This window comes from Acidobacteriota bacterium (assembly GCA_034211275.1).
Classification (GTDB): Bacteria; Acidobacteriota; Thermoanaerobaculia; order Multivoradales; family JAHZIX01; genus JAGQSE01.
Map to the genome: position 1 here is coordinate 1 of JAXHTF010000040.1, position 41,742 is coordinate 41,742.

34 protein-coding genes and 1 tRNA gene are annotated in these 41,742 nt (G+C 65.8%); 21 read left to right on the plus strand and 14 right to left on the minus strand.

Annotated elements, in window-relative coordinates; genetic code table 11:
* Window positions 1–553, plus strand: a 553-nt coding sequence (locus SX243_08950) for a cyclic nucleotide-binding domain-containing protein (GenBank protein MDY7093084.1), incomplete at its 5' end; no start/stop codon positions are given.
* Window positions 554–602: 49 nt separating this feature from the next.
* On the opposite strand, the gene SX243_08955 is transcribed toward SX243_08950, so the two are convergent.
* From SX243_08955 to SX243_09000, 10 genes are all read right to left on the minus strand, one after another.
* A complete protein-coding gene (locus SX243_08955) occupies window positions 603–1,034 on the minus strand; it encodes a CBS domain-containing protein (GenBank protein ID MDY7093085.1) in 432 nt (143 codons plus the stop codon).
* A 26-nt stretch (window positions 1,035–1,060) separates the two neighbouring features.
* Window positions 1,061–2,080 (minus strand): hypothetical protein, encoded by a 1,020-nt coding sequence (locus SX243_08960; protein ID MDY7093086.1) that lies wholly within the window; start codon window positions 2,078–2,080, stop codon window positions 1,061–1,063.
* Window positions 2,077–3,321, minus strand: a complete 1,245-nt coding sequence (locus SX243_08965) for a M20 family metallopeptidase (protein ID MDY7093087.1) — start codon at window positions 3,319–3,321, stop codon at window positions 2,077–2,079. Before SX243_08965 ends, SX243_08960 begins: the two co-directional genes overlap by 4 nt.
* A gap of 3 nt (window positions 3,322–3,324) precedes the next feature.
* Window positions 3,325–3,933, minus strand: a complete 609-nt coding sequence (locus SX243_08970) for a flavin reductase (protein ID MDY7093088.1) — start codon at window positions 3,931–3,933, stop codon at window positions 3,325–3,327.
* A 128-nt stretch (window positions 3,934–4,061) separates the two neighbouring features.
* Window positions 4,062–4,718, minus strand: a complete 657-nt coding sequence (locus SX243_08975; protein MDY7093089.1) for a hypothetical protein — start codon at window positions 4,716–4,718, stop codon at window positions 4,062–4,064.
* 136 nt (window positions 4,719–4,854) lie between these two features.
* Complete coding sequence (locus tag SX243_08980; GenBank protein MDY7093090.1) at window positions 4,855–7,068, minus strand: DEAD/DEAH box helicase; 2,214 nt, start codon at window positions 7,066–7,068, stop codon at window positions 4,855–4,857.
* Window positions 7,069–7,095: 27 nt separating this feature from the next.
* Entirely contained in the window at window positions 7,096–8,475 is a 1,380-nt protein-coding gene (locus SX243_08985) for an ATP-binding protein (GenBank protein MDY7093091.1), read from the minus strand.
* Window positions 8,472–10,820, minus strand: a complete 2,349-nt coding sequence (locus SX243_08990) for a TerB N-terminal domain-containing protein (GenBank protein MDY7093092.1) — start codon at window positions 10,818–10,820, stop codon at window positions 8,472–8,474. Before SX243_08990 ends, SX243_08985 begins: the two co-directional genes overlap by 4 nt.
* Window positions 10,821–10,910: 90 nt before the next feature.
* Complete coding sequence (locus SX243_08995) at window positions 10,911–11,120, minus strand: DUF1992 domain-containing protein (GenBank protein ID MDY7093093.1); 210 nt, start codon at window positions 11,118–11,120, stop codon at window positions 10,911–10,913.
* A 13-nt stretch (window positions 11,121–11,133) separates the two neighbouring features.
* Complete coding sequence (locus SX243_09000) at window positions 11,134–11,982, minus strand: methyltransferase domain-containing protein (GenBank protein ID MDY7093094.1); 849 nt, start codon at window positions 11,980–11,982, stop codon at window positions 11,134–11,136.
* A 271-nt stretch (window positions 11,983–12,253) separates the two neighbouring features.
* Between SX243_09000 and SX243_09005 the strand changes: the two genes are divergently transcribed.
* Window positions 12,254–13,831 carry a VWA domain-containing protein gene (locus tag SX243_09005; GenBank protein MDY7093095.1) on the plus strand — a complete coding sequence of 526 codons (1,578 nt, stop codon included), beginning with the start codon at window positions 12,254–12,256 and terminating at the stop codon, window positions 13,829–13,831.
* A gap of 12 nt (window positions 13,832–13,843) precedes the next feature.
* On the opposite strand, the gene SX243_09010 is transcribed toward SX243_09005, so the two are convergent.
* The gene (locus SX243_09010) at window positions 13,844–14,956 is read right to left on the minus strand and encodes a DUF1028 domain-containing protein (GenBank protein ID MDY7093096.1); all 1,113 of its coding nucleotides are present in this window, start codon (window positions 14,954–14,956) and stop codon (window positions 13,844–13,846) included.
* Between the two features lie 290 nt (window positions 14,957–15,246).
* Here SX243_09010 and dnaB point away from each other — a divergent pair, with 290 nt between their 5' ends.
* The gene (gene dnaB, locus SX243_09015; protein MDY7093097.1) at window positions 15,247–16,626 is read left to right on the plus strand and encodes a replicative DNA helicase; all 1,380 of its coding nucleotides are present in this window, start codon (window positions 15,247–15,249) and stop codon (window positions 16,624–16,626) included.
* 9 nt (window positions 16,627–16,635) lie between these two features.
* Here dnaB and SX243_09020 read toward each other — a convergent pair whose 3' ends face one another.
* On the minus strand, window positions 16,636–17,559 hold the full coding sequence (locus SX243_09020) for a phosphoribosylaminoimidazolesuccinocarboxamide synthase (protein MDY7093098.1): 924 nt from the start codon (window positions 17,557–17,559) through the stop codon (window positions 16,636–16,638).
* Window positions 17,560–17,635: 76 nt separating this feature from the next.
* Complete coding sequence (locus SX243_09025; protein ID MDY7093099.1) at window positions 17,636–19,657, minus strand: hypothetical protein; 2,022 nt, start codon at window positions 19,655–19,657, stop codon at window positions 17,636–17,638.
* A 163-nt stretch (window positions 19,658–19,820) separates the two neighbouring features.
* Between SX243_09025 and SX243_09030 the strand changes: the two genes are divergently transcribed.
* The 5 genes from SX243_09030 to SX243_09050 all read left to right on the plus strand — a co-directional run bounded on the left by SX243_09030 (window position 19,821) and on the right by SX243_09050 (window position 27,035).
* Window positions 19,821–21,314 (plus strand): leucyl aminopeptidase family protein, encoded by a 1,494-nt coding sequence (locus SX243_09030; protein ID MDY7093100.1) that lies wholly within the window; start codon window positions 19,821–19,823, stop codon window positions 21,312–21,314.
* Window positions 21,311–22,393 carry an ABC transporter ATP-binding protein gene (locus SX243_09035; protein MDY7093101.1) on the plus strand — a complete coding sequence of 361 codons (1,083 nt, stop codon included), beginning with the start codon at window positions 21,311–21,313 and terminating at the stop codon, window positions 22,391–22,393. The genes SX243_09030 and SX243_09035 overlap by 4 nt, the downstream gene beginning before the upstream one ends.
* Window positions 22,390–23,388, plus strand: coding sequence for an oligopeptide/dipeptide ABC transporter ATP-binding protein (locus SX243_09040; GenBank protein MDY7093102.1), 999 nt, complete (start codon window positions 22,390–22,392; stop codon window positions 23,386–23,388). The genes SX243_09035 and SX243_09040 overlap by 4 nt, the downstream gene beginning before the upstream one ends.
* Window positions 23,389–23,554: 166 nt before the next feature.
* On the plus strand, window positions 23,555–25,132 hold the full coding sequence (locus tag SX243_09045; protein ID MDY7093103.1) for a TolC family protein: 1,578 nt from the start codon (window positions 23,555–23,557) through the stop codon (window positions 25,130–25,132).
* A 571-nt stretch (window positions 25,133–25,703) separates the two neighbouring features.
* Entirely contained in the window at window positions 25,704–27,035 is a 1,332-nt protein-coding gene (locus SX243_09050; protein ID MDY7093104.1) for a tetratricopeptide repeat protein, read from the plus strand.
* 135 nt (window positions 27,036–27,170) lie between these two features.
* On the opposite strand, the gene SX243_09055 is transcribed toward SX243_09050, so the two are convergent.
* Window positions 27,171–27,255, minus strand: a tRNA-Leu gene (locus SX243_09055).
* 370 nt (window positions 27,256–27,625) lie between these two features.
* Here SX243_09055 and SX243_09060 point away from each other — a divergent pair.
* The 13 genes from SX243_09060 to hprK form a co-directional block, all read left to right on the plus strand.
* The gene (locus SX243_09060; GenBank protein ID MDY7093105.1) at window positions 27,626–28,150 is read left to right on the plus strand and encodes a CarD family transcriptional regulator; all 525 of its coding nucleotides are present in this window, start codon (window positions 27,626–27,628) and stop codon (window positions 28,148–28,150) included.
* A gap of 256 nt (window positions 28,151–28,406) precedes the next feature.
* On the plus strand, window positions 28,407–29,246 hold the full coding sequence (locus SX243_09065; protein MDY7093106.1) for a hypothetical protein: 840 nt from the start codon (window positions 28,407–28,409) through the stop codon (window positions 29,244–29,246).
* Window positions 29,243–29,848, plus strand: coding sequence for a tetratricopeptide repeat protein (locus tag SX243_09070; GenBank protein ID MDY7093107.1), 606 nt, complete (start codon window positions 29,243–29,245; stop codon window positions 29,846–29,848). Before SX243_09065 ends, SX243_09070 begins: the two co-directional genes overlap by 4 nt.
* Before the next feature lie 36 nt (window positions 29,849–29,884).
* The gene (locus SX243_09075) at window positions 29,885–30,205 is read left to right on the plus strand and encodes a hypothetical protein (protein MDY7093108.1); all 321 of its coding nucleotides are present in this window, start codon (window positions 29,885–29,887) and stop codon (window positions 30,203–30,205) included.
* A 6-nt stretch (window positions 30,206–30,211) separates the two neighbouring features.
* A complete protein-coding gene (gene priA / locus SX243_09080; protein MDY7093109.1) occupies window positions 30,212–32,680 on the plus strand; it encodes a primosomal protein N' in 2,469 nt (822 codons plus the stop codon).
* A 39-nt stretch (window positions 32,681–32,719) separates the two neighbouring features.
* Window positions 32,720–33,667, plus strand: coding sequence for an acetyl-CoA carboxylase carboxyltransferase subunit alpha (locus SX243_09085; protein MDY7093110.1), 948 nt, complete (start codon window positions 32,720–32,722; stop codon window positions 33,665–33,667).
* An 11-nt stretch (window positions 33,668–33,678) separates the two neighbouring features.
* The gene (gene recJ / locus SX243_09090) at window positions 33,679–35,397 is read left to right on the plus strand and encodes a single-stranded-DNA-specific exonuclease RecJ (GenBank protein ID MDY7093111.1); all 1,719 of its coding nucleotides are present in this window, start codon (window positions 33,679–33,681) and stop codon (window positions 35,395–35,397) included.
* A gap of 43 nt (window positions 35,398–35,440) precedes the next feature.
* Window positions 35,441–37,444: an LPS export ABC transporter periplasmic protein LptC gene (lptC, locus tag SX243_09095; GenBank protein MDY7093112.1), complete on the plus strand. Its 2,004-nt coding sequence runs from the start codon at window positions 35,441–35,443 to the stop codon at window positions 37,442–37,444.
* Entirely contained in the window at window positions 37,441–38,184 is a 744-nt protein-coding gene (gene lptB / locus SX243_09100) for an LPS export ABC transporter ATP-binding protein (GenBank protein MDY7093113.1), read from the plus strand. Before lptC ends, lptB begins: the two co-directional genes overlap by 4 nt.
* Before the next feature lie 3 nt (window positions 38,185–38,187).
* Window positions 38,188–39,819 (plus strand): RNA polymerase factor sigma-54, encoded by a 1,632-nt coding sequence (gene rpoN, locus SX243_09105; protein MDY7093114.1) that lies wholly within the window; start codon window positions 38,188–38,190, stop codon window positions 39,817–39,819.
* Between the two features lie 69 nt (window positions 39,820–39,888).
* Complete coding sequence (gene raiA, locus SX243_09110; GenBank protein MDY7093115.1) at window positions 39,889–40,446, plus strand: ribosome-associated translation inhibitor RaiA; 558 nt, start codon at window positions 39,889–39,891, stop codon at window positions 40,444–40,446.
* Window positions 40,447–40,452: 6 nt separating this feature from the next.
* Window positions 40,453–40,911: a PTS sugar transporter subunit IIA gene (locus tag SX243_09115; GenBank protein ID MDY7093116.1), complete on the plus strand. Its 459-nt coding sequence runs from the start codon at window positions 40,453–40,455 to the stop codon at window positions 40,909–40,911.
* Window positions 40,911–41,742, plus strand: an 832-nt coding sequence (gene hprK, locus SX243_09120) for an HPr(Ser) kinase/phosphatase (GenBank protein MDY7093117.1), incomplete at its 3' end; no start/stop codon positions are given. The genes SX243_09115 and hprK, both read left to right, overlap by 1 nt.

Sequence of the window (41,742 nt, forward strand, 5' to 3'; positions counted from 1 at the left end):
GGTCAAGATGCAGCGTCTTCTAGACCCGGTGGAGATCCCGCCGGCGAAGCTTCTGCCGGCCACCCAGCGGGTGGCGGACCTGGTCCTCGAGGCCTATCACCAGAAGGAAGCGATTCCCCGGCTGCGGGAGGTGGCACACCAATGTCATCTTTTTACCGGACTCGCCGAAGAGCAGGTGGAACGGCTGGCGAGGGTGTTCAGCCGGCGAGAGTTTGCTGCGGGTAGCTCCCTTTTCCAGCCTGGCGGGGATAGCGAGGAAATGTATGTACTGCTCTCCGGCAGGGTGGAGATCCAGATGCCGGAGCAAAGCGAGCCCGTAGGGCAGGTGAGCGCCGGCGAGACGGTGGGGGAGGTGGCCTTCTTGGCGGAAGCCCGTCATTCAGCACGGGCGGTGGTGGGATCGCAGCCTTTGGAGGCGGGAGTTCTGACTCGCCGGGACTTCGCCGATCTGGTGCGGCGGCGGCCGGATATCGGCGTGGTGATCTACCGCAACCTGGCCCTGGGTCTCGGGGAGAAGCTCAAGCGGGCGGACCGCACCCTGAGCCGCGGCTGAGACCGGCGGCGGTCGGCCCCAGCGGCTCGTTCAGGTCGAATCAATCGAGTCAAGCCGCATCGTCTCCGGAGGGGAAGTCCGTCGCCAGCAAGTCGGCGAAAAGCCGGCAGGCGTCAACGGCGGTGAAGATTCCCGCCAGCCGGCCCTCCTTGGTCACCAATGCTGAACCGATGCGCTGCTTCGCCATGTGCTCCACCACCTTCTGCAGAGGAGTGTCCAGATCCACCGTGTAGGGATCGAAGACGCAGGCATGGCGCACCAGAGCCCGGTCGTTATGGGCCTGGCTGAGGTACGGCCCCAGCAGCAGCTTGAGGTCGCGGTCCGTGACCAATCCCACCGTCTGGCCATCCACGTCCTTGACGGGCAAATGGCGGATGTCGTGTTGTTTCATCATCCCCCGGGCCTCCGAAGCCTCGGCGTCCAGGGTGATGGAGTAGGGGAAGGGCGTCATCACCGATTTGATCAGAGGTTGGGTGCTCATGGTCGTGACTCCGGCTCCAAGGTGGCTCATAGTTGCAGTCGATCGAGGAGGAAACGTCGAAGCTCGGGGTGGCTTGCCCGATCCAGCACATTGATCGCCGGCAAGCCGGTGAGCTTGCCCACCAGGTCGATGGCCGCGGAGGTGCTGGTGGCCAGGCCCGACACCAAGTCCGTGGGCACGGGAAAGGCCTCCCGCACGCCGAAGGCGGCATAGGGATCCGCCGCGCACAGCACGGTGCAACGCACCAAAGGCGACAGGCGTTCGACGGCGGCGGCGCCGTTGTAGGGTTCCAGCGGCGAGGCGCCGGCTTCCACCACCACCACGTCCGGCTCCGCCGCCGCAACCCGCGCCAACAGCTGCTCCTGGAGCGGCTTGAATTCCTCCTCCGGGCATACGGTGGAGGGCAGTCCCACATCGACGAAGTCGAAGATGGCCGCGGCGCCGGCGTCGTCCATGCTCAGAATGTCGCGATAGCGGCCGGCCCCGGTGAGCTTGACCCCGGCCACCCGCACTCCCTGCTCCACCAGCATGTGGATGAGGATCTTCCCGGCGGTGGTCTTGCCCGAGGTCATGGAGGTGCCGATGATCAGCACCACCGGCGCCGTCAGCTCCACCGCCGGCGCCGGTGCGACGTAGTCCGCCATGCGGCGGGGGCGGCCGTCCACCGTCACGTGGCCGCGGTAGCCGAGGGTGACCAGCGGCGGCAGGAGCCGGGAAGTCGACGTGGCCTTGCCGAAGAGACCGGCGCTGGTCAGGCCCTGGAAGCGACCGTCCTCACCGATGGCGGTCCAGCTGCCCACCGCCTCCAAAGTTGCGCTGCGATGCCCCCAAGCGCCGACCACCAGATCCCCCTCCTGGACCTCGGCATGGCGCCCGTTGGGCAGCTCCACTCGGCCCAGGTCTCGGCTGCGGGAGAGGACCTCCGCCACGACATAGTCGCCGGTGGCCCATTGGGAGCGGTCGATCTCCTGCACCTCAAAGGGTTCGTGCTGGAAGGGCGCGATGCGGGTCAGGGAGCCGAAGAAGTAACGGGATGAGGAGCTCATGATCGATCCTCCGGAGCCAGCTCCGACGGATCTACCGGTGGCGTGAGCAAGAGCAGGGCGAGGAGGGCTGTGCGCTCCACCATACGCTGCCGGTCGATGAATTCGTTGGTGGCGTGGGCGCCGTCGCCCACCGCCCCCAATCCGTCGAGGGTGGCGGTGAAAAGACTGGTGTAGTTGCCGTCGGAGCCGCCGCCGGCGGTACCCTCCTGCAGCTCGATGCCGAGGTCCCCGGCGAGAGATCGAGCCCGGCGCCACAGGACGCGGTTGCGCGCCGTGGGCTCGAGGGGAGGCCGGTCCACGCCTCCTTCCACCTTCAGCTGAACCCCCGGCGTCTGCGCCTCCATGGCCAGAATCTCCGCTTCCACCCGCCGCGCATCCTCCCGGGTCAGGACCCGTACGTCCACCTCCGCCTTGCTCTCCGGCGCCACTACATTGGGGCGTAGGCCGCCGTCGACCTGACCGACGTTGACGGTGGTGCCGTGCTCCGGGTCGTTGAGGGCGAAGAGCTTCTGGATGGCGAAGGAGAGCTCCAGGATGGCGCTGGCTCCCCGCTCCGGGTCGAGACCGGCGTGGGCCGCTTTGCCTTGGACCCGCACGGTGAAGCGCCCGACCCCTTTGCGGGCGGTCTTGAGCCGCCCCTCCCGGCCCAAGGAAGGTTCGAGGACGAGGACCCGATCCATGCTCCGTGCCAGCCGCTCGATGGCCCGGCGGCTCTCCCGGCTACCGATCTCCTCGTCGGAGTTGATCAGAAAATAGGGCGCCACGGCGGGCTCCAGGCCCAGCTCGCGGAGCGCCCGGAGGGCGAAGATGCCTTGCACCAGGCCGCCCTTCATGTCGTAGATCCCCGGCCCTCGGACGACCGTTCCCTCTACCCGCCAGGGCATGGATTCGAGGGTCCCGTGGGGCCACACGGTGTCGCAGTGACCGAGGAGGAGCTGGCCGGGGGTACCGGTGGTGCGGGAAGAGCGACCGAGCAAGTATCCGCCGGTGGACTTGCCGCGGAAGCGGCGAATCGTCAGGCCGGAGCCCTCCAAGGCTTCGGCGAGGCGATCCAGCACCGGCTGTTGGGCCTGGGCATCGTGGGATGGCGATTCCAAGAGCACCAGCTCCTCCAGAAGAGAGAGCATGGCATCGCTTTGGGACTCGAGCCAGCGCAACACCACCGGGGCTAGGGGAGCGGAATCCCCTTCCGGGGCCAGGCCCTTGCCCCGGTCTCGTTCGATGGTGCGCAGCCCGCTCATGGGCTACTTTTTGAAGCCGGAGGGAAAGGGGAAGGATAAGGCTTGGGAGATCTCCGCGAACCGCCCCGGTTGCACGTAGGCCAGCAGCGGCGACCGCTGCAGGATGTCCTGGTCGTCTTCGTCGCTGACCCGTAGCGCCCGGCGGTGAACCTGGGCGGCCACCACCTTGCCGGCGACGAGGCTATTCTCCCCGAAGCCCTCCACCATCCGGTGAAGCTCACATTCGAGGAAGAGATACCCCTGCTCGAGGAACGCTCCTTCGACGTGCTCCGCGGGGCGGGTGGGCAGCGCCGCGAGGCTGGGTTTGGTGTCGTCCTTGCCTCGGGGAGCCGCCGACAAGCTCGCCATCAGCACCTGGTCCGCCCACGGAAAGGTGACCGTGAACTGGCCGCTGGCGAGGATGTTGCCGTAGGTCGTGTGCGCCGGAGTGCAGACGAAACCGAAGTAGCGATCCCAGCTCAGCGGCATGGCCATGTGCTTGGGGGCGAAGTTCTGCTCGCCAGCGGCATCGCGACTCCCGATGATCACCAGCGGTGCCACCATGAAGCAGCTCGACCAGAGATCGTCCTGATCGGTGAGCGGAATCAGCTCGTCGCTGGCGGTGGTGGGCATGGCGAATCCTCTCGCGGAGCGGTTCTCGGTCCATCGATTCCCAAGACGGGCCGGCGATGGTGTGGAGTCTTTCCAGCATGTACCGCAGAGGTGCCTTTGTCTTCACCCCTGCGGGTAGGGCGGGCTTCCTACTGGAAGAACTTGAGCAGCTCGCTGGCGGAGTCGGTGGCCGCGGCTCGGGTGTCGTTGCCGTGCTCCTGGTCGCGGATCAACAGCAGATTCTCATCCCCGGCGGACAGCCGGATCTCCAGCTCGATGAAGGGGTCCACGGTGCCGAAGTAGATGTAGGTGCTGTCGCTCTTGTAATCCACCAGAGCAATGCCCAAGGTCAAGGCACCCCCGCTATCCACCACCTCCAGGCCGAGACGTTCCATGCCGGCGGTGAAGACCTCCTTGATGTGGTCCTCGAAGCCGGGCTCGAGGCTGGAGGAGAAATTCTGCACTTCGGGAATCGTGACGGTGCCATAGCTGGCGATGTCGAAACTCAAGGAGTCGATCTTGTCCTTCTTCTTGAAGTTGGCCTTCGCCCACAGCCAGTCGTATTCGACGTCGCCGAACTCCACGTCCTCGACCATCAGGGCATAGTCGTCGTCGGTGAGGAATTTGCCCACCACTTCTTCGCCCTCTTTGTAGTCGTCGCTACCCAGGAAGGTGTCGTCGGTGTCGATGCTGCGGGCCTTCTCCCCGTCATCCTTGTCCTTCTTGCGGAATTTCTTGAAAGGCCCCGCTTCCACAGCGGTGGTAGAGAGCAAGACGACGGCCAGGACCCAGATTAGAAAACGCATTGGCTAATCCTCCAAGTATTGCAATCTCTGGCTGGTCCAGGACCAGCCAAACTCAATAGGCTCAGCCGTTAACCGTCTCATATCTGGGGTCGGGTGACAAGGTCCCGGCGTGAGCACGGGCCCCGCGGTGGAATGGTCAATCCATGGATCCCGACCCGCCACCGGCGTGCTCCTCCAGCACCTCATTCAAGGCCCGATGGGCCGCCAGCGGGTCGAGGGCTCGGGAGGCGTAATCCGCAGCGAGCAGATCCGGCGGTAGATATTCATCGTACTTCTCGGCACCTCGTTGGGCTACCTCGTGGGCTAGCTTCACGCCGTCCGGCGGCCCCTGGTCTACCAGCCTCCGAATCGTCCGAAGTAGCTTTCGGGGACGGAGCTTCTCGACCTCGACGAGGATCCCATGGTTGACCACCTTCAAGCCGTCTTGAGCCAGCCAGAGCTCCAGAGTGCTCAAAGCTCCGTCACCGACCCAGGGGAAGAGCAGGGTGGCGTCCCCTAGCTCGATGAGCCGTTGGCTTCGAAGGTCCAGTTCTGCATAAGTCTTGCGTCCCTCCTCCAAGAGCTTGCGGGCCCCCTGGTCGAGGTAGATGGGCACTTCGGGACTCTGATAGATCCGGCGCATTCGGCGCCGCACAAGATCGGCGACACCGATGGGACCACCGCCGAAGATCGGTGGATTGGAGCCGTGGGCGGGTATCAAATCCGCTACCTTGCTCTCCAGGTCGATAGCCGCTACTTTCCACCGTCGTCCGGCGAAGACGAGGGGCTGCTTTTCTCGCAGCGGAACGATGAAAGGCAGGGACCCGAGGGTCTTGCCTCCAGATCGCAGGGTGTACTCCTCAGGAGTCGAGAAGGCTGCGTAGAAGGAGTAGTGGCCCACCAACCGTTCCCCCTGGAGCCCCAGGACCAGGTCGCCGTCGCTGGTCTGAGTGATCAGCTCCCGGCTCGCCAGGTGCCGGAGGAGGAAGGCCAGCGTTTCTGCATCGACGCCTTCGAAGGGGCCGTTCCGGCACAGGAGGCGGTAGAGCTGCCGGGCTTGGATCCCTCCCTGATGAGCGATGCACGACAGAATTTGCTGGATCAGGGTGGAGAAGTGCAGCTGGCCCCGCGGGGGTGGCTCCAGGCGATTTTCCAGCAAGAGGTCGATCACCGCCAAGGCTTCTACGAGCGAAGGCCGGAGCATGTCCTGCAGGGAGCTGCGGGCGGTCACCTCGCTCTCGGTAATGTAGAGGCGGAGGATGGCCGCTTCTCCTCTGCGGCCGGATCGCCCCAGGCGCTGGCGAAGGGCGCTGACGCTCTGGGGCCGGCCCACCTGGACAACACTGTCCACATGGCCGACGTCGATGCCCAGCTCCAGCGTTGATGTACAGACGACGGAGGTCGGCCGGCCAGCCTCCTTGAGCCTCGCCTCTGTGCTTTCCCGCAATGCCCTCGATAGATTTCCGTGGTGGGGCAGAAACTCGTTGGGAACTCGCTGGGACTCCGCCAGCTCGCGCAAGTCATCGGAGAGAAGCTCGACCCGCTGCCGGCTGTTGGCAAAGACCAGATGGTTCCCGCCTCGGAGGACTCGGAACAAATGGGCTGGAATCCGGTCCGCGCTTGGCGGTGTCGGGGATTCCGCTGAAGCTTCGCGACGCGGATCCTTCGCCAGGTAGCCTCGCAGTTGCAGGCGGATCTCGGCTCCTCCGGAACGGTCTTGGATCCGGGCGACCTCGGCACCTCCCCTGGGGCGCAGGAGCTCAGCGGCCACGTCCAGGTCTCCCAGGGTCGCTGACAACCCGATGCGTGGCACCCGCCGGCCGATCAGGACCTCCACCCGATGCAATAGTGACTGCAACTGCTTTCCCCGAGCGCTGCCCAGGAACGCGTGAAGCTCATCCACCACCAGATAGTGCAAGGATCGGAAGAGAGAGGGCAGGCGAGAGCCTCGGAGCACGAAGAAGGCCTCCAAGGACTCTGGGGTGATGAGCAGGATCCCTCCGCTGCCCTCGACCACTTTGCGCCGCTCCTTGGCAGGAACATCGCCGTGCCAACGGTGGACCATCACGCCGGCGTCCCGTGCCAACAATTCGAGGCGGTCGAATTGGTCGTTGATCAGAGCCTTGAGAGGGCTCAGGCACAGGCAGCCCAGCCCTTTCGATGGGCTCTCGGCGAGGCGCGAAACGACGGGCAGAAAGACGGCTTCGGTCTTACCACCGGCGGTAGGAGCGCTCAACAGAAGGTCTTCCTCGCCGGCCAGAACCTTGTCGATGGCCTGCTCCTGGATGGGCCTTAGCTCTGTCCACCGCTCGCGCCCGATCCATCGCTGGACGCCGGGATGGAGGCGATGGAAACCAGAAGAGCTCATCATGTTCGAAGCTCGGAAGCTCCAGGGTAGTTAGAGCCGGAAGGAAGCCAGCTCGTCATCGTCCCCGGTCTCGTCCTGGGAATCATCGCTTTCCTTCTTGCCACCTGTGAGCCGGCCCACAGCGGTCGGGTCTGTCGCCGGTTCCTCGTCGGACTCCGAAGGCCCTGGATCCGCCGAGAGGTCGACCCGTCCCAACAGCTCTCGCCAGTTGGCTTCGGGGTTCTGCTCTAGCACCGCCAAGAGATTGACAAAAGCGGTTACCGTGTTGCGAGGGGTGCGGAAGTACGCCTCGCCGATGCGCTTGGAACAATGCTCCATGAAGGCATGAAGCCCCTCGTCGGGGAGGAGGAAACTCTGGGGATCACCGGCGGCGAAGACATGACGGATCTTGGTCAGCAGGACATAGAGATCTTCCGGGCTCAGATTCTCCAACTGAAGCACCGGGCCGGTGAAGTCCACCAGCCCGTCTACCGCGAAGGTATTGCGGCTCAGGCGTGTTTCCAAAGCCTCGTAGCTGTAAAGCCCCTTGCGGGGGTCGAGGAGGAATTCGGGGGTTCCTCCGAGCAGGAAACCCAATCCTTCGGAGCTGCCCTGGAGGGTGTCGTTGAGAATGCGCAGAATCTGCTCGTAGTTGGAACGACGGGCTCGGCCGCTGGCCAATTTGTACAGATTCACCACCTCGTCCAGGCACACCAGAAATCCCGACATCCCGGCCAATCGGACGAAGGCGGAGAAGAGCTTGAGGTAGTCGTAGACGTGGGCATCGTCGACGATGGATCGTACCCCCAGCGCTCGCCGGGCATCAGTACGGGTGGAGAACTCGGCCCGAAGCCAGCGGATCGCGTGGCTCTTCAGGGTCTCGTCGCCGGTATCGTGGCCCCGCCAATAGGCCGCGATCACTTCAGCAAAGTCATACCCACCGACCTGTTCGCTGAGCTTGTCCAGGCGTTCGTGGATCACCGTCTCGGCGCTCACCCCACGGCCTCGTGATTCCTTGAGCGCCGTGCTGACAAAACGCTCCACGACACTGGGCAAAGCTCCACCGTCGGGCTTGCCGCGGGTCGAGAGGTTGCGCATCAGCTCACGGTAGAGGGAACGCGCTTGCCCACCGGTAGCATGGAGTCGCCGGTCTGGATTGAGATCCACGTGGGCAGCCACCAGCTTCTTTTCCAGAGCGATGGAGCGCACCAGCTGCAAGAAGAAGGTCTTACCCGAGCCATACTCACCGATGATCAGGCGGATAGCGGCACCGCCATCGGCAATGCGGTCGAGATCCGCCACCAGGGCTTCCACCTCTCGCTTGCGGCCAACCTGCACGTGCTGCAGGCCGCTTCTGGGGACCACCCCGGCCTTCAAGGATTGGATCACGGCATCTCGAACCCGGGGGCGAATGCGCTTTCGGTCGGTCATCCCAGCATCTCCTTCAACGCGTATGGATTGATTTCCAAGGGATCCTCACCCTCCAGCAAAGGCTCGTCGCAGAGATCCAGTGCTGCTTCATTGACCACGTCCAGGGCGCTGTTGGCCAGAAGCCCGAGATCCTCCGCCAGTCGTTCGAACTCCCCCAGAGGCAGTTCCTGCTCCGACGGAAGAGCCTCGAGCAAGGACTGGTGCGCCGGGTCGAGACCGGCCACCGAAGGCCCCGCCGTCCCTGCCGTCGCGGTAGGGTTGGCAGGCTCCGCGGCCACCTCCTCGTCCTCCTCTTCGGAGAAGATCTCGGCCAATAGACGGCTGCTTTCCTCGCTCTCCCTCATCCGTTGCCGGACCCGTTCCGGGTCGAGACGAAATCCTCCCTGGTCTTCGGGGGAGGCGGGCTGGGGAAGGGCGAAGCCGATCTCCCTGGAGTCGGCGGGCCGTACCGTCACCGGTTCCTCCGCTGCTGGGGAGCCTGCCGTCAGCTGGTGAAGGTCGCTGAATACGTCTTGGCGATCCAGACCGAGGAGGGAATAGATCTTTTCTAGGATCTTGACCTCTTCAGAATCGATGCGTCCATCAGCACCGGCAATGGTGACACAGAGCATTGCAAGTTCGTGGCGTTGAGAATCGGACAGCTTCTGAGTCCGCTTCTTGATCCCCGCAAAGCCCGGTGGCGCGGCGAGGAGCCACTTCAAATGGGCGCGTAGACGATGCCTTTCTCCGGCGGCGAGCTGGAACGCCTCCTCGAGCTGCCCTTCCAAATGCTCCTCTTCGGCCGCTCCGATTTCACCGTCCGCCGCCGCTACAGTAGAGGCCAGATGCAGCAGGAGAGTCGCGTTGACGTATTCCTTGGAAGGCGTCGCCCCCATGGTTTCGTTCTGGCGGAAGAGCACCACCGGTGCTCCAGCCTTGAGCATCGGACCAGCGAATCGCACATCCGGTTCCAGGCCGACGCCGAGGCGTTCCAGCAACTGACTCAAGCCGGTGGTCTCCTTTTTGAGCATTCGATCCTCATGCTTCGTAGGCCACCACCGGATCAGGGGCTTCGGTCCCGGAAGAACAGTGCTGCCCTCCTCCAGCTGGGCCTCCAGCCATTGCTTTAGCTCGTCCAGGCGTGCTTCCTGGACCTCTTCCGTCAACTCCGCCGGCAACAATGCCAGGCCGTGCAAAGGGCTGTCTCCGTCCTGCCGACGAGAGAGCCAGCGGCTATAGGAATCGAGCTCCGAGGTCACGGACTCGGCCAGATCGGCGAGCTTGCGGAGGGGAGCGGAGAGACAATTGACATCCGGCAGATCCAGCTTCCGCGTACGATGCTCAATCCCTTCGCTCGCGGGGTAATAGCTCAGCTCTAGCCGCGTCTTATTAGGTCGAAGAATCAGACCGTCGCCAAAAGTCTTCGCGTAGCGGATCCGAAAGAGGATGCGGAAGAGATCCCAGCACCGCCGTACCGGCGTGCGTAGAGACACCGTCGGGCTGCCTCGGAGCCAGGCCAAAGCCCAGTCCGGCGGGATGGGCGCACGGGCCACCGCCAGGTGGCCGAGAGCAAGTGCCGCATCGGTGGGCAGGACGCCGGCCGAGGGCCCACCGAAGCCAGGAGATCGAGAGACGAGAGCCTGATCCGTCTCCGCCTCTAGGTAAGCGAGCAAGGAGCTGGCATAGCCGGAGAAGGAAGAGCTGTTCCCATAAATCTCCAGCAGCCTCGCGATCTCACGACGCAAGGCGGAACCCTCCGCTTCGGTAAGGCCCAAAATGGGCGGGTCGACAAGCAGGCGCCTTTCCAGGCCGTAGAAGAAGAGAAAGACGAATCCGATGGGAGCCTGTGGTGCCTTGCGGCCGCCCGCCAGCCAACCCAGATAGCCGGCTCGGGCGGCCGGCGTCAGCTCACGGTAGGAAGGCCAATACGGCAGACTCTCGCCGGTGAGGTCCGGATGATTCCGGTCCAGGCTCAGCTTCGGATGAATCAGAGCCGGCTCCGTATTCCACCGGGCGTCCGCTTCCAACAAACCCTCACCGACATAGACCATGCCGTCGGGTAGATCGAATCCGGCGACGCGGACCGCTCGCCCCGGCGGCTGCCAGCACTCCCCAGGCCGCAGCCACGGGCCCCGATGTGCTCGGCTGGGAGCCGTCGAGCCCCGGAGCTGGACCCTGCGATTCTGCTGAGGGGGAGACTTCCTTGGGCTCTCCGTTCGATTGGCGGCGATGGCGATAGCCAGCAGCAAAACGACGAAGGCGAAGATCACGAAGAGACTGCAGCCGTCGCCATCAGCGGCCATGGAGAAGATGGCGGCGATCAACAAGAAGGCGGTGAGTCTCCCTGGGATCTTTTGACGAGGCACGAGCGCTCTCCTTCCTTTCCTAGAGGCATCTCCTTCCGGAGATCGAGGTCCGGCTTCTCCTTTGGCAGCGTGAGGTCGTCGGAAAGCAGCTCAGTCTTCCCGACCCACCAGCGCCCGCGTGAGCCTCTCCCGGCGTACCCACTGCCGAAGCCACCAGTTGGGGTCGTAGGGCTCGTCGAGACAGGGGAGGGGGCGGCCGGCGCCGGGGAGGTTGTTGAACAGACCCTCGGTCTGGGCGTCGCGAATGCGGTTTTCGGCGACGGTGGCGATGGCGCGTTCGGTGATGGGGGAGCGGCTCACAGGATCGAGCTTCTCATACCTCGCTGCGCCCAGCAGAGTGGCCAGTGGAGCTACGAGGGGATTGGCCAGGAGAGCGGCCGGTGGAGTACCCCGGCTGCGGTGTCAGGCGGGCGAGGTAAGCTCCCTCGTCGTCTTCGAACAGGACCTGGCTGACCCAGCCGGCTCGGCGGGCCTGGAAGCGAAGGGTGCGGTGGTCGATGAAGAGCCATTGGAACGGGGCTCCCACGAGCCCCCGGTATTCCAGGTGCATGTGCACCTCACCGAAGTAGCGTCCATCGAGTACTCGGCGACCGAGGCTGCGCTGTTCGAGAGGATGCTCGGTACGCCGGAGGTCGGCACCGTCGAGGAGAATCGAGCCACCGGGTCGGAGTAGGCCGTGGCAGTGGCGGAGGAGCTGTTCCAGACCTTCCAGGGTCGAGCCGAGACCGGCGCCGTTCATCAGCAGGAGGAGGGTGTCGAAGCGCTCCTGCTGCCGCTTCGGATGTAGATCCAGGAGGCTACCGGCCCGCGGGTCTTCGACACCGCGGCGGCGCATGACCTCGACGGCGGAGGGCGAGACGTCCAGAGCTACGACCTGGTGGCCCCGGCGCTGCAGCTCCAAAGCGTGAGCGCCGGCCCCGGCGCCGGCATCCAGCACCCGTCCCCGGGCGAGCTCCAGCGCCAGTTCCTCGGCCATGGGAAAGCCATCGCTGCGGAAGAGGTCCGAGCCTTCGAAGGGCTCCCGTCGGCCGTCCCGCCGCACCACCGTGGCCGCCGCCGTGGAATCCCCTTCGAGGTAGTCCAACATCATCCGTCCCAGGGGCTCCCAGGACGAGCGGAGAACCTCGGGGGATGGAGAGTCGCTGGTGGCAAGCTTGGGCATGGAGAGTCGCTTTCCGGGCCGCCGCAGCGGGTCTTGAGAAGCTTGAAGTCTATCAACCGCCGGCGTCGCCGCCCACCGTCGCCTCGCGGCCGAGAGGGCGCCCCGCTGGCAACGCAGCCTTGGGGCGGAGAATCGGCGCGGTGGTCCGGGAATGATTTGAGCCCCCTGAGTGCAGACGCTAGAATTCTTCCAGTCTTTTCCTTTTTGTCCAGCGGCGAAAATGGTCCTCGACCGGCCGTGCTCCCCGTCCACCGACCGCCATGGGGTTTTTATGAGCCTGCGATCCGTCATCTTGCCGGTAGTCACCACCTTGCTCCTGACTCTGCCCGGCTTTCCAGCCGCTGCCCAAGAGGTCCAGCGGCTGACCATCAATCAGGCCGTCCAAACCGCCTCGCAGCCGCCCCAAGTGCGCGTCTACCTGGATCTTCTGGACTCTTCCGGGAAAGCCCTAGAGGCGGCATCGGCAGAGAATTTCACCGCCTCCCTGGGCGGCCGCCAGGCGCTGGTCTCGGAGCTCACTCCCTTCGCCGAGACCGAGGAGGGCGTCGCCTACGTGTTCCTGGTGGATATTTCTCGCTCTCTGGATACCGCCACCTTCGGACGGATTCGCAGTGCCCTGGAGGAATGGATCGGCGCTCTTGGGCCTCGGGATCGGGCGGCCATCCTGGCTTTCGGCGAGGACAGCCGGCTGGTGGTGGACTTCACCGAAGATGCCCAGGCGCTGCGGGAGGGGCTCGCCACCCTCGGCCCCACGGACGATTTGACGGTGCTTCACCGCGGCCTGCGGGACGCCTTGGAGCTAGGATTGCGCCGGGATGCGGATCTGCCGCTTCGCCGGGCCCTTGTGGTGCTCACCGACGGTCGGGACGAGGGGAGTGGTCTGGCGCTGGACGACGTGCTCCAACAGCTGCGGGACAACCCTCTTCCTATCTACGCCATCGGCTACAGTCGGCTGCGAGAGCCCTTGCGGACGGAGTTTCTCGAGGTGCTGCGGCGGCTAGCGGAGAACTCCGGCGGAGCGTTCTTCGCCTCCGACGAGACGGACTTCTCGGAAGCCTATGGCGCCATCCGGGAAGCGGTGGGACGAGTCTGGGTCACCGATCTCACCTGCACCCAATGTTCCGCCGACGGCAGCGTCTCCCGGTTGCAGCTGGACCTGGCTCAGGGGAGCCGGGTGCTCAGCCGGGGCATGGATCTGCGTCTGCTGCCCGGACGGGGCGAAGCTGCGAACGTTCCGGAAACCACCATGCCCGCGGACGGCGTCTCCACCGATGGGGACGACGCCGGGACAGCAGCGGCAGGAAGAGACACCGGGGATGGGGCGGGAACGAGTCCGGCGGAGCCGTCCGAGGGAGCGAAGGACGGCGGTGGGGATCAGCCACCGTGGTGGGTGTGGGCCATCGCCGGGGTGTTGGTGCTGGCGGTGATGGCGGTGCTCCTGGGCCGGCGCAAGCCCAAGGCTCGGGAGGGCAGTGAGATTCCCCTGCCCATCGATTTGGAGGACGTGGACACGGGGGAAGTGGCACCGGTGCTGGAGCCCCTCCCGGTGCGTCTGGTGGTGGTGCGGGGGAGCCGCAAAGGCAAGGAGTACCGGCTGACTCTGCGCGAGCAGGCGACGGTGGGCAAGCGCTCTACCTGCGATTGCATCCTCACCGACGAGGAGAATGTAGCCCCGGTGCAATTCGAGCTCTTCCAGCGCTCCGGAGCGGTGTGGATCCGAGAACGTTCGGAGGCCGGCACCACCCGCCTCGGAGGCCGGCCTCTGGAGGAGGAACGCTCGGTGCGCACCGGCGATCTGGTGGGAACCCAGGAGACCATTCTCCGCATCGTGCTGGACAAGGCGGAGTAGTCTCCGGGCGGCTCAGGGAGTCCCCTCCGCCGCCTCCGATGCCGCGGCCCCTTCCCCGGCCTCCTCCCCGAGAATCACTGCCACCGCCTCCGCCTTCAGCAGGCCGGCGGCGGGCAGGCGTCGTAGGACCTCGCGCCAGCGCTCCTCCCGTTCGAAGACCTCTTGGAAGATGGGCAGGGCCTGCTCGGTGGCTCCGGAATCGAAGAGGGTGACCGCCTTCCAGAAGGGCAGCTCGACGATCTCCGGTGCCATGTCGGCGGCGCGGGTGTAATGCCCGACGGCGGCGTCCAGGTCGCCGGTGGCCATGGCCTCGTCGCCGCGGTTCATCTCGTCGTAGGCCCGGTGGCGCTCCAGGAGGCGCCGCAGCTCCACTAGCGGCTCGGCGTGGTCATCCACCCGCAGATCCACCAGCCGGTCCTCCCAGGAATTGCCGGTGCTTTCCGCCCGCACCACCAGCAGCGCCGCGCTCTGCCGGCCGCGGATATCGCCGCCCTCCCCCTGGGCAGCTTCCAGAGCCGCCAGCAAGCGGCCGGCGAAGTCCTCCGCCGAATCCGCTACGACCTTCTCATAGGCCTTCGCCATCGCCTCCGGCACCGTGTCCGCGAGCATCAGATTGGCCTGCACGCTGTAGCCGTCGCCCCGGTGATGACCTGCCTCGGCGATGCATTGCTCGCCGGTCCACGCCGCCACCCGGCCTTTGTGATCCACCATCGCCACCTGGCGCACGGAGCGTTGGGGATCCTCGGCGAGGAGCTGGTCGAGAGCCTGGGAGGCGCTGGTGCCCGCGGCCATGAGGTCGAGGCCCTTGGGGCCGTAGTCCACCCGCACGAAGCTCTGGGTAGCCACGGCGCCGACGCCGGCACGGGCCCAGGGCACCACCGCTCCGACCTGGAACCAATGGCTCTGCACCGCCACGCCGAGCTGGCCGGTGGCGGGGTCGCGGGCGACGATGGAGTAGGTGTGGGCTAGAGGGTCCAAGGGCTTGGAGAGGGCGCTGTCGGAAGTCCTCTCCAAACCCTCCGCAGCACTGGGGCCGGCGATGCCGAGGATGGCGAGGAGGAGAGCAGAGAAGACGGCGGCGCTGACCAGAAGGGGCGAGGGGATGGCACGGGAACGGTGGCTCATGACGGGTCTCCCAGGTTGTCCGGACGGTGGATGCGCTTTGCATGATACCGTGCCGGCGCTTTCTTCGAGACCGGCGGAGGCTCTTCGAGACCTGCGGAGGCGGAAGTGGGACGGAGGTCCGAGGAAGTTTGAACAACTGCCGGCAAACGCGTCTCGAAGACTCCGCCGGCGGGAACTTTCATGTAGGATCGTCGATGCAATTCCGGCAGCCAATGCCACCCCTTCCCAGTCTCCCCATCGCTCCGGGAGCGTGATTCTTGGCGCCGGTCCCTGCCGAGACATCAACAGCAATGCTCGAAACCCTCACCCAGCCCCAGACTCTGCCCAAGAGCGAAGAGGCAGAGCGCGCGGTGCTCGCTGCCGTGCTGCTGGAGCCGAGCATGCTGCCGCTGATCTCCGCGCGGCTGACCTCCGAAGACTTCTATTTAGAGCGCCACCGCCTGGTCTACCAGGCCATGCTCGACCTCCAGGAGGGTGGCACCCACATCGATCTGCGCACCCTCCAAGGGGGGCTCGAGGAGCGCATGCAGCTGGAGGCCGCCGGCGGCCTCGCCTACCTGGCCAGTCTGGACATCGATCTGCCGGACCTGAGCCGGGTCGACTCCTACGCCGAGATCGTCAAGGAGCGTTCGGTGCGCCGCCGGCTGGTGCACGCCGCCACCGAGACCATCCGCGACTGCCTGGAAGGAGGCATGGTCGCGGAGGAGGCGCTGGCCAAGGCGGAGCAGACGATCCTCGGGCTGGGTGAGGAGAGCATCAGTCGCGGCTTTTCGAGTATCGGCGCGGTACTGGAGGAGACGGTCCACGATCTCGAGGATCGCCCCGGTGCTTCTCTCATCGGGGTTCCCACTGGCTTTCGGGAATTCGACCGCATCACCCACGGTCTCAACAAGGGCAACCTGATCATCGTCGCCGGCCGGCCGGGCATGGGCAAGACCAGTCTGGCGCTCAACATCGCCCAGCACGTGGCTATGCGCGAGGATCGCTCGGTGGGGATCTTCTCGTTGGAGATGAGCGAGCAGGAGCTGGCGCTGCGCATGCTCTGCGCGGAGGCGGATATCAGCTTCACCAAATTGCGCTCCGGCCTGCTTTCGAACCAACAGTGGAGCCGAGTCCACGACGCGGTGCGCCGCACGGAGCATGCGCCCCTCTTCATTGACGATTCGCCCAATCCGACGCTGCTAGAGCTGTCGTCGAAGTCCCGGCGGCTGAAGGCGGAGAAGGGGCTCGACGTGTTGATTCTGGACTATTTGCAGCTCATGCAGGCAGGCGGGCGCTACGAGAACCGCAACCTGGAGATCGCCGCCATCTCCCGCGGCCTCAAGCAGCTGGCCAAGGAGCTGGAGATCCCGGTGATCGCCCTCTCCCAGCTCTCCCGCAACCCGGAGCGCCGCACCGGCGACCATCGCCCTCAGCTCTCCGACCTGCGCGAATCCGGCGCCATCGAGCAGGACGCGGACATGGTGTGCTTCGTGTACCGCGACGAGGTCTACCATCCGGACGATCCGGAGAAGAAGGGCCTGGCGGAGCTGATCATCGCCAAGCACCGTAACGGCGAAACGGGCTCGGTACCGCTGATCTTCCTGGGCGAGGTGACCTCGTTCAAGAACCCCGACCCCGATGGCTTCGACGCCGCCCCGCCCCTGGACGAAGGGGCCCCGCCCTTCTAGCCACCTAGTTCAGAGCTCGGGCTCACTCCCCGTCAGACGGCGGTAGGCGTCGAGGTAGCGGTCGCGGGTGCCCGCCACCACCTCGTCGGTGAGTACCGGCGGTGGGGACTCGTGGTCCCAGCCGGTGCTGTCGAGCCAGTTGCGCACGTATTGTTTGTCCACCGACACCGGCTCCGCACCCGGCCGCCATTGATCTGCCAGCCAGTAGCGGGAGGAGTCGGAGGTCAGGACCTCGTCGACCAATAGCAGCTCATCATCGACCAATCCGAACTCGAATTTGGTGTCCGCCAGCAGCAGGCCGCACTGAGCGGCATGGTCGGCGGCCCGGCGGTAGAGCTCGAGGGTCAAATCCCGCAGACGCACCGCCAGTTCCTCGCCCACCGCCGCCGCCATGGTGTCGAAGTCGACGTTCTCGTCATGCCCTTCCTCGGCCTTGGTGGCGGGGGTAAAGATGGGCTCCGGCAAGCGGCTGGCCCGTTCGAGACCGTCCGGCAGGGGAATCCCGCAGACGCTTCCGCCGGCGACGTATTCGCGGTAGCCGCTGCCCGCCAGATACCCCCGGGCGACACATTCGAAGGGCACGACCTCGGCCTTGCGGGTGAGAATCGTGCGGCCCCGTAGCTGCTCCGCGCTGCCGGCGAGCTCCGGCGCCAGCTCTCCTAGTGCCACGGCGTCCAGGGAGGTGGCCAGCAGATGATTGGGCATCACCTCCTCCAGCCGCCGGAACCAGAAATTGGACAGCTGGGTGAGGATCTTGCCCTTGTCCGGAATCCCCGGCCGCAGAACGTGATCGTAGGCTGAGAGGCGATCGCTGGCGACGATGAGCAGGCGCTCACCCGCTCCCGTCTCGCTCAGGTCATAGACGTCCCGTACCTTGCCCCGGCGCGGCGGTGCCAGGCCCGGGAGGTCGGTATGCCAGAGAATCTCGTTCATGGAGCAGCTCCTGAGGTGGCGGTGGGGGAGTCTTGGGCGGTTGGAAAAGCGGCCTTCGGGCTAGCACGATGCGAGCCTACATGCTGCTCAGGCGGCGGTCGGAAAACTCTCGGTCCAGATGCTCCAGCAGCCGGCCTTCAGGGAGAGGAGTTTCTTCCACCGACTCCGCATCATCGGCCCCCACCACCTCGTAGATGGCCAGGTCGTCGAGGCCCTTGAGGCGGGCGATACCGAGCTTGCGCAGCGCTACCCGCATCATCCTTCCGGGCTCCTCCTCCAGCTCCAGCGCCAGGTAGCCTTGACCGCCGACGGTGCAGCGCCGCAGCTCGAAGGGCTCGACGTCGGAGTCCACCTCGGCAACGAAGCGGCCGGTGGCGACGATGCCCTCGTTGACCAGATGGCCATTGCGGTTGATGTAGGCGAAGAATTGCCGCCCTTCCTGATGCTTGTCCACCAGCTCCACGTTGCGGTCCATCATGGGAGCGAAGAAGCGGTGCACGGTGGCTTCCGGATAGCCCTGGCTGATGAGCATGTTCTTGATCTCATCGATCTCCCGGCTCACCTTGCCGGTGGTGAGGCGGGAGAGCTCCACCACGCCGTGACCGAAGAATTCGTAGCGATCCGCCTCCGAGATCACGTCCTGGGTGCGCAGCGGCACCAGCCGGTAGCTACTGAAATTGAGAGCGATGCGCAGGCCGCGGTTGAAGGGGAAGCCCTCGCCCACCGCCTGGCGGTAGATGTGCTGCAATCGGACCGCGCAGGGCAAGAGCTCCCGCGGATGACGGCTGGAGAAGAAGGCCCCGTCGCCAAGGTATTTCTCCAACTTCATGCGGTGGTTGTCCGCCAGCCGGTGGATTCGCCGCTGGAAGCTGAACATGGCGCGAAAGCTCTGGTCCTGGGCTTCTGCGCCGGCGAGGCGGAGCACCGAGACCAGGGCGGAGAAGTCGGTGATGTCATAGACCAGGCCGAAACGCTGCACCACCGGATCCACCACCCAGGGGGCCATGAAGTCCAACGGCCGGGTGGCGGCGGATAGCAGCATGTGTTGGCCGCTGGCGCCGGGGCGCGAAGCACTGGAAGGGGTACACACCATGCTGCCGTCCTCCTGGCGGTAAACCAGCACCGCATGGCGCCGCAGCAGGTGGTAGAGCTCGAACTCCTTGAGCTTGAGCAGCAGGTTCTCCCACACCGCTACTTGCTGCGGGCTCAGGAGGCGCTCCGCGTCATACCCTTCGAGGCCGGCGAGGTAGGAAACATAGCCGCTACGCCGCAGCAACCGCGCCGAGTCCTCTCCGGATTCGGGCTTCACCAGGTGGCGCACGGTGTGGCCGAGAAGGGGATTGCGCTCCATCTGTTCCCCGTGCCATTGCTCCAGGGCCTGCAAGCGCTTGCGCAGATCCCGGCCGTCGATACCCAGGCAGCCGGTGAAATAGCTGCTCAACTCGTCCAGGGTGTGGCTGATGTAGTCCTCGGTGAAGATCAGCACATTGTCGAGCATGCGCCGCAACAGGCGAGAGAAGAGCTCCTCCTCGACCTCTTCCGTATCCGTCGCCAGCCGTTGGACCAGGTCATAGGTGGTGGAGAGGAGGCGATCCTGATAGCGGTCGAAGACTCGATATTTGATCGAGTCGCCGAGATTGCGTTCGCCGCCGACGCCCATCCTGCGGACACGCCGGGGGGTCTGCTTGAGGCAGCGGGCGATGTCGTGGGAGTGCAGTAGCCAGAAGACTTCGGGGAATTGCCGCCCGTGACTCGACAGGGTGACGTTCTCCAGCGCCCGTTCCAGGAAGCGCCGGTAGGTATCCCAGGCGGTGGAGTGCTGTCTGGCGTCGAAGCTGCGGCGCAGAACGCCGGCGATCTGCGCCTGCTCCTCCAGCTCGATGTAGGTAGCCAGGGAGTTGCGCAGCTCCTGGTAGGCACGGGAGAAGAGCACCGGATAGCCGCGCAGCGGGGTCGCCTCTTCATCCTCCAGGAAGACCCGCGGCGGTGGCGGCAGGAAGCGCTCCATCCCCGGCAGTAGCTGGCTCAGCTCCGCCGGATCCGAGGACAGGAAGTGGGTCGAGCCGCGAAGCGACTGAATGATGGACGATGCTGCCATGGACGGAGTGATTCCTCTCGTTCGAGGGGGAACGTATAGCATACCGCCGGTTCTGCGACCAGCGGCAAAAGCTGGAGTGCCGGCTGCTAGACTCCCCTGTGCCCCACACGGGAAGCGATTAGGACACGAAGAGCAGGACACGAAGAAAGGAACGGATCTCAGCGTGGTCGCCATCGGTATCGCCACCAAAGGCCGGCTCGTCGCCGACCTCATCGCCGTCGGCTGCTTCGAGGACGAAGCGCCGCCCACAGAGCGTCTGCCGGAAGAGCTGGGGCAGGCTGCCCTGGGGATCGCGCGGCGCCAGGGATGGAAGGGGCGGGACGGCCAGACCGGCGAGGCCACGGTTCCGCTGGATCGTCCCGGCCGCGGGCAAGCCGCCGGCCGCGATCAGGTGGTGAGCCTTTGGGGGCTGGGGAAACGCTCCCGATGGGATCGCCGGAGGCTCGAAGAGTGGCTCGATGAGGCCTTGCTCTATGCCCGCACCAACGGTGCTCGGCGGGCTGCAGTGGTGCCGCCGGAGCACGCCGAGACCCGCGGCCGGGACGCCGCGGCGCGGATGATTCGTCGGGCTCTGCTGTCCGAATACCGCTACGATCGCTATCTGCAAGTGCCGGACCTCAGCCAGCCGCGGCTGGGCAAGATCCTGCTGGTGGCTCCGGTGGGGGAGACCCGGCTGTTCCGGGACCAGCTGGATCGAGGCCGGGCCGCCGCCGCGGCGGTCACCGTCGCCCGGGATCTGTCCAACGCTCCGGCCAACGAGGCGACGCCGCGGCAGCTCGCCGAAGAGATGGAGAGCCTCGCCCTGAGCCACGGCTTCCACTGCCGGGTGCTAGGGCCCAAGGAGTTGAAGAAGCGTTCCATGGGCGGCATCCTGGCGGTGGGGCTGGGCTCCCGGCAGCCACCCTGCATGGTGCGCCTCGAACGCGACGACGGGTCCGAGGGAGGACCGTCGGTGGCCCTGGTGGGCAAGGGGGTGACCTTCGATTCCGGCGGCCTTTCCATCAAGCCCGCCAACGACATGACTTCGATGAAATACGACAAGGCCGGTGCCTGCTCAGCGCTGGGAGCGGCGCTGGGGGCGGCCCGGCTGGAGCTGCCGCTGAAGCTGCGGGTCTATCTGCCCCTGGCGGAGAATATGCCCGGCGGTGGTGCCTATCGTCCCAGCGATATCGTCCGCTGTGCCAACGGTAAGACGGTGGAGATCGTCAACACCGACGCCGAGGGCCGCCTGCTGCTGGCGGACGCCATGGCGTGGGCGGTGGAGGAGGGGGCGGAGAGCCTGGTGGAGCTGTCCACCCTCACCGGTGGAGCGGTGACCGCCCTGGGGGATGTGGGAGCACCCTTGTTCAGCGGCGACGACGGTCTGGCGGAGGAGCTCCTGGCCGCCGCCGGGCAGGCCGGTGAACGCCTCTGGCGCATGCCCCTTTGGCCCGAGTTCGTCGACTCCATGAAGGGCGAGCACGGCGATCTGCGCAACTCCGCCGGCTGCTCCGCCTCCCCGTGCACCGCCGCCGGATTTCTCGCCCACTTCGTCGGTGAGCTGAAGCGTTGGGCCCACCTGGACATCGCCGGCACCGCCCAGGCCGGCGGCAACGGAGAGGCCACCGGTTTCGGCGTGCCCACGGTGCTCGGATGGCTCGAAGAGCTGGCCCGATGACGCCGGAGGCCGCCGCCTCGTCCGCAGACCGCTCGGCCGGAGATGCGGGCACCGTCGAAGCCACGGCGTCCCCCTGCCTGCTCCGGGTACGGGGGTTGACCGTGCAATTCCCTTCCTCCCAAGGCCCGGTGACGGTGGTGGAGGATCTATCCTTCGACCTCGAGGCGGGGCGCTTCGTGGGACTGGTGGGAGAATCCGGTTCCGGCAAGAGCCTCACCGCCCTTTCCATCATGGGATTGGTTCCCGACCCCGGCCGCATCGCCGCCGGCGAGGTGCTCCTGGAAGGGGAGGACCTGCTGCGTCTGCCGCCGCGGCGTCTGCGGCGAGTTCGGGGTGCGCGGGTGGGGATGGTTTTCCAGGAGCCCATGACCGCTCTCAACCCGGTACTCACCATCGGTTTTCAGATCGAGGAAGCGGTACGCCTGCACCGCCGCATGTCTCGCTCCGCAGCGCAGCGGGAAGCGGAGCGCCTCCTCGATCTGGTGGCCATTCCCGACGCCCGCCGGCGCCTCAAGGACTACCCGCACCAACTCTCCGGCGGCCAGCGCCAGCGAGCGATGATCGCCATGGCGCTTGCCGGGCAGCCGGATCTCTTGCTGGCGGACGAGCCCACCACCGCCCTCGACGTGACCATCCAGGCGCAGATTCTCGAGCTGTTGCAGAGCCTGCGGGAGGAGCTGGGGCTGGCGGTCTTGCTGATCACCCACGACCTGGCGGTGGTGGCGGAGACCTGCGAGCGAGTGCTGGTGATGTATGCCGGAGAACTGGTGGAGGAGGCGCCGGTGGATCAACTCTTCCAGCGCCCGGACCATCCCTACACCCGCGGGCTGGTGGCGGCCTCCCCGCGCCTCGGCCAGCCCGCCGCCCGGGGTCAGCTGCCGACCATTCCGGGGCAGGTGCCGGAAGCGGGACACCGTCCCACCGGCTGTCCCTTCCATCCCCGCTGCCCGGAAGTGATGGAGATCTGCCGGCAGGAAGTGCCGCCGCTGGTACCCACTGGTAAGGGCGAGCATCGGAACCGGCGCCGGGCCCGCTGCTTCCTCCACGCCCCCGAAGCGGAAAGAAACGTGCAGCGATGAGCGTGCTGGTAGAAACCCGCGGCCTGAGCAAGCACTTCCCCATTCGCCGCGGCATCCTGCAGCGCCACCGCGGCGAGGTTCGTGCCCTGGACGGTGTCGACCTCGAGATTCGCCGCGGTGAGTGCTTCGCCCTGGTGGGGGAGTCCGGTTCCGGCAAGACCACTCTGGGCCGCTGCCTGGTTCGCCTCATCGAGCCCACCGCCGGCTCCATCTCCTTCGATGGCGAGGACTTGCTGGCTCTTTCCGGAGAATCCCTGCGGCGCCACCGGCGACGATTCCAGATGATCTTCCAGGATCCCTATGGTTCCCTCAATCCCCGCATGCGGGTGCAGCGCATCCTGGCGGAGCCGCTGGCGGTGCACGGCATCGTCGAACGCTCCCGGAGAGCGGAGCGCATCGGCGAGCTACTCGATACGGTAGGCCTGCCGCAACAGGCGATGGAGCGCTTTCCCCACGAATTCTCCGGCGGCCAGCGCCAGCGCATCGGTATCGCCCGAGCCCTTGCTACGGAGCCGGACTTTCTCATCGCCGACGAACCGGTTTCCGCTCTCGACGTTTCCGTGCGGGCGCAGATCGTCAACCTGCTGTACCATTTGCAGCAGCGGCTGGGGCTGACCCTGCTCTTCATCGGTCACGACCTGGCTCTGGTGGAGCAGATCGCGGACCGGGTTGCGGTCCTCTATCTCGGTCGGGTGGTGGAGGAAGCGGAGTGCTCCGAGCTCTTCCGGCGTCCTCTTCATCCCTATACCGTGAGCCTGTTGTCTGCGGTGCCGGTGGCGGACCCGAACAGCCGGCGCCGCCGCATCGTGCTGCGGGGAGATCCGCCGAGCCCGGCCTCGCCGCCGGGAGGTTGTCCGTTCCATCCCCGCTGCCCCATTGCACGGCCGCATTGCGCGCAGGACGACCCGCCCCTGGTAGACACCGGTGACGGCCGGCGGGTAGCCTGTCATTATGCAGGTGAGCTGACCGTCGGCGATCCGGTGGCGGCGCCTTGATTTGAATCTTCGAATGGACCCAATCCCGGGCGCAAGCGCCGCGGAGTGGAACATTTCATCGGCTGAGACGTAGCTTGATATAGAGGGCGGGAGGATTCCCGAACCCGCCGACAATCCCGACCAAGCGATCTCCGCGACATCTTTCTGAATGGAGGAGGAAGCATCCATGATTTCCCTGTTGACGAGCGCTCTGCGCCGCCATCGCTGGCTCGCCTGGGCCCCGCTGGCCGTCTTCGCCGTGCTCCCGGCGTGGGCGGAGGTTCTGCAGCTACACCAGCAGCCGGATTCCACGCCCCAGGGGGTCGAGCTGCGCACCGACGACGAGCAGCTCTACATGACCCTCGACGAGGCGGTGGAGATCGCCCTGCGCCGGAATCTCGCCCTCATCGCTCAGCGCTACGACCGGGCGCAGACCCGCGAGCTGATTCGCCAGGAGCTGGGCATCTACGATCTCACTCTGGCCGGCACGGCGGTCCTCAACGACGAGACCTCTCCCAGCGCTTCCGAGCTGGACGGTGCTGACGTTCGTGAGGACTCGCTCCAGGACTACACCTTTCGGATCAGCCAGCTGACCGTCTTCGGCGGTACCGCCACGCTGCAACTCAACGGTGGCCGATTCGAATCCAACGACTCCTTCCGGGAGATCAATCCGGAGTACAGCACCGACGCGCGGTTCATCCTCAACCAGCCGCTGCTGCGCAACTTCGGGCGGCTGGCTACGGAGCGCTCCCTGTTGGTGGCCCGCACCAACAGCGCCATCAGCCTGGAGGAATTCGAGCAGCAGGTCATCTCCACGGTGCAGCAGGTGGAGAACGCCTACTGGAACCTGGTGCAGGCGCGCAAGCAGCTGCAGGTGTCCCAGGAGAGCCTGGATCTCGCCCGCGAGCTCCACGAGCGCAACCGCATCCGCGTCGACGTCGGCACTCTGGCTCCCTTCGAGCTGGTGCAGAGCGAAGCCGGTATCGCCCGCCGGGAAGGTGACATCATTCGCGACCGGGCTGCCGTCGGCGACGCCGCCGACGAGCTGCTTCGGCTGCTCAACGTCGACGGCGGCACTTCTTGGGATCTGGAGGTGGTTCCGGAGACCGATCCCGCCGGTACCGAGGTGGAGGATGTCGACCTGGCGAAGGCCATCGACGTGGCGTTGGAGAATCGGTCCGAGCTGCAGCGCGGTCAGCTGATCGTCGATCGGCTGCAGCTCGACTCGGATTACTTCCAACGCCAGAAGCTGCCGCGCCTCGACCTCGAGGTGCGCTACAACACTTCCGGCATCGGCACCAGCTACAGTTCCGCCAACGACAGCACGACCGCCTTCGACTTCACCGGCTGGCAGGCGGTGGTCGAGTTCGGTATCCCGCTGCAAAACCGTACCGCCCGCGCCCAGAGCGCAGTGGCGGATCTGGCGTTGGAGCAGGGGCGAGTGCAGCTCTCCCAAACCGAGCAGGAAGTGATCACCGACGTGCGCAGCGCCGTGCGCCAGCTGGAGGCGGCGGCCCGTCAGGTGGACGCAGCCCGGGCCTCCAGCCGGGCCCAGGAGAAGAGCCTGGAAGCGGAGCGCAAGCGCTTCGAAAACGGCATGTCCACCAGCTTCCAGGTACTGCAGATTCAGGAAGACCTTTCCGCCGCCCAGAGTGCCGAGGTGCAGGCGGTGACCAACTATCGCACCCGCCTGGCAGACTACTACCGGGCCATTGGTCAGCTGCTCGCGACCCACGACATCGAGATCGACGACGTCGAAGAGTAGGAGGGCCTGAAGCCTCTGCAAACCCCGCGCCGCGAGCGATTATGCTCGCACGCAAATCCAGCAGCCCCGGGAGGAGCCATCATGGCCTCCCGGGGTTTTTGTATGGTCGCTGGAGAGCCCCACAACAGGCCCTTGCCGGGCCCTGGCGGGTATGTGCTTGGAGGAGAGATCCATTCGATCGAAAGCATATGCATCAGGTTCAATATAAAAAAAGTTATCGAACTTGACACGCTTTTGCCATCTGAGTGCACCTATACACTGGGGAACGGTTGTTTAGACAACTGCCCGTCTCAACCAGACCGTAAGGGAGTACAGAGATGTGGGATTGGCTTCTGGAACTGCACGCGTGGATCTTTGGGGGACAGAATTCGCTCGATGGCACGGACCCAGGAGGGGATGCAGGCCCGGGTTTTGATCCCAACGGCTAGTGGCAGAACGACATGATGTCGTCTTGCAGACAAAGGGCGGCAACGAGCACCTCTTTGAGAGTGATCGGATGTCAATCCTCGGCTGATGGCTTCTTCATTTTTTGTCAGTTCATTACTATTGAATCATCAGTAAGGCCAGGACTATGAACAACAACCACTTCACGGACTCTGAGCTTCAAGGCCTCCTAACGGACAAGTCGAATAGACCCGAGACGTTGAGGAGGCTGTCAGCTCATCTGCTGACTGGATGCGAAGAGTGCAGAGAGGCACTGGCCCGATTCCAGGAGGCCAACGCTCCCAAGAGACAGGCTTCCGTGGATTATTCCGCCAGCATGCGGATAGCCCTGGAAAGAGCCTTAGAGCACAAGACTGCCGCCAACGTGGAAGACGCAGTGACAAATCAGCGGCTCGCGACGGAGCTCTTAGAGCTAACCGTCGATGAAGCCCGCGAGCGCATACGCCGCGAGCCCCAAACCTTCCGAGATCCGCGCCTCCTGCAAGAGCTCTTGGAGCAAGTACAGTCTATGTCGTTGATGGATCCTCCGGAGGTCCATCAGGCTGGCCTGATCGTGCGATCTGTCATCGATGAGATCGGAACGGTTTCCAGCTTGGCCCCAAGTATCCGAAGCGATCTAGAAGCCAGGACAGAGGCTCACTTGGCAAATGCGAACCGGCTGAAGGGGCAATACGGTGAGGCTAGGACCCACTTTCAGCAGGCTTATGCAAAGCTCGAGACGGGTACGGGAGATCCTCTGAGTCTGGCGGAGATTCTCCACCTCGAGGGATCCCTGTTGAGAGATCAGCGGCATTTCGACGAGGCCATTGATTCTGTGCGCGAGGCATTCCGCATCTACCGCCGGCTGGGAGATCACCATAGGAGTGGTCGATGCCTCGTCAGCTTGGCTCTCATTTATCGAGATCAGGGCGATGCCGTCGAAGCTGCCAAGGTCCTGCGATCTAGTTTGGAACTCTTGGACTTTAATGGTGAACCCATGCTCGAGCCTATGGTTCAGACTACGCTCGCTCTTTACACCGCAGAGGCTGGCAAACCTGAAGCTGCTCTAGAGATTCTTCGCGCCTTCCCGGTGGAGGAGTTTCCGACCCGGCGGCTCCGCCTATTTGGCTACTGGCGCCTAGGCCTAGTTCTCAGTGAGCTGAAGCGTTACCAGGAGGCCGCGGAGACGCTGGGGGTGGTCTACACCGGCTTTGCTGAGCTGGGAGAGGCCCACAACACCGCTCTCGCGGCCCTTGATTTGGCTCTCGCCTTTGCGCATCAGGGGGATGCGGTGCCGGTGCAGCATCTGGCTCACGACGCCTTGCGGTTGCTCGAGCCTCTCAACGTGCCCCGGGATACCTATGCTTCGCTGCTCCTCTTCCAGCGCGCCGCCCACACTCAGCGGGCGACCGTGCGGTGGATCCAGGAGCTCAAGAGCAACCTCTCCGATCCTCGGCGGTGGAGAATCGCCGGCGGCTGATCGCTCCTCGGATCACCTCATCGAATCTCTCGAGCCCACCGCTTCGGCGGTGGGTTTTCTCATTTTGGGGCCGAGAATCTCGACGGGGGTGGGGGAGGGGAAGACCTCGAGAGACGGTACGAGATGGAGAAAGACTGGTGCCGGAGGAGGGACTCGAACCCTCAAGCCCGAAGGCGGGGGATTTTGAGTCCCCTGCGTCTGCCAATTCCGCCACTCCGGCGTGGGATGGGTCGAATCCTAGGCGGCTGGTGAGTGCCTGTCAACCGGTTCGAAGGGTAGAGCCAGATCGGCCTTAGCTTGACAAGCTCCCCTTGGGTAGTGTACTATAACAGGTCTAAGCGATGCTGCTGCTTACACTTAGCCCGAATCAGCCAACCATCATCCCTGAGCATTCCGCCATTTCCATGGACGGTACTTGCTACCGGCCGGCTTCCTCTTGCCGGCACCCTCTATCCAGCAATGAGAGTCTAGCAGGCCTGACCTCCGTGGGAATAGCTCCGCAAAGCCTGATGCAGCAAGACCGCTTCGGCGGACACTCCCCGAGGGCTGGGGCCGACTCAGGGGTCAGCGTTCAACGATAGGAGAGCCCATTGGTTTCATTCAAGGTCGGACAGAAGGTGGTTTACCCCAGCCACGGTGTCAGCGTCGTCGAGAAGATCGAAAAGGGCACCATTGACGGCATCGAGCAGACCTACTACCACCTTCGCATGCTGTCCAACGACTCCAAGGTAATGGTCCCCGAGGGCAACCTGGAGCTGGTGGGGCTGCGGCCCCTCTGCGATGCCAAAGAGATCAAGAATCTATTCGCCATCCTCGAGGACGGCAATATCGACACCTACAAGGATTGGAAAGGCCGGTACAAGCAGAATCTGGACAAGATGAAGACCGGTCACCTCACCGACGTCGCCGAGGTGCTCAAGAACCTGCGGCTGGTGAGCGAGAAGAAGAGCCTCTCCTTCCGCGAGAAGAAGATGTTCGAGCGCGCCAAGTACTTCATCGTCAGCGAGGTCGCCCATGTCCGCGATCTCACCGAGGACGAAGCCCTCACCCAGGTGGAGGAGGCGTTGGAGTCGAGTCTGGCCAAGCGCAGCCAGGCCATCAAAGCGGCGAGCTAATAGCCTCTTCCTCCGGAAAGGCTCTTTCCGGACCCCCGGTCCTCAGCAGTTTTCAGGCCGCCCCTCAGCGGGCGGCCTTTCTGCTAGCAGCCCTCGGTGAAAGTCGAGCCAGGCCCTTGGCGAAGTGACGTTTCGAGGGTGGGAGCCGTAAAAAAGTCAGAGCCATGGGGTCGCAGTCCCCGATCAGATCCTGCCGCCGAGGTGGTTTCGACGCACCGCCGGTTCCCCATCCACCGACTCAAACGAGATCCATCCGATGTCCATCGCCCACCCTCCCTGGTCCCGGCCCCTCGACCCACGCTACAATCACCGCGCCATGAACTACCGCCGTCCCATCGCCGGGCTCGCTCTAACTCTGATTTGCTCCGCCGCGCTCTTCGCTGCGCCGGTGGCGTCAGCCCAGAGCCTGCTGGACTTCCTGATCGCCGAGCTGGAGATGGAGCGGGAGTTGTTGGCTGAAGACCTTCGTCTCTACTCCGAGGCCCGCAGCCGTCAGGCGCAGGCCATGACCGAGGTGGAGGAGGCGCTGGCGGCCATCGACGGAGAGATCGAAGGGCGAGAGGTCAGCGTGCTGAGCTTCGAAGCCCTGGAGAATACCTACGCCGAAGCGTTGGTGCAGCGCAATGCTAGCGACGCTCTGACCCGGGAGATCCGCCAGCGGATCTACGACCGCCTGCGCCGCACTGCTCTGCTGTCGGAGCGCATCGTGGCGTTGGGGGGAGCCCTCGCGGTGCGGGTGGATCCCCTCAGCGGTCGCTGGGAGCTGGAGGGTGGCCCAGAGGACGCCGAGGGCGTGCTGACGCTGCAGCTCAACGGTACCCTGGTCTCCGGCACTTACGCGATGGAGGACGGCAGCAGCGGCTCCATGCGGGGGACCTACAGCGGCGGTCGGCTACGCCTCGAACGGGTTGACTCCCGTCGCGGCTTCGACAGCATTTGGGAAGGGGAAGTGGACGCCGCCCGGCGGACGTTCCGCGGCACTTGGACGGCCATGGAGCTGTCCAGCGGCGGCCCGGTGCGCGGCACCTTCCGAGGAGAAAAGATCGAGCCGCGGCGTGCCGTGGGAGAATCTGAGGATCAAGAGGAATCACCGTGACCCGCGACAATCTACTCTTTCTCGTTATCGGCGCCCTCATCGGCTTCATCGCTGGCTACTTGCTGGAAGAACGTATGGCGGAGGTGCAGCCTCCGCTACGGGTCCACGGAGCGGCTGAGGCCACTGCCCAGCCCGGTGCCAGCGCTCCCGGAGCTTCCCAGAGCGCCCCGGCCGGCGGCGGCGCTCCGGTAGCGCGCATCGCCGAGCTCCAGCGCCGGGTGGCCCAGGATCCCCAGGATTCCGCCGCCGCCCGGGAGTTGGGCAACGCCAACTTCGACATCGGCAATTGGCAGCGCGCCGCCGAGCTCTACGAGCGCTATCTGGAAATCGAAGGGGACGACCCCAACGTGCTCATCGACCTCGGTCTGTCGCATCGGGCCATGGGAGATCTGGACGCCGCCATCGCCACCCTGGACCGGGCTCTGGAGGCCGATCCGGACCACTGGCTGGCGCGCTTCAACAAGGCCATCGTCCTGGGTATCGACGTCGGAGATTTGGACGCCGCCGGTGAGGTGGTGGAGGAGATGCGGGGGATGCGCCCCAACGATCCCGATCTCCAGCGCCTCGAGGCGGAGCTGGATCGCCGGCGGCAGGCCGGTTGAGCCCCCCAAGGCCGATGCCGGATTGGTAGGCGAGCGATGTTGCGTTGGATCCTGCTCCTGATCCTGTTGTGGATCCTCTTCGAGCTTTCCACCCGCCTGCTCATCGGTATCGTCCGCACCCTTGGCGGTTCCCGTTCCGGCGGCCGCGTAGGTTCCCGCGGCAGAGCCCACCAGAGCTCGACGGGTACCTCCTCCCGGAGCTCTCGGGCTTCCGCCGGCCAGGAGACCAAGGCCCGGGAATTGGTGCAGTGCGCCCAATGCGGCGTGCACTTCCCACGGCCCCCGGGTCCATTTCGGGAACACCCTCATTTCTGCTCCGACGACTGCCGCCAGCGGGCGGCGGCCACAGGTTCTTAGCCGGTCGTGAACGTCCGCGATAGCGCGGCGAACGGTGACCACCGGCTGGTGGCCGTCGCCGTTCCCGTCCCCCTGCCCCAAGCACTGACGTATTCCTTGCCCGCGGGCTTCGTAGGCCTCGCCGAGGCCGGGATGCGGGTGCGGGTGCGGGTGGGGAAGCGGCGCCTCACCGGCGTCATCGTCGGCTTTCCCGACGCCGCTCCGGAGGGAGTCAAGATCCGCCCGGTGGAGGATCTGGTGGACGAAGCTCCGGTGTTGCCGGAGAACCTCCTGGAGCTCGCCCGGTTCACCGCCGAGTACTATCTGGCCCCCTTGGGCGAAGTCTTGCGCGCGGTACTGCCGGCGAAGCTGCCGGGGTGGGGACAGCGGCGGCTTCGGCTCACCGACGCCGGCGCACTGGCACCGCCCCGAAACCCCGCGGAAGCGGCGGTGGTGGAGGGATTGCTGGAGCTCGGCACCACCACCACCAGCCGGCTCCACGCCCATCTAGGGCCGCAGCTACGGGACGGCTCCCTCGCTCCGATAGGCCCGGTGCTGGAAGCCTTGGTGGCCGCTGGCCGGGTGGCGATGGAGGATCCCGGCCGGCGGGGAGGGCGCTTCATTACCGCCTACGAGCTGCCGCCGGGAGATCGGGCCGTCCAGCGCGAAGCCTGTGGTCGTTCCAAGCCGGCGGTGGAAGTAGTGGACTTCCTCGACGCCCTGGGGCGTCCCGCCACCGGCACGGAGATCACCGAAACGGTGGGCTGCGGCGTCGGCGTGCTGCGGCGGCTGGTGAATCTCGGCGTGCTGCGAAAGTTCACCCAGGCGGAGCGCCTGTCCCTGGATCGCCATGTCCTGAGTCCCGAGGAAGGGAGAGAGCGCTTCGTGCTGCGCCCGGATCAGGCCACCGCGGTGGAAGCCATCACCGGCGTTGTCACCGGAGGCACCTATCAACCCTTCCTACTCCAGGGAATGACCGGCGCCGGCAAGACGGAGGTCTATCTGCGGGCGGTGGAGGCGACCCTCGAGCAGGGCCGAAGCGCCATCCTGCTGGTTCCCGAGATCGCCCTGGTGCCGGCTCTGGCCCGGGCGGTGCGCCAGCGCTTCGGCGAGCGTCTGGCGTTGCTCCATTCGACCCTCGGCGGCAGCGAGCGTCAGCAGGAGTGGCAGCGCATCCGGGAAGGAGATGCGCCGGTGGTGCTGGGACCGCGCTCCGCCATCTTCGCACCGGTGACGGACCTCGGCCTGGTGGTGGTGGACGAGGAACAGGACTCGGCCTACAAGCAGGACACCACCCCCCGTTACCACGGCCGAGACCTGGCTCTGGTGCGTGGCCGGGACGCCGACGCCGCGGTGGTCCTGGTCTCCGCCACTCCGAGCCTGGAGAGCCGCCTCAACGCCGAACGCGGTCGTTTCCAACCCCTCCAACTGACCCAACGCGCCGGCGGTGGCTCGCTGCCAGAGGGAGTCCTGGTGGACCTCAAGGCCGAGGGCGCTCCGCGGCGGCCGGGGCAAGTCGTCTTCTCCCAGCGGCTGCGGGATGAGATGGAGCAGGCGTTGGCGGACGGTTCCCAGATCATCCTGCTGCGCAACCGCCGGGGCTATTCGCCGGTGCTGCTGTGCCGCGCCTGCGGCGAGGACATGCGCTGCGACGATTGCGGCCTGCCCCGGACGTATCACCGGCGGGAGGGCATGCTGGTCTGTCACTACTGCGGTTCGCGGCGGGCGGCGCCGCGCCAGTGTCCGGAGTGCGACGCCGAGGCCTTGGAGCCCATCGGCACGGGTACGGAGCGTCTGGAGGAGCAATTCCAGGAGCTTTTCCCGCAGGTGCCGGCGGTGGTGCTGGACCGCGACACGGTGCGCCGGCGGGGGGGCGCCGCGGCGGTGTTGGAGCGCTTCGCCAGCGGCCAGGCGCAGGTGCTGCTGGGAACCCAGATGGTCGCCAAGGGGCACCATTTCCCCGACGTGGCTCTGACCGCTGTGATGGCTGCGGACAGCTATCTCGGCTTCCCGGATTTCCGTGCGGTGGAGCGCACCTACAATCTGCTGGTTCAACTCGCCGGCCGCGCCGGCCGCGGCGAGCGGCCGGGAAAGGTGGTGGTGCAGACCTACCACCCGGACCATTACGCCGTACGCGCCGCCTTGGACCATGACGACGCCGGCTTCGCCGCCGAGGAGCTACGCTTCCGGCGCATCTTCCACTACCCGCCCTACACCCGCATGGTCCAGCTGCTCCTGCGGGACAGTCAGCGAGAACGGGGAGAAGCCCGCATGGCGGAGCTCTCGCGGAAGATTCACGCCCATCCCCTGGCCCGCGGCGTGCGCATCGCCGGCCCGGCCCCGGCACCGCTGGAAAAGCTCCGGGGCAAGTGGCGCTTCCAGCTCCTGCTGCGGGATCCATCGAGCCAAAAGCTCCGTCGCCTGCTGGAGGCGGTGCTGCCGTCCAAGCCCGACAGCGACCTGGTGGTGGATGTGGATCCGCAGGATCTGCTCTAGGTTTGACTCCCCCCCGCGGCGTCTATAAGCTTCGCTCCCATGCAGTCCCCGGAGTATGCGTTCGAAGAGCCCCTGGTCGAGTTACGGCGGCGGATCGAGGAGTTGGAGGCTTATCCCGAAGGGAGCGGTCACAGCAAAGATATCGACCGCCTGCGCAAAGAGCTCGGCCGCAAGACGGCGGAGGTCTACAGCAACCTCGGCCGCTGGCAGAAGACCCTCGTGGCACGGCACCAGGACCGGCCCCACACCCTGGACTACATTGAGCGGTTGATGGACGAGTGGGTGGAGATCCACGGCGACCGGGCCTTCGCCGACGATCCCGCTCTGGTCTCCGGCTTCGCCCGCTTTCGCGGCCGCACCGTGGCGGTGATCGGTCATCAGAAGGGGCGCAGCACCAAATCCCGCATCCGCCGCAACTTCGGCCAGCCGCGCCCCGAGGGCTATCGCAAGGCCCTGCGGGTGATGCAGCTGGCGGAGAAGTTTCGCCGCCCCATCCTGACCTTCATCGACACCCCCGGGGCCTATCCCGGCATCGGCGCCGAGGAGCGGGGGCAGGCGGAGGCCATCGCCCGCAACCTGGTGGAGATGGCTAGCCTGCGGGTGCCCCTGGTGGCCACCATCACCGGTGAGGGGGGCAGCGGAGGAGCTCTCGCCCTGGGCATCGGAGATCGCGTTCTGATGCTCGAATACGCCACCTACTCGGTGATTTCTCCGGAGGGCTGCGCCGCCATCCTGTGGAAAGACCAGGCGCGCAAGGCGGACGCTGCGGAAGCCCTCAAGCTCACCGCGCCGGACCTGCGCCAGCTGGAGGTGGTGGACGAGGTGATCCCGGAGCCCGCCGGCGGCGCCCACACCGACCCCCAGGTCACCGCCCTGCGCGTTGGGGATCGACTGGAAGAGATCCTCAACGAGCTGTCCCAGGTCGAGCCGGAGCAGCTCATCCGCGCCCGCAGAGCCAAGTTCCGCCGCCTCGGCGTGCATCGCTGAGGCGGCCTCCCGTGTCCTCTCGTTCCGGCGCTTCCCCCTCGCCGGCTGCCCCCGCCAACGCATGCCGTTGGGATGCCGCCGAGGTTCCCGAAGCTGCTCGCGACCTGGTGCAGGCGGGGATTCCGCCGCGGCTGGCACCGCTGCTGGCACGGCGGGGACTGGAGGATCCGGACTCCGCCCGCCGCTTCCTCACCCCCACTCCCGACCACCTCCACGACCCCTTCCTCCTCGCCGGCATGGACGCCGCGGTGGAACGCCTGCTGGCGATGCGGGAGGAGGGAGCCAAGGTCGCCATCGTCGGAGATTACGACGTCGACGGCGTCACCGCTGCGGCGCTCCTCAGCGCGGTTTTCGAAGCCTGCGGCTTGGGCGTGGAAACGATCCTGCCGCGGCGGATGAGTGAGGGTTATGGATTTCAGCCGGTGCACGTGGAACGGGCCGCCGCCGCCGGCTGCCGGCTCATCGTCACCGCCGACTGCGGAACCACGTCCCAGGCCGCGGTCAGCGCCGCCGGGGAAGCGGGGCTCGAGGTGGTGGTGACGGACCACCACCTGCCCGACCAGCCGCTGCCCGAGGGCACGGTGCAGATCAATCCCAAACAGTCCCACTGCGACTATCCCTTCCCTGAGCTCTCCGGCGCCGGCCTGGCGCTCAAGCTGGCCCTGGCCCTGGCCCAGCGCGTCGAGCGTCCACTGCCCTTGCCGGCCCTGCTGCGCATCGCCTGTCTGGGGACCATCGCGGATCTCGTGCCCCTGGTGGGGGAGAATCGGGTCATCGCCGCCCTCGGTCTGCGGGCCTTGAGCGAAACTCGCTCGGTGGGGCCGGGCCTCCAGGCCCTGATGCGCCAATCCGGTCTCAAGCTGCCCATCACCGCCGTCGACGTCGGGTTCCGCCTCGGTCCGCGCATCAACGCCGCCGGCCGCCTGGACACCGCCGACACCGCTCTCGAGCTCCTGCTCTGCCGGGATCGCCAGCGCGCCGCCGCTCTGGCACGGCAGCTCGACGATTGGAACCGCCGCCGTCAGGACGAGGAGATGAAGGTGGTGGAAGAGGCCCGCCAGATGGTTCTCGACCTGCCCTCCCTGCCGCCGGTGATCGCAGCTTGGAGCCCGGATTGGCACCGCGGAGTGGTGGGCATCGCCGCCGGCCGGCTGGCGCGGGAATTCCACCGCCCCTCGATCTTGCTGAGCGTCGAGGGGGAGACCGCCACCGGCTCCGGGCGGAGCATTCGCAACGTGCACCTGCACGACTTTCTGGCGCGCTGGCGGCCTCGCATGGAACGCTTCGGCGGTCACTCCCAGGCCATCGGACTGACCGCTCGCATGGACGCCCTGGAAGAGCTCCGCAACGAGTGGCAGGAAGCCGGAGAAGAGTGGGGGCCGGAAGTCCTCGAACGCCGTCGCCGCTACGACTTGAGCCTGACACCGGAGGAGGTGGGGGAGGAGCTGCTGGAGGAGCTCGAGGCCCTGGAGCCCTTCGGTCAGGAGAATCCCCAGCCGCTGCTGCGCATTGGCCCGCTGAGTCTGGCAGCCCCGCCGCGACTCTTCGGCCGCGGGCATCTGTCGGCGCCGGCCCGGGGAGACGGCGGTGGCCAGGTGCGCCTCCTGGGGTGGTCCTGGCAGGATCGCAAAGAGGATCTCAGCGGCCGCTTCGAAGTCCTGGCCTATCTGGAACGGGATACCTACCGCGGCGGGACCTGCCTGCGGCTGGTAGATTGCCGTCCCGCATGATTCCCCCCAAGAGCCCGAATTTCCGGTAGGCTCAGGAGCTGCCATGCCCGCCCCCCGTCGCAAAGTCCCGATCCTCGTCCGCCTACGGGGCACCATCCTCACCCTGGCCATTCTGCTGACCATGGCCCTCATCGGCCTCTACTACTTTGGCCGGGCCGGCTTGCAGTCCCCCACGGAGCTACCGCGGGAAGAAGTCCTGCCGCCGGAGGAGGAAGAGGTCACGACCCTCTCCAAGGGCTTCGACTACACCCAATACGAGGACGACCGCAAGGTCTTCCGGGTGCGCGGCGCTACCTACCGCGCCGACCGTGAGGGCTTGGCCCACCTGGAGGATGTGGCCATCGAGCTCTTCCGCCGCGACGGCGAGAGCTTCCAAGCCCTCAGCCAGCAGGCCACCTACGATCAGGGCGCCGCGGCGGCGGAGCTTTCCGGCGAGGTGCACCTCACCGGGCCCCGGGGGCTGGAGCTGTGGACCGAAGAGCTCACCGTCGGCGAGCAGGGGGAGCGGGTTCTGAGCCCCGTGCCGGTGCGCTTCGAGTATCAAGGGAAGCTGCGCGGCAGCGCCGACAATATGCGGGTGGAGATCCCGGCGGAGCTCTTCCTGCTGCAGGGGAACCTGACCATCCGCAGCATGCCCGGCGCCGAAGTGCCGATGCAGCTCACCGCCCAACGGGGCTTCATGGAGCAGGCGGAGCGCACGCTGCGGGCGGAGGGCGGCGTGCGGCTGGAGCACGGCGGCGACTGGCTGGAATGCCTGCGCCTCATCGCCTACCTGGCGGACGATGCGGATGTTCTGCGCTTCGTGCGCGCCAAATGGCAGGTGGTCGGCGCCCTCTCGGTGCCGCCGGAGGATCCCCAATCGCCACCGGGCCGTATGGAGTACTCCGCCGGCGGTCTCGCGGCGCTCTTCGATGAGTCGGGAGAGAACATCCAATCCTTGGAGCTGGAGGGCGGCTCCGGGCAGCCGGCGGATCTGCGCAGCATCGATCCCGCCACCGGTCATCTGCGCCGCATCACCGCCAACCTGATCCACTCGGGCTTCTCCGGCCAGGGGCTGGAAACGGTGCAGGCGGAAGGGCAGGTGCGGATGGCGGAGTTCGCCGGACCGGAGCCCACTGGCGAGCTGGTGCGGGAGGCCCGCTCCGAGCGCGCCACCGCCTCCGTCGACGCCAGCGGCGCCATCAGCGACGTGCGGCTAGATCAAGCGGTGGATTTTCGCGAGGCAGCGGTGCGCATCACCAGCAACCAGGCGCGAGTGCGAATGAACGAGGGTGAGGCGGAGTTCATCGGCGGACCGGTGCAGGTGCTGGGGGAGCGGGGAGAGCTGAAGGCCCCCCGGGTGCTCTTCCAGCGGGAGGACAATCGGGTCCACGCCCAGGACGGCGTGCGGGCCGTCCTCAGCTCACCCCAAGGCTCGGCGGTACCCGGCCCGCTGCTCAACAGCGGCGAGGGCCCAGTCTACGTCGATTCCGAGGAAGCCTTCTGGCATCGGGACGAGGATCTCTTCGTTTTTCGCGGTGCGGTCCGCGCCTGGCGGGGCCGCGATCTGCTGCTGGCCCAGGAGGCGGAGGTCAACCGCGCCGGTGACCGGCTGCGAGCCAGTGGTGGCGTCAAGACGGTGTGGCACCCGGAAGCGCGCCAGCGCACCGAGGCGGATACTCTGGAAGTGGACGCCCAACGCTTCGACTACGACGGCGCCAACCAACGGCTGGTCTACCAGGGCAAGGTGAAGGTAGACGACGGCCTCTACCGGATGGCCTGCGACGAGGCGCAAATCGACTTGTTGGAAGACGGCGGCATGGAGCGCCTGAATTGCACCGGCGCGGCACGATTGGAAGATCCTGCCCAGGGACGGGTGGTGGAGGGGAGCCGAGCCGTCTATGATCCAGGGGTGGAAATTGTAGAAGTCTACGGCGATCCGGTGATCATGAAGGACCGTGAGGGCAGCGAGCTCAAAGGCCGCGAGCTGGTCTACCGCCTGCAGCAGGGGACGGTGGAATTCCGTTCCGCCAAGCCCGACGAAGCGTCGGGGGAGGAAGGGCGTTGAGCGAAGCCACCCCCGAATATCCGCATCTGTTCACCGCCGACCTGGAGAAGGTCTACCGCGGCCGGGCGGTGGTGCAGCGGGTATCCATCGAGGTAGCCCCCGGCGAAATCGTCGGTCTGCTGGGGCCCAACGGCGCCGGCAAGACCACCACCTTCTATATGACCGTGGGTTTGACGCCTCCGGACCGTGGCCGGGTTTATCTGGGCGAGGAGGACATCACCGAACTGCCCATGTACCTGCGAGCCCAGCGCGGCATCAGCTACTTGCCCCAGGAACCTTCGGTCTTCCGCAAGATGAGCGTCGAGGACAACCTGCGCACCATCTTCGAGACCCTCGACATCCCCCGCGGCGAGCAGGAGCGACGCATCGAGCAGCTGATCGCCGACTTCGGTCTCGGCAAGGTGCGCAAGACTCCCGCTTACGCTCTCTCCGGCGGTGAGCGGCGACGGGTCGAGATCGCCCGAGCGCTGGTCATCGACCCCTGGTACATCCTTCTGGACGAACCTTTCGCGGGCATCGACCCCATCGCAGTCCTCGACATTCAGACCATCATTCGCCACCTCAAAGAGGTCGGCATCGGCGTCCTCATAACTGACCATAACGTGCGGGAAACATTGAAAATAACCGATCGCGCTTATATCATCAACAACGGCGAGATCCTGCGATCCGGCACCCCCGCGGAGCTGTCCGCGGACCCCCAGGTGCGCAAGATATACCTCGGCGAGGAATTCAGTCTGTAGCGCATGGCTTTAGAACAGAAGCTATCTCTTAAGCTGGCCCAAAAGCTGGTGATGACGCCGTCGCTGCAGCAGGCGATCAAGCTGCTGCAGATGACGCGCATGGAGCTCCAGGGCGTCCTCGCTCAGGAAATGGTGGAGAACCCCATCCTGGAAGAGTCCCAGGAGATCTCCGCCGAAGAAGAGAGCTCGCCGTTGGACGAGCTCGACTCGAAGAAGGAGCGCGACGACGAGCTCGATCACGCCGAGTCGATGGAAGACATCGACCTGGACGCCTACTTCAGCGACTATTGGGAGGGCTCCGGTACCGCCTCCACTCACGAGGTGCGGGAAGGGCCGCCGCTGGAGAACACCATCTCCCGCGATCCCGACCTCTACGACCACCTGCTCTGGCAAGTTCACATGGCGGAGATCTCTCCGCGCCAGCGGGTTTTGGCGGAGCTGGTCATCGGCAACCTCGAGCCCGACGGTTTTCTGGTGGCCAATGCCGAGGAGATCCTCGCCTCGGCGCCCCCCCTCGACGAAGACGACGAAGAAGAGCCCTTCACCACCGCGGAGGTTCAGCGGGCGGTGAAGCTGGTGCAGGCCCTGGATCCGCCGGGCATCGCCCGCCGCAACCTGCAGGAGAGCCTGCTGGCGCAGCTCGCCCACAGCCGCCAGGAAGCGGGGCTGGATCCCCATCCCGCTGATGTGGAGCCGGAGGAGCCGGAGGAGCAAGCCGCCGGTGAGGGTGAAGACGGCGAGCTGGAAGCGGCGGAGGGAGAGACCGAAGAGGCTGAGCCGGAAGCGGAAGAGATTCCCGAAGACGAGACCGACGAAGAGCGCAACTACCGCCTCGCCCGGATCTTGCTGGCGGACTATTGGGATCAATTCCTACGCCGCCAATACCCCAGCATCGCCAAAGACCTGGGCATCAACCTCCAGCATCTGGAGCCGGCGGTGGAGCTGATCAAGACCCTCGACCTGCGCCCCGGTCGCCAATACACCAGCGAGCGCACCCAATACGTCGAGCCCGACGTGGTGGTGGTCAAGGTCAGCGGCGAGTACGTGATCCAGGTCAACGACGACGGCATGCCCCGTTTGCGGGTGAGCAAAGCCTATCGGCGCATGTTGCGCAAGATGCGCAGCCAGGGCAACGATGCCGAAGCCCAGGCCTACATCAAAGACAAGATCCGCTCCGCCATGTGGTTGATCAAGAGTCTCGATCAACGCCAGCGCACCATCTACAAGGTAGCCAGCTCCATCGTCCGGCAACAGCAGGAGTTCCTGGAGCGGGGGATCGAGTACCTACGCCCCATGGTGCTGCGAGACGTGGCGGAAGACATCGGCATGCATGAATCCACCGTCAGCCGGGTGGTGGCGAATAAGTACATCCACACCCCTCGGGGTCTGCTGCCGCTGAAGTTCTTCTTCCACAGCGGCATCGACCGCGAGTACGGCGAGAATATTTCCTCCCTCACGGTCAAGCGCAAGATCAAGCACTTGATCGATGAAGAGGATCCCAAGAAGCCCCTATCCGACAGCGAATTGATGCGGGTGCTCAAGCGCGAAGGCATTCAGATCGCCCGCCGGACGGTGGCCAAATACCGCGACGAGCTAGGCATCCCGTCGTCCACCGACCGCAAAAGGATCTTCTGATCTGCAGCGGTTCATGACCCACGGCTCCCCAGGCGACGGATGGTTGTCCAGGGAGCTCTGAGGAGAACGATGAACATCGAGTACGTTGGCAAGCATTTCGATCTCAACGAAGCGATCAAGGATTTCTGCGCTACCCGCCTGGACAAGGTGGCGCGCTTCGTGGACGAGCCCGTGGAGGTGCGCATCACCCTCGAGCAGGAGAAGAACCGCTTCCATGCCGACCTTCACCTGAGCCACCGTTTCGGCGTCCTACAGTCCGCGGAGGACTCCCAGAGCTCGATGCAGGACGCCGTCTCCCTGGCGGCGGACAAGCTCGAGAAGCAGGCCCGGCGGTCGCGCAAGAAGTTCCTCGACCGCCGTCGGCGCGCCGACCGGGTGGTCCAGGACGGCCACCGCTGGCCGGTGGAGGTGCTCGATCGAGAGAGCGTCAGCGCCGGCTCCACTCCCCGGATCATCGAGTCCACGCACCTGCCCATCAAGCCCATGACCTTGGACGAGGCGGCCCTGGAGTTGGACGCCGCCAAAATGAGCTTCGTGGTCTTCCGGGACTCGGGCAACAATGAGGTCAGCGTGCTCTACAAGCGCAGCGACGAGAACTACGGCCTCATCGTGCCAGGCCGACAGTAGGGACCCATGCACCTTCAGAACCTCACCCGCCCGGAGCTCATCTTCTCGGAGCTCCCAGGCACCGACGGCCCCACCGTTCTGCGCGCCCTGGCAGAACGGGTGGCCGCCATCGCCCCCCAGCTGGAGGCGGACAATCTCTATCACCGACTGCTCGAACGAGAAGCCCTCAGCTCCACCGGCATCGGCGACGGCGTCGCCATTCCCCACTGCAAGCTGCAGCGTCTGGACAATGTCCTGATGGCCGTGGGTTTGAGCAGTGAGCCGGTGGAGTTCGGCGCCATCGACAACAAGCCGGTGCGGCTCTTCTTTCTCGTGGCCTCTCCGGAGAAGCAGCCGGCGGAGCATCTCAAGGCTCTTTCCAGCCTCTCCCGCTGGCTCAAGACCGACCACCATGTGGACCGCATGCTCGAGCTTTCGGCGGCGGAGGAAATCTTCCGGCTGCTGGCGGAGTCGGAGGAAGATTGATGGAGGACAGCACCGCCTCCGTCGAGGTCCGTGAGCTTCTCGGCGAGGAGCTCGCGGACCTGGAGCTGTCGGTGCTCAGCGGCGAGTCCCACCTGGACAACCGCATCACTCACCCACGGGTGCAAAAGCCCGGCCTGGCCTTCGCCGGCTACTACGCCTACATCCGCCCGGGCCGGGTCCAGATCATCGGCGAGAGCGAGACCGAATATCTCAAGACGCTGCCGTCGGAGCAGCGCCTGGAGCGCTTCACCCACATCACCGGGATGCCGGTGCCGGTCTTCGTCCTCACCAAGGGGCTTCAGCCCTTTCCAGAATTCCTCACTTGCTGCCAGGACCGCCAGCTGCCGATCCTGTCCTCGCCGGCTCTGTCGTCGCGGGTGATCAAGGAGATCAGCTACTTTCTGGAAGACCACCTCACCCCGTGCACCCGGGTCCACGGAGTGATGATCGAAATCTACGGCCTCGGCGTCCTGCTCATCGGCGAGAGTGGAGTGGGCAAGAGCGAGGTCGCTCTCGACCTCATCACCCGCGGCCACAGTCTGGTCTCCGACGACCGGGTGACCATCCGGAGATACCACGGCGGCGATCTGGTGGGGTACTCGGAAGGCAATCTGCGCCACCACATGGAGCTCCGCGGTCTCGGCATCGTCAACGTCCAGGACCTCTTCGGTCTGGCGGCGGTGCGCGAACGCAAGACCCTCGATCTGGTCATCGAGCTCGAGCATTGGCAGGAAGGCCAAGTCTATGACCGCTTGGGTCTGGACGAGACCCTCTATAAACTCCTCGACGTCCCCGGTCCCTCCATCCGCATGCCAGTGGCCATGGGACGCA

Coding starts and splice junctions, on each gene's coding strand:
- SX243_09005 (MDY7093095.1), top strand. CDS start 12,254: ATGAGCCTGCGATCCGTCATCTTGCCGGTAGTCACCACCTTGCTCCTG.
- SX243_08985 (MDY7093091.1), bottom strand. CDS start 8,475: ATGACCGACCGAAAGCGCATTCGCCCCCGGGTTCGAGATGCCGTGATC.
- SX243_09085 (MDY7093110.1), top strand. CDS start 32,720: ATGCAGTCCCCGGAGTATGCGTTCGAAGAGCCCCTGGTCGAGTTACGG.
- SX243_09035 (MDY7093101.1), top strand. CDS start 21,311: ATGACGCCGGAGGCCGCCGCCTCGTCCGCAGACCGCTCGGCCGGAGAT.
- lptC (MDY7093112.1), top strand. CDS start 35,441: ATGCCCGCCCCCCGTCGCAAAGTCCCGATCCTCGTCCGCCTACGGGGC.
- SX243_09045 (MDY7093103.1), top strand. CDS start 23,555: ATGATTTCCCTGTTGACGAGCGCTCTGCGCCGCCATCGCTGGCTCGCC.
- SX243_08960 (MDY7093086.1), bottom strand. CDS start 2,080: ATGAGCTCCTCATCCCGTTACTTCTTCGGCTCCCTGACCCGCATCGCG.
- SX243_08975 (MDY7093089.1), bottom strand. CDS start 4,718: ATGCGTTTTCTAATCTGGGTCCTGGCCGTCGTCTTGCTCTCTACCACC.
- SX243_08955 (MDY7093085.1), bottom strand. CDS start 1,034: ATGAGCACCCAACCTCTGATCAAATCGGTGATGACGCCCTTCCCCTAC.
- SX243_09020 (MDY7093098.1), bottom strand. CDS start 17,559: ATGAACGAGATTCTCTGGCATACCGACCTCCCGGGCCTGGCACCGCCG.
- raiA (MDY7093115.1), top strand. CDS start 39,889: ATGAACATCGAGTACGTTGGCAAGCATTTCGATCTCAACGAAGCGATC.
- SX243_08965 (MDY7093087.1), bottom strand. CDS start 3,321: ATGAGCGGGCTGCGCACCATCGAACGAGACCGGGGCAAGGGCCTGGCC.
- SX243_09065 (MDY7093106.1), top strand. CDS start 28,407: ATGTCCATCGCCCACCCTCCCTGGTCCCGGCCCCTCGACCCACGCTAC.
- SX243_09010 (MDY7093096.1), bottom strand. CDS start 14,956: ATGAGCCACCGTTCCCGTGCCATCCCCTCGCCCCTTCTGGTCAGCGCC.
- SX243_09115 (MDY7093116.1), top strand. CDS start 40,453: ATGCACCTTCAGAACCTCACCCGCCCGGAGCTCATCTTCTCGGAGCTC.
- dnaB (MDY7093097.1), top strand. CDS start 15,247: ATGCTCGAAACCCTCACCCAGCCCCAGACTCTGCCCAAGAGCGAAGAG.
- SX243_09075 (MDY7093108.1), top strand. CDS start 29,885: ATGTTGCGTTGGATCCTGCTCCTGATCCTGTTGTGGATCCTCTTCGAG.
- SX243_09050 (MDY7093104.1), top strand. CDS start 25,704: ATGAACAACAACCACTTCACGGACTCTGAGCTTCAAGGCCTCCTAACG.
- SX243_08980 (MDY7093090.1), bottom strand. CDS start 7,068: ATGATGAGCTCTTCTGGTTTCCATCGCCTCCATCCCGGCGTCCAGCGA.
- SX243_09040 (MDY7093102.1), top strand. CDS start 22,390: ATGAGCGTGCTGGTAGAAACCCGCGGCCTGAGCAAGCACTTCCCCATT.
- rpoN (MDY7093114.1), top strand. CDS start 38,188: ATGGCTTTAGAACAGAAGCTATCTCTTAAGCTGGCCCAAAAGCTGGTG.
- SX243_09000 (MDY7093094.1), bottom strand. CDS start 11,982: ATGCCCAAGCTTGCCACCAGCGACTCTCCATCCCCCGAGGTTCTCCGC.
- SX243_08970 (MDY7093088.1), bottom strand. CDS start 3,933: ATGCCCACCACCGCCAGCGACGAGCTGATTCCGCTCACCGATCAGGAC.
- SX243_09025 (MDY7093099.1), bottom strand. CDS start 19,657: ATGGCAGCATCGTCCATCATTCAGTCGCTTCGCGGCTCGACCCACTTC.